Source organism: Kitasatospora sp. NPDC051705 (assembly GCF_044453265.1).
Classification (GTDB): Bacteria; Actinomycetota; Actinomycetes; order Streptomycetales; family Streptomycetaceae; genus Kitasatospora.
The window spans coordinates 157441-213618 of sequence record NZ_JBITCO010000002.1; the positions used below are offsets into that span (position 1 = coordinate 157441).

Consider the following 56178-nt stretch of genomic DNA (forward strand, 5'->3'; position numbering starts at 1 on the left):
CCCGGCTCCGCCGCCCGGCTCCGCCGCCCGGCTCCGCCGCCCGGCTCCGCCGCCCGGCTCCGCCGCCCGGCTCCGCCGCCCGGCTCCGCCGCCCGGCTCCGCCGCCCGGCCCCGGCCATGTCGCGGTCGCATGCGCAGGCCAGTCGTCGGCTCGCCGTAGGCCCGTCGTAGGTCCGTCGCAGGTCCGTAGCGGGCCCGCGGCGGGCCTGCGCTCAGTTCGGCGCCGCCGACTCGGCGGCCCAGCCCGGGAGCGCCTCGCGCGCGGCCGACCAGGCGGCCGGGACCTGCGCGAGACCGGTGCGGGCGGCGACCACCCCGGCCGCGATCGCGCAGGTGGTGTCCATGTCCCCCCAGCCCCCGAGGGTGTGCCAGACCGCCTCCGGCAGGCAGTCGAGCCGGCCCGCGGCGGACCAGAGGGCGAACGGGACGGTGTCCGGGGCGGAGATCGACAGGCCCGAGCCGAGCACCGTGGCGGCGTGCCGGACGCTGGTGTGCGCGGGCAGCCGGGCGGCGATCCGCAGGCCGGAGCGCACGTCGCCGTCCGGCAGCCGCTCGGCGACCTCGGTCAGCAACTCGGCCCGGTCGGGCGGGGTTTCGCCCCGGCTGCGGACGGCGAGGGCCGCGGCCAGGGCGACCGCGACGGCGCCGGCGACGGCCTCCGGATGGAAGTGCGTGGTGAGCGCCTGCCGTTCGGCCTGCCGGGCGGCCTCGTCGAGGTCGTCGGCGAACCAGGCGCCCAGCGGGGCGACCCGCATCGCGGCGCCGTTACCGTACGAGCCCTGGCCCTCGAACTGGCCGGAGGTGACGGTGCGCCAGTCCTCGCCGGCGCCGATCCCGCGCAGCACCCGGTGCATCGACGGGCCGTACTTGCGGCCGTACTCGCGGGCGTACTCCTGCGCGAACTCCCGCGCCAGTGCGTCCTGCCGGACCTCGCCGTGGTCGACCAGGTGTCGCACGAGCACCAGGGCCATCGCGGTGTCGTCGGTCCAGTGCCAGGGGGCGGGCCGGATCCGGCGGGCGGCCAGCGCCGAGGGTGCCTCGTCGGGCGGGACGGAGAACCACCGGTCGCCGAAGGCGTCGCCGAGGGCCAGCCCCTCCAGACTGTCCAGAACCGGCCGGGCCGCGCGCATGTCATCCTCCAAGTGAGATCAACCTGCGCGGCAGTCTGCCGGACGGCCCGGTTTGTCGGCCACCGGATTCCCTCCGGCGCCCGGCCCACCGGGCCGTGACGCGTCCTACTTGGCGAGCAGCCCGCCGAGGATGAGCTTCCAGAGCGCCTCGAAACGGTCCTCGACGGTCGGCTCCGACCACGTGGTCGCGTACGCCGGGTCGTGGAACGGGGCGGTGGCGTCGAAGACGGCGCGGGCCGTGGAGAGGATGTGGGCGAGCTTGAACTCCTTGCCCTCCATGCCGTCCTGGACGATCTGGGCGATCTGGCCGACCAGGGTCTCGATGTGCGCGTCGACCGTGCGGCTGTTCTCCTCGACCAGCACCATGTACGTCGCGAACAGCTCCGGGTCGTCCAGCGCCTTCTTCCGCTTGGCCGCGAAGAGCGTCACCAGCCACCGGTGCAGCCGCTCGGCGGCCGGGCCCGGCTCGGTCGAGATGAAGGCGAGCTCGTGGTGCGCCTGGTCGAGCCAGCGCTGGGTGACCGCCTCGCGCAGCGCGGCCTTGCTCGGGAAGTGGCGGTAGACGCTGCTGTGGCTGACACCGAGGATCCGGGCGACGTCCACGACGGTGGCCTTGGCCGGGCCGAACCGCCGGAGGACGTCCTCCGCCGCGATCAGGATCTGCTCGGCGGTGAGTGTGGTGTCCGTGGTCACGGGGAGGCCGTCCTTAGGGTCGTGCGTTCAGGGGCGGTGCGGTGCCGGGCCCGGGGTCGGACCGGTCCGGCCGGGTGTGCTCCGATGGGAGCACCGGTCAGCGTTCGCTGTCCAGGTGCGCCATCTGGGCGGCAGCGTAGCGGTCGCCCGCCGCCGCACCCGCCGGCACGGCCGCCTCGATGGCGGCCAGGTCCGCGGCGGTGAGCGTGACGTCCAGCGCGCCGAGCGCCTCGGTGAGGCGGTCGCGGCGCCGCGCGCCGACCAGCGGGACGACGTCCTCGCCGCGCGAGGCGACCCAGGCGATGGCGACCTGTGCGACGCTCGCCCCCTTCGCGGTGGCCACCCCGCGCAGCGCCTCGACGAGGGCGAGGTTGTGGGTCAGGTTGTCGCCCTGGAAGCGCGGGCTGTGGCCGCGGAAGTCGGTGCCGGCCAGCGGGCGGTCCTGGTTCCAGTGGCCGCTGAGCAGACCGCGGGAGAGGACGCCGTAGGCGGTGACACCGATGCCGAGCTCGCGGGCGGTGGGGAGGACGGCCGCCTCGATCGAGCGGGAGATCAGCGAGTACTCGATCTGCAGGTCGCTGATCGGGTGGACGGCGGCGGCGCGGCGAAGGGTGTCCGCGCCGACCTCGGACAGGCCGATGTGACGGACGTGGCCGGCCTTCACCAGGTCCGCGATGGCGCCGATGGTCTCCTCGACCGGGACGCTCGGATCCAGCCGGGCCGGGCGGTAGACGTCGATGTGGTCGGTGCGCAGGCGGCGGAGCGTGTAGGCGAGCGCCGTCTTGGTGGCGGCGGGGCTCGCGTCGTAGCCGAGCCACTGGCCGTCCGGGCTGCGCTGGGCGCCGAACTTCACGCTGATCTGCACGCTGTCGCGGTCCCGGCCGCGCAGGGCCTCGTGGATCAGCAGCTCGTTGTGGCCCATGCCGTAGAAGTCGCCGGTGTCGAGGAGGGTGATCCCGGCGTCGAGTGCGGCGTGGATGGTGGCGATGCTCTCGGCCTCGTCAGCCGGCCCGTACAGGTCGGACATGCCCATGCAGCCGAGGCCGAGGGCGGAGGTGACGGGGCCGGAGGTGCCGAGGGTGCGCTGTGCGGGGCGGGAGGTGGTGGACACGGGGGGCTCCAGGGGTGGGTGCGGCGCCGGGGCGGGCGAGGGCGAGGTGACCCGCGTCCCACTATGGCACGACGGCGAACAGATTTCAAAATCTGTTCGCTGTCGTCTGTCATCTGAAAGCTGTCATCTGAAATTTGTCGGCTGTCATCTGTCGGCTGTCATCTGTCACCCGGGGGCGCCCGTCGGCACCGTCCCGGCCTCCCGCCCGCCGGGCGAGCGCAGCAGGTGGGCGCGGGCCGGCGGCAGGTTGCGCCACGCGGTCCGCCCGCCCAGCCCGTACGCCTCCTCGAACTGCCGCAGCAGCCGCACCACCGCACGGTGACGGGCACCCCGGCGGGGCCCCGCCACCAGCGTCCGGGCCGCGGTCGTGCCGAGGTACCCGAAGTACGTCAGCTCGCCGCCGGGCAGCAACAGGCGCAGGTAGAGGTCGAGGAGGTGGCGCACCTGAGCCGGCTCGAAGTTGGTGAACGGCAGGCCGGACACGATCACGTCGTACCGCTCGCCCTCGGCCGCCGCCGGGGCCCGGCCGTCGCCCGCGGTTCCGCCCCCGGCGCCGTCCGCGGTGCCGTTGCCGACCGCCCCGCGCGTGCCGTCCGGTCGTTCCGGTGCGGACGGGCGCCACCGCGCCAGCTCCTCCACCCGGCAGGCTGACAGTCGCACCGAGACCCCTGTACGGGGCTCGGCCAGGTCCGGGTCCGCCCGCAGCCGGGCGGCGAACCGGGGGTTGGCCTCGACGACGTGCAGCCGGTCGCCCGGGCGCAGCACCTGGGCCAGGCGTCGCGTCACCACACCCGTCCCGGCACCGACCTCCAGGACCGAGATGGGCCGGTCCGGGCGACTGGTGGCCGGCACCACCAGGGCGTTCACGAGGTCCGCGCCGCTCGGCGCCAGCGCTCCCGTGTCGTGGAAGGTGCGCAGTGCCTCGACGAGGAACAGCAGACGGTCGCCGCCGGACGGTGAACCGTGCGACGGGATGCCGGAGCCACCGGCCTCGGATCCGTCGGGCGAGCCGGGAGATCCGGGCGAGCCGGAGGGGGCGGAGGGGGCGGAGGAGCCGGGGCGGGTGCGGAGCTGATCGGTCGTCATGTCGACGACGCTAGGGAGCGGAGCCGGGGCGGGGATCGGCCGGGCAGCCGCGCCGGCCTCCGACGAAAGTCGAGGGTGCGGGTGCCCGGGAGGAGGGGGCGCGCGGCCGTCGCCCGCCCTTAGCATCGAGCCGGACGTCCGCGGAGCGGGTGCGGGAGGGCAGGGGAGAGCGGGGAGAGGACCGGGGAGGACGCGGGGAACGCACGGGTGGGGCGGGAGGGCAGGAGCGTGAGCCGGAGGACGGGAGGAGCCCGATGCACACAGCCCGGCTGGGCTGGTACGGCCCGGGTCGTCGGCCGTCGGCCGACACGGTGCTGCTGCTCGGCATCCTCGGCCTCGCCGTCGAGGAGTCCCTCTTCCAATGGACCCACGCCGAAGGACCGTTGCGCCTTGCCCGTACCGTACTGGCCGCGCTCGCCGCGCTCTCCCTGGTGTTCGCCCGGCGCCACCCGGTGGCCTCCGCCGTCCTGCCGGTGCTCACCGGCGGCCTGTTCAACCGCGCCTTCCCCGGCCTGTTCAGCGTCTACCACCTCGCCTCCCTCGGCCGGACCGGCCCGGCCGCGGCCGGCGGCGCCGTCATCGCCCTGGTCAGCGCCGCCCGTGCCGATTCGCTGATCGGCTGGGCCGGCACCACCGGCTCCCAACTCCTCGTCGAGTCGGCCACCTTGTCCGTCGGGCTGTGGCTGCACGGCCGTCGGGTGCTGATCCGCACCCTGCACGAGCAGGTGGACGTGCTGCGCCGCGAGCGCGAACTGCGTGCCGAGCAGGCCCGGTCCGCCGAACGCGCCCGGATCGCACGGGAGATGCACGACGTGCTCGCCCACCGCCTCAGCCTGCTGGTGCTGCACGCCGGGGTGCTGCGCGATCAGGCCCTCGCCGGTACCGTCGCCGACGACCCGGACCGGCTCGCCCACCGCCTCGAACTGCTCCGCACCACCGCGGCCCGGTCGCTCGACGACCTGCGCGACGTGCTCGGCGCCCTGCGCGCCGACCCCGCGCCGCCACCGGTCGCCGGTCAGGGACCGCCGGAGTTCACCGGATCGGACCGCGTCCCGGCACCCGCCCTGCGCGACCTCACCGAACTCGTCGGCGAGGCGGTCTCGGCCGGGCAGCAGGTGGAACTGGCCCTCGCCGGGGATCCGGAGGCGGTGCCCACCACGCACCGCCTGGCCGTGCACCGGCTGGTGCAGGAGGCGTTGACCAACGCCCGCAAGTACGCGCCGGCCGCGGCCGTCACCGTGCTGGTCCGCTACGGGGCCCCGGCCACCACCGTCGAGGTCCGCAACGGGCCGGGCGCGGCCTCGGCGAACGGTCCGGTCACCGGTGGCGGGTACGGCCTGGTCGGGCTCACCGAACGGGTCGGCGCACTCGGCGGACGGCTCGACGCGGGCCCTGACGGCGGGGGCGGCTTCCGGCTCTCCGCCCGGTTGCCCGCTCCCGAGCGTCCGCCCGACCCGGCTCCGGCCGCAGTCTCGGTCTCGGCGCCGGCCTCGGCCTTGGCCCCGGCCCCCGTACGGCCCGTGGTCGGCGGGCCCTCCCCGATCCCCTCTCCGATCCCCGCCCAGCCCCCCGCCCCGAAGCCGGAGGACGCCTCATGATCCGCACGATGGTCGTGGACGACGACGCACTGGTGCGGCTCGGCCTCGTCGACCTCCTGGCCCAGGACCCGGCCCTGACCGTCGTCGCCGAGGCGGCCGACGGGCTGCAGGCCGTCGAACTCGCCCGCCGCCGGCGGATCGACGTCGCCCTCATGGACATCCGGATGCCCCGGCTCGACGGCATCGCCGCCACCCGGCGGCTGCGCGAACTGCCGGAGCCCCCGCGGGTGATCGCGCTCACCACCTTCGACCTCGACGAGTACGTCTACCAGGCGCTCGCCGCCGGTGCCGACGGCTTCCTGCTCAAGGACACCGAACCCGCCGAGATCGCCCGGGCCGTCCACGTCGTCGCCGCCGGCCAGGGGATGCTGCACCCGGCAGCGGCCCGCCGCCTCATCGACCGCTACCACCGCACGGGCGCGCCCCGGTCCGTGGCCGCCCGCAACCGGATCGCCGGGCTGACCCCGCGCGAGACGGACGTGCTGCGCGAACTCGCCGACGGGCTCTCCAACGCGGAGATCGCCGGTGCCCTCGGCATGCGGGAGAGCACCGTCAAGGCGCACGTCAGCCGGATCCTGACCGCGCTCGGGGTCGGAAACCGGGTCCAGGCGGCGCTGCTCGCCCGGGACGCCGGGATGGTGGAGGACGGCGGCTGAACCCGACCGCGGGGCCGGGCCGGCCGACCTCGACGGCCCGCCCGGTGGCCGGGCGGGGGCAGTGGGCGGATGCGCGGGAACCGCGTGGGGCGGGAGCTCCGTGCGGTCCGCGCCGGGCATCGTCCGGTGCGTGCCGCTCGCCGCGTGGAACCGAGGACGCCGCCAACCGGCCGTCCACCAACCATCCACCGACCCATCCACCGACCCATCCACCGACCCATCCACCGACCGGACGTTGCGCCGCCAGGGGAGGGCGGGGCGCCGGGGCCGGTGGTGCCCGGTGAAGCTGTCGGGGCCCCGCTGGCTCCGCACTCCGATGGTGCCACCGAAGTCGCGTGGGGCGTTACGTCGGGCGGTGTTCACGTGGGTGTTCCCCACGCTTCGGACCGGGCTCCCCCTGAGCCGGTGCTGTGACCCCGGTTGGTACCGCGCGCTGAGCCGTTGTCACCCATCCGGCGTGGAAATCCCGCGCCTTGGCGGTTTGCGCTGCCGAACGCGGGCGGCGGGTCCATGGTGGAGATGGGCGCGATCCGGCGACCGCGTCCGCGCGCCGATCCAGGCCCGCGCGCCGAGCGCCCGCCGCCGTTCTCCGACGGGTGCCCGTGGCTGAGGCCCGGTCCCGGCGCGCTGGGAGCAGGGCCACCTCGCAGGAAGTCGAAGGGTTCTTCTAGGCTCACATCTCGGCTTCCCTGCGACGGTCCGGCCACTGCGCCCGTCACCAGGAGGCCGCCGTCCACGGGGCCCCGGGCGCACCGGGGCCACCGGATCGAGCGAGGAGGACGCAATGCCAAGCACGCCGACCAGCCGTTCCACCGCACCCGGGCCAGACGGGCCGTCCCGAAGGACCGCGCACCATCCCGGTCGATCGGCACGGTCGGGCCGGGCCCGGCAGCCGGGTTGGGGCGGTCGGCCGGTGCGGCCGCTGAATACCGGCGGCGGCCGCGGAGGCGAGCGTTGAGTCCCCAGATCGTCGGGTCGCCCGCCGCACCGAGTGCCGCCGCCGAACCCGACCCGGACCGCGGCCCCGCCCCAGCGGGCGCGCCCGTCCCCGCCGATCCCGTCGCGCCCGCCCCTGCCACGCCCGCCCCTGCCGCGCCCGCTCGCACCGCGGTGGTCCCCGCGGCCCAGGCCGCCGCCGAGGGCGAGGCCCCCGCCGCCGGTGCCCCGGCCGCCGTCATGGCCGCGACCACCACCGCCGCGCTGGCGACCGCCGCGGCCGCCGCCGCGCTCCCCGGCCTGCCGCAGGCCCTCAGCACAAGAGCGCGCACCCTCGCCGGCGCCGTCCGGCGCCGCTGCGCCGATCTGGCCCGGATAGAGTCTCCGAGTGGGGACGCCCCCCGACTCGACGGCCTCGCCGAGGAGTTGGCCACCGGTTTCGGTGCGACCGGCGCCACCGCCCGCCGCGAACCGGGGCCGGCCGGAGACCACCTCGTCCTGGAGTGGGAAGGGCAGGACGAGACCCTTCCGCACCTGCTGATCGTCGGGCACCACGACACCGTCTGGCCGGTCGGCACCCTTGCGGACTGGCCCGTCACCGAGCAGGACGGCAGGCTCAGCGGGCCCGGCGTCGTCGACATGAAGGGCGGACTCGCCATCCTGGAGGGCGCGTTCGCCCTGCTCGCGGACCTGGGGCAGCGCCCGCACCGGACGGTCCGGCTGGTCGTCGTCTCGGACGAGGAGGTCGGCAGCCCGGACGGCAGGAGGCTTGTCGAGCGCCAACTCCGGGGCGCGGCAGCGGTCCTGGGCCTCGAACCGCCGCATCCCGACGGCCGGCTGAAGACCGCCCGGCGCGGCAGCACCCGGGTCCGGCTCACCGTCACCGGGCGCGAGGCGCACGCGGGCAACGACGCCCGCGACGGGGTGTCGGCCGTAGACGAGCTCGTCGACCAGCTCGTCGTCGTCCGGGGCCTCGCCGGCCAGCCCGGCACCGAGCTCAACGCCGGTCGGATCAGTGGTGGTTCGCGTGCCAACGTGATCGCCGGCCGGGCCGAGGCGGAGCTCGGTCTGCGGTTCGCCACCGCCGAGGCGCAGCGCCGTACGCTCGACAACCTCGCCAGACTCACCGCGCTGCGCCCGGGCGCGAGGGTACGGACGGAGGTGCTGTCGAGCCGGCCGGCCTGGCCGGAGCGGTCGGCCAACCCGCTGCTGCGGCACGTCCGTTCGCTCGCCGCAGTGCTCGGTCAGCAGCTGGACGGCGGTCCGGCGGGCGGCGCGGGGGACACCAACCTGCCGGGTTCGCGCGGGTTGCCGACGCTGGACGGCTTCGGCGCGGTCGGCGCTGGTGCCCACGCCCGGCACGAGCACATCCGCCTCGACCAGCTGGCGCCCCGGATCGCCCTGCTGGCCGCGCTCCTCGCCGTTCCGCTGCCGAGGCTGCGGGACCGTACGGAGGGGTGACGGGCCTGCCCGGCCGCCGCTGAGGGCTTGGGTCGGCCGGCGCTCGCCCGCCACTCGTCCGCCCGCGGCCTGCCCGGCCGTCCGCGTGCCGCCCGCCGGCGTGCCGCTCGCCAGCGCCTCCGCCCGCCCGTACTCCGGTGGTCGGCCGACGACCGGCCCGCGACCGGCCGACGACCGGCCCGCGACCGGCCGACGACCGGCCGGTGCCGGCTGACGGGTGACCGGTGACGGCGAACAGATGACAGCTGACAGATTTCAGAATCTGTCAGCTGTCATCTGTGATCTGTTCGTCGCCGCCCCTCGCCCCTTCGCTCCTCCCGTGTCCCTTGCCATCCCTCCGTCCCGCCGCGCAGAATGGTACCGACCGAACGGTCAGTCGGTTGGCGCCCCAGGGGGCGCCGGAGCAGGACACGAGAGGGGACCGTGGTGACAGCAGAGGTGGCCGAGGCGGTCCCGGCGCAGACGCCGGAAGACCGGTTCGAGGCGGTCGTCGCCGCCGAGCAGCGGATCGAGCCCAGGGACTGGATGCCCGAGGCCTACCGGGCCACGCTCATCCGCCAGATCGCCCAGCACGCCCACTCCGAGATCATCGGCATGCAGCCCGAGGGGAACTGGCTCACCCGTGCCCCCTCCCTGCGCCGCAAGGCCATCCTGCTCGCCAAGGCCCAGGACGAGGCCGGCCACGGCCTCTACCTCTACGCCGCCGCCGAGACGCTCGGCGTCGACCGCGCCGAGCTCACCGAGAAGCTGATCTCCGGGCGCCAGAAGTACTCCTCGATCTTCAACTACCCCACCCTCACCTTCGCCGACGTCGGCGTGATCGGCTGGCTGGTGGACGGCGCCGCGATCTGCAACCAGGTCCCGCTCTGCCGCTGCAGCTACGGCCCCTACGCCCGCGCGATGGTGCGGATCTGCAAGGAGGAGTCCTTCCACCAGCGCCAGGGCTACGAGCTGCTGATGACGCTGATGCGCGGCACCGAGGCCCAGCGCCGGATGGTCCAGGACGCGGTGGACCGCTGGTGGTGGCCGTCGCTGATGATGTTCGGCCCCTCGGACGCCGACTCGCCGAACACCGCCCGCTCGATGGCTTGGCGGATCAAGCGCCACACCAACGACGACCTGCGCCAGCGCTTCGTCGACATGTCCGTCCCCCAGGCCGAGCACCTGGGCGTCACGCTCCCGGACCCGGAGCTGCGCTGGAACGAGGAGCGCGGCGGCTGGGACTTCGGCGAGCCGGACTGGTCCGAGCTGACCAGGGTCATCCAGGGCCAGGGGCCGTGCAACACCCAGCGGATCGACCGCCGCCGGGCCGCGCACGAGGACGGCGCCTGGGTCCGCGAGGCGGCCGTCGCCTACGCGGCCAAGCGCAGGGCCGAGCAGTCCGCACCGGCCGCCGCGGAGCCGTCGGAGAGCCCGCGGCCCGCCGGAGAGCACGCGCACACCGAACAGGAGAACGGAAAGTGACCGAGTCCAAGGCCGGGTCCAAGGCCGGCTGGCCGCTGTACGAGGTGTTCGTGCGCCCCCGGCGCGGCCTGAACCACGTCCACGTCGGCTCGCTGCACGCGGCCGACGACCGGATGGCGCTGCTCGCCGCCCGCGACCTCTACACCCGCCGCAACGAGGGGGTCAGCCTCTGGGTGGTCCGCTCGGACGCGATCACCGCCTCCACCCCGGACGAGCGGGACCCGTTCTTCGAGCCGAGCGGCGACAAGGTCTACCGCCACCCGACCTTCTACGACATCCCCGAGGATGTCCCGCACATCTGACGGGGGAACCGCAATGCAGGATCACACCACGCACACCGACGCGCACGACGTCGACGACCACGTCTACCTGAGCCTCACCGAGGCCGCCCCCGGACCCGAGGGCGAGGGCCGCTGGGCGTACGGGACGGGCTTCGCCGACCCGCTGCTGGGTGTGGACACCACTCTGCCGGCCGGCCTGGACGGCGCCGACCTCGCCGCCTGCTGCCTGATGCTCGGCGACGACGCCCTGGTCCTCTCCCAGCGGCTGATCGAGTGGTGCACCCGGGCGCCCGAGCTGGAGGAGGAGGTCGCGCTCGCCAACCTGGGCCTGGACCTGCTCGGCCAGGCCAGGCTGCTGCTCACCCGCGCCGGCCAGGCGGACGGCTCCGGCCGCACCGAGGACGACCTGGCGTACTGGCGGGAGGAGCACGAGTTCCGCAACGTCCGCCTGGTCGAGCTGCCCAACGGCGACTTCGCGCACTCGATCGCCCGGCTGCTGCTGTTCGCGACCGCCCGCGGCGCGCTCTACGAGGCGCTCGCCACGCACCCGGACCCGGTGCTGGCCGCGGTCGCCAACCGGGGCGCCAAGGAGCTGGCGTACCACCGCGAGTACGCCACCGCCTGGACGCTGCGGCTGGGCGACGGCACGCCGTACTCGTCGGCGCGGATGCAGGCCGGCCTGGACGCGGTCTGGCCGTTGCTGGAGGAGCTGTTCACCGCCCATCCGGTGGAGCTCCGGGTGGGCGTGGACCCGGCCGCACTGCGCGAGCCGGTGCTGCGCGAGCTCGGCGCCGTCCTCGCCGAGGCCGGACTGACCGTGCCGCAGGTGCCGCCGCTGGCCACCGTGCTCGGCCGGGCCGGTCGCGACGGCGTGCACACCGAGGCGCTGGGCCTGCTGCTCGCCGAACTCCAGGTGCTGGCCCGCGCCCACCCGGGGGCGACGTGGTGAGCGCGACGACGGCGGCTGGCGCGGCGCTCCCGGGAGCGGCCGGCAGGGCGGTCCCCGGGGCGGCCTGGGAGATCGCCGCGGCCGTCCCGGACCCGGAGCTGCCCATGCTCACCCTGGCCGATCTGGGCGTGCTGGCCGAGGTCGAGACGGACGGCGCCGAGGTGACGGCCTGGCTGACGCCGACCTACTCCGGCTGCCCGGCCGTCGCCGAGATGGCCGCCGACGTGGACCGCCGGCTGCGCGCGGCCGGGTACCGGGCCGTCCGGGTCCGGCTGCGGCTGGACCCGCCGTGGTCCACCGACCTGATCACCGCCGAGGGCCGCCGCAAGCTCGCCGAGGCGGGGATCGCCCCGCCGCACCCGAGCGCGGCCGCCGCAGGCGCGGCCGGGCCCGGGCCCGTCGCGCTGACCCTCGGCCCCACCCGCACCGCCGCCGCCCTCCCCGTGCCCTGCCCGCGCTGCGGCGGCGCGGACACGGAGGAGCTGTCCCGCTTCGGCTCCACCGCCTGCAAGGCGCTCTGGCGCTGCCGCGCCTGCCGGGAGCCCTTCGAACGCGTCAAGGAGATCTGAATGCCCGCCGCCTCGCCCGCAGCCTCCTCCGCCGAGGCCTCGCTCACCGCGGCCACGCCCGTCGAGGACCTCGGCCCGGCCGCCCGCCCGGCCCGTCGCCCGGCCTTCCACCGGCTGCGGATCGACCGGATCGAGCGGCTCTGCGAGGACGCCGTGGCGGTGACCTTCGCGGTGCCGGACGGGCTCGTGGAGGAGTTCGCGTTCCGGCCGGGCCAGACCCTGACCCTGCGCAAGGTGGTGGACGGCGGCGACGAGCGCCGCTCGTACTCGATCTGCGCCCCGGCCGGGGGCCCGCTGCGGATCGCCGTCCGGGAGGTGCCCGGCGGGCTGTTCTCCCGGTGGCTGGTGCGGGACGCGCGGCCCGGCGAGGAGGTGGAGGTGCTGACGCCGTTGGGCCTGTTCACCCCCGAACTCGGTTCCCCCGCCGACCACGTGCTGCTCGCGGCCGGCTCCGGCGTCACTCCGATGCTGTCGATCGCCGCCTCCGTGCTGGCCGCCGACCGCCGCTCCACCGTCACCCTGCTCTACGGCAACCGGCGCAGCGACACCGTGATGTTCGCGGACGAGCTGGCCGACCTGAAGGACCGCTACCTCGGCCGCTTCCAGCTGGTCCACGTGCTGTCCCGGGAGACCCGCGACGCCGAACTGCTCACCGGCCGCCTCGACCCGGAACGGGTGCGGGCCCTGCTGGCGGCGCTGGTGGACGTGCCGACCGTCGGGCACTGGTGGCTCTGCGGCCCGTTCGGCATGGTCGCCGGGGCGAAGGAGCTGCTCGCCGAGCTGGACGTGCCGGGTGAGCGGGTGCACCAGGAGCTGTTCCACGCCGACGACGAACCGGCCGCCGAGCGCCCCGAGGACCGCGACGACGCGGACGCCGCCGACGGCGCGCACAGCGAGGTGACCGTCGTCCTGGACGGACGCGGCAGCACCCTCTCCCTCTCGCGCGACCGCTCGATCCTCGACGGCGCCCAGCGCTCCCGCCCCGACCTGCCGTTCGCCTGCAAGGGCGGGGTCTGCGGCACCTGCCGCGCCCTGGTCACCGAGGGCGAGGTGGAGATGCGCCGGAACTTCGCGCTGGAGGAGAAGGAGCTCGCCGCCGGCTACACCCTCACCTGCCAGGCCCGGCCGCTCACCGACCGGGTGACGGTCGACTTCGACCGCTGATCCGCTGATCCGCCGACTCGCCGGCCCGATGACCGCTGGCCGGTGGCCGTTGCCGACGGGCCGGTGACCGCCGGCGTCCGCCTCGCGGGCAGGGCGGGCCGGGCGGGCCGGCGGGCGTCAGACCGCGGCCGGTACGGCAGCCGGAACCAGGGCCGCGGCCGGGGTCTGCACCGGGGCCTGGACCGGGACCGGGGCCGTTGCGGGGTCCACGGCCGGGGCGGGCTGCTCGGCGGGGTCGCCGAGCAGCCGGACCAGGTCGTTGACGGCTGCGCGCCCGGCCCGGTTGGCACCGATGGTGCTGGCGGACGGGCCGTAGCCGACCAGGTGGACGCGCGGATCGGCGGTCGCCCGGGTGCCGGTGAGGGCGATGCCGCCGCCGGGGGAGCGCAGCCCGAGCGGGGCCAGGTGACCGACCTCCGGCCGGAAACCGGTGGCCCACACGATCGCGTCCACCGCCAGCTCCTGGTCGCCCCAGGCGACGCCGTGCTCGGTGAGCCGGTCGAACATCGGACGCCGGTGCAGCGCTCCCAGCTCCTCGGCGCGCCGGTAGGCGACGGACGGGCCGAGGCCCGTCACGCTCACCACGCTGCGCACCGGCAGCCCCTGCCGGACCCGCTCCTCGACCTTGGCGACCACCGCGCGACCGTACTCGGGGGTGAAGGGCCCCTCGTGGAAGACGGGTTCGCTCCGGGTGACCCAGACGGTCTCGCCGACCGCCGCCACCTCGGACAGCACCTGGATCGCGGAGGCGCCGCCGCCGACCACCAGGACGCGCCGGCCCGCGAACTCCTCCGGGCCGCGGTACTCCGCGTAGTGCAGCTGACGGCCGCCGAAGTGACCCGGGTAGTGGGGGAGGAAGGGGCGGGTCCAGGTGCCGGTGGCGTTGATCAGGGCCCTGGTGGACCAGGTGCCCCGGTCGGTCTCGACCAGCAGCCGGGAGCCCGGGCGGTCGGACTCGGCGCGCACCGTGCGCACGGTGACCGGGCGCACGACGGGGAGCGCGTGGCGGGCCTCGTACGCCGCGAAGTACCCCGGCACCACCTCCCGCGCGGGGGCCTGCGGGTCGACCGGCGGGAGCTCGGCGTCCGGGAGGTCGTGGAAGCCGTGGACAGTGGCCATCCGCAGGGACGGCGCGCGGTGCGCCCAGGCGCCGCCCGGCGCGGGGTCGGCGTCGAGTACGACGAAGCCGCCGTCGGCGTCCGCCCGGTAGGGGACGAAGCCGCGGCGGCCCAGGTGGTAGGCGGCCGACAGGCCCGCCTGGCCGGCGCCCACCACCAGCACGTCCACGCGCCGGGCTCCACCGTCGTTCGTTGCACCGTAAACAGTCACGCCCGTGAAACATCCGGGGTGGGGCCGGTGTTCCCGGGCGTCGGACGCTCCCCGGCGGCGGGTGTTCCCGTGCCGTCAGCCGTCAGCCACCGGTGGCCGGTGGTCGGTGGGTCGGTGGTCGGCGACCTCGCGCTCGGCGGTGGTCGGGCGCCGCTCTCAGGTGGCGGGGGAGATCACCACGGCCGTGCCGTACGCGCAGACCTCGGTGCCGACGTCCGCCGCCTCCGTCACGTCGAAGCGCATCATCAGGACGGCGTTGCCGCCGCGCGCCCGGGCCTGCTCGACCAGCCGCTGCATCGCCTCGTTGCGGCTCTCCACCAGGGTCTTCGTCAGGCCCCGCAGCTCGCCGCCGATCAACGACTTCAGCCCTGCGCCGATCTGGCTGCCGATGTGACGGCTGCGCACGGTCAGTCCGAAGACCTCGCCGATCACGTGGTCGACCCGGTAACCGGGGATGTCGTTGGTGGTCACGACCAGGACGTCGGCGTTCGGGCCCTGCCCGCCGCCGTACTCGTTGATGTCAGCCATGGCGCCCATCCTGCCGCCGTCGTGCGTCCGAGTGACAGAGGCACGACCGGGCGATGGCCGAGAAGGCGTCCAGAAGCTGGTTCAGACCGGTGATCGGGCGGCCGAAAGGCCGTACCGTAGCCCCATGGGCGAGCGAAGCGATCATCCACAGGGGCCGGGCGCGGCGGAGGACTCCGGCGCGCAGGAGATCGAGGCGACGGTGGTGCTGGGCCTGCGGATCACCGACTGGCCGGCGCTGCGCGCCGCCGCGATCAGGGCGGTCGAGGACCTGACGTTCGAGGGCATCGACCCGGCCGGCCAGCGCCGTGAACTGCTGCGCGAGGTCGCCGAGGACGCCAACGCGGCGCTCGGCGCGCTGCTGCACCCGGACCGGCTGGTGGCCGCGATCCCGGGCGTCGAGGCGATCGGCGGCACGCTGGAGATCAGCGTCACCGAGGACTTCGCGCCGGACTTCGCCGAGCTGTTCCCGCTGGAGGGGGACGACGAGGAGGGCGGCGCGGGGGTGGACTGGACGCTCACCCCGCGCACCGCGTGCCTGCTGCACGCCCAGCTGCTCGGCCTGGCCGACGCGGCCTACGACGACCTGGACGAGCACGGCGACGACCCGGTCGCCGAGGGCGACGACGCCGACTGGACGGTTTTCGCCCGGCTGCCCCAGCGCACCTGGCGGCTCCACCGCGCCTGGCGCCGCGCGATGGCCCGAGCCTTCGACGACCTCGCCGACGACCTCGCCCTCGGCGAGTGGCCGCTGCCGCGCTGCCTGGCCGAGGAGATCGCCCTGCGGATGGCCCTGGTCGACGCCCGGGCCCTGCTCGGCGCGCAGCCCGAGTCGGTGGCCGACATGATGGGCGACCTCCCGGCCGACCTGTACGACTACGACTGGGACGGCTGCCACGACGAGCTGTTCGGTGTCTACGGGCCGGACGACGGTGACCCGGAGCTCGGCGCCGAGCAGCGGACCGAGGTGCTGCTGGCGGCCACGCACCCCGAGGGCTGGTTCCTGACGTACGAGGACGCCGAGGCGAGGGACCTGCAGCGCGGCTACCGGCGCTGACCGGCTGTCGGGCTTTTCGGGCTGTCGGGTCCGTGCCCGGCGTTCCGGCGTTCCGGTGTCCGGGCGCTGGGACGGGGGTCCGGCTAGGCTGCGGGCATGTCCGATGCGTCTGATGTGCGTGATGTGCCGGGGCGGACGGCCGGGGCGGACGGCCTGCCGCCCGGCGAGGGCGACCAGGTGTTCGCCCGGATCTCGCTCGGGCTGGAGGGCGTGCAGGCCGCGCAGCGCGGTCGGACCGCCCAGGCGCGGGCCAGCTTCGAGGCCCTCTGGGAGGCACTCGGTGAGAGCGGAGACGTCTTCCACCGCTGCGTCCTGGCGCACTACCTGGCCGACCTGCAGGACGACCCGCAGGCCGAACTGGAATGGGACCTGAGGGCGCTGGCCGCGGCTGACTCGCTCACCGCCGAACGCGCCGAGACCTACCGGTCCGCCCTCCAGGTGCGGGCCTTCTACCCCTCGCTGCACCTCAACCTGGCCTCGGACCACCTCAAGCTCGGTGAGCCCGTGCTGGCACGCGAACAGCTGGAACACGCCGTGCACAGCCTGGACGCCCTGCCCGAGGACGCCTACAGCGCGAGCATCCGGACGGCGGTCGACGAACTGCGCCAGCGGCTGCGTTGAGCGGGCCGCGCCGCCGTCCCGCCCGGCGTGCGCCGGGCCCGCCCGTCTCGTCGCGTCCGGCCCGTCCGTCCCGTCTCCTCCCGTCCTGCCTCGCGTCGGCCCGTTTCCTTTCGTCCGTCCCGGACACCGCGTGATCACCGGCTCGGCCGGGCTGGCATGCTGGACGGGTGACTTCTCCGTTCGATGACCCGACTCCCGCTCCCGCCTCCGCCCCCGTCCCCGAGGGGGACTCCGCCCCGCACCCCGAGGACCGCGACGCGCGGACGCAGTACGTGCTGCCGCTGGTCGTCCGGCTGGAGCGGGCCACGCCGCCCGGGCGGACGGACGCGCTGGAGACCTCGGCGCGGGCGGTCCTCACCCTGCTGGCCGACGCGCGGGTGACCGGGGCGGACGGCGAGTGGGCGGAACGCGTCGTGGCCTGGGAGGACGCCCGCATCCGCAAGGTGGTCCGGCGGGCCCGCGGCGGGGAGTGGCGCAGGGCGGGCGAGCTGCCGGGGATCACGGTCGCCGGAAGGGAGGCCGAGGTGCGGGTGTTCCCGCCCGTCCCGCTGGACGGCTGGCCCAAGGAGCTCGCCAAGCTCCAGGTCTCGGGTACGGACCTGGAGGAGACGGCCGAGGTCGGCGCTCCGGAGCCGGGCCTGCCGGTGCTGTGGCTCAACCCCGAGCTGGAGATGAGCGCGGGCAAGACGATGGCGCAGACCGGTCACGCGGCGCAGCTCGCGTGGTGGCGACTGGACGAGGCGCAGCGCAAGGAATGGGCCGAGTCCGGGTTCGCGCTCGCGGTGCGGACGGCCTCTCCTGAGGCGTGGGAGGGACTTGTCGCGAGTGGCCTGCCGTTGGTCCGGGACGCGGGTTTCACCGAGATCGCGCCCGGCAGTTGCACGGTGGTCGCGGACCACCCGGCGCTGCGGTGATCGGTGATCGGTGATCGGTGACGTGCAATAGGTGCCCATTGACCGGTGAGCGGCGTGGGGGAGCCGTGACGCACGGCAGTCAGCGGAGGCCGGCTGACAGATGACAGCGAACAGATTTCAGATTTCAAAATCTGTTATCTGTTATCTGTCATCTGTTTCGTCCCGCCGGCGCTCGCCCTCGTCCGGCGCCGGCGGTCGAGCGGATCAGCCGGCCTCGAACCGCCGGAGGGCTCGCAGGCCGCCGTAGGTCGCGGCGGCCGTCCAGAGGGCCATGATCAGCAGCCCCGTCCAGTGCCCGTAGTGGACACCGGCCTCGGCCTGGGTGCGGGTCGCGTACAGCCCGGCGCGGTCGGGCAGGAACTGCCCGACCGCGCGGACGCCGGGGATGGCCGCGAGCCAGGTGGTACCGAGGAACAGCATCGGCGTCAGCACACCGAGCGCGGCGCTGAAGTTGCCCAGCATCGCCGTCAGTCCGAGGCAGAGCAGCACCAGCAGCGGGTGGTAGAGCACTCCGGCGAGGAAGCTGCGGGCCAGGCCGGGGGTGGAGAGGTCCAGGCCGACGGTGGCGCCGACGACGAGGAACGAGCCCGCCGTCGAGAGCAGGCCGAGCAGCAGTCCCACCGCGGCCCCGAGCGCGAGCTTCGCTCCGTACAACCGCCTGCGCAGGGGTACGGCGGCGAGCGAGGTGCCGATCATGCGGGTGTTGAACTCCTGGCCGATCAGCAGGATCCCGGTGCAGGCCACGGCCACGTGGCCGAAGAGCAAGCCGTAGTAGATCCCGCCGGCGGGATCCTCTCCCGGTGTGTGGTCCTTCGTGCCGTAGGCGGCGTTGACGGCCGTGGTGATCCCGACGGTCAGGGCCAGGGCCACCAGCGGGGCCGCCCACTGCGAGGGCAGGGTGGTGAACTTGATCCGTTCGGCGCGCAGCGCGTGGATGGGGCTCAATCCCTCGTCTCCACTTCGTTCGTGGTCGGTTGGCGGTTTGTGGTCCGCCGGGAGGTGCGGATCCACCCGGCGATCGTGGGGTGGCCGGGGCACCTTGGCCGCGGGAGTCACCCGGTGCGTCGCAGGGCGAGCAGTCCGCCGTAGGCGGCCCCGCCGGCCCACAGGGCCATGATCAGCAGCCCGGTCCAGTGGCCGTACGCCACCTGTGGATCCCCGGCGTAGCGCAGGGCGTACTGGCCCGCCCGGTCCGGCAGGAACTGGGCCACCCAGCGCACCCCGGGAACGCCGCCGAGCAGGGGCGAGAGCAGGAAGACCACCGGTACCAACAGGCCCATGGCGGCGGTGAGGTTGCCGAGCAATGCCGTCGTCCCGAGGCAGAACACCACGAGCAGCACCGGGTACAGCACACCGGCGGTGGCGGAGCGGGCGAAGCCGGGGCCGTCCCAGGCGCCGGGCACGGTGGTTGCGTACCCGGCGAAGGCGCCCGCCGTGCCGGCCGCACCGACGGCGAGGCCCACGAGGGCGCCGAGCGTGAGCTTCGCTCCGTACAGCAGGCCGCGTCGGGGCACGGCGGTGAGCGAGGCGTCGATCATGCGGGTCTTGAACTCCTGGCCGATCAGCAGGACGGCGAAGCAGGTCAGCGCGGCCTGGCCGAAGTTGAGCCCGTAGTGGACTCCAGTACCGGGGTCGTCGGTGAGGTTGTGGTCCCTGTCGCCGAGGGCCGCGCCGACCGCCGCGGTGACGCCGGCGGTCAGGCCGAGGGCGAGTAGCGGGGTGAGCCAGAGCGAGCGGAGGGTGGTGAACTTGATCCGCTCGGCGGTGAGGGCGTTGAGGGCGTTCATGCGGCGGCCTCCGCGCGGTACTCGAGACTGTCGGCCGTCATCCTCATGAAGGCCTCCTCCAGGGAGTCCTGTCGGGTCGTGATCTCGTACAGCACGACGCCGTGCGCGGCGGCGAGGGCGGCGATCCGCTCGGGCTCGAGGCCGGTCACCTCCCAGGCGCCGGCGTCGACCTGGGTCGCGGTGGGGGCGCCCCCGATGTCCCGGGCACCCGGCGATCGGCCGTAAGGCATCTCACCGTCGGGCAGTTGGTCCCTGACCAGTTGGTCCTTGAGCAGTTCACCGCCGAGCAGTTCGCCGCCGAGCAGTTCGCCGCCGAGCAGGGCGGCCAGCTTGTCCGGGTCGACGGCTCGGACCCGGATCCGGGTGCGGCCGTGACGGTCGAGGAAGTCGCGGGTGGCGGCGTCCGCCAGCAGCCGGCCGCGGCCGATCACCACCAGGTGGTCCGCGGTGAGCGCCATCTCGGTCATCAGGTGGGACGAGACCAGCACGGCACGGCCCTCGGCGGCCAGTCGGCGCAGCAGGGTGCGGATCCACCGGATGCCTTCCGGGTCGAGGCCGTTGACCGGTTCGTCCAGCAGCAGTACCGGCGGGTCGCCGAGCAGGGCGGCGCCCACGCCGAGGCGCTGGCGCATGCCCAGCGAGAAGGTCCGGATCCGCCGCCCGGCGGCCTCGGTCAGGCCGACCTGGGCGAGCACCTCGTCCACCCGGCGCTGCGGCAGGCCGTTGCTCGCGGCGAGCCAGCGCAGGTGGCCGCGGGCCGTGCGGCCGCCGTGCAGGGCGTGGGCGTCCAGCAGCGCGCCGACCCGGCGCAGCGGGTCGGAGAGTTCGGTGTACGGGCGGCCGTCGACGAGGGCGCGTCCGGCGGTCGGGCGGTCGAGACCGAGGACCAGGCGCATGGTGGTGCTCTTGCCGGCGCCGTTCGGGCCGAGGAAGCCGGTCACCAGCCCGGGCCGGACCTCGAAGGACAGCTCGTCGACGACGCGTCGGCCGCCGTACTCCTTGGTGAGGCCCTGGATGTCGATCACGGCCGTGCTCCTCTCTCGTCGGTCCGGCGCCCCTGCCGTCACCGTCTCGGCGGCCTGGTCGCCCGTGGTGCTCCGGGTTTCCGGTGGTCCCGTGCTCCGGTCCTCCCGCGGTCCGGTGGTCCGCTGGTCCGGTCCTCCTGCGGCCCGGTGGTCCGGTGGTCCCGTGCTCCGGTGGGTCCCATTCGACCGGAGGGGAGCCGCCGGCGGATCCCGCCCGGGCGGGGACCGGTCTCCCTCCCGGGAGGGAGACCGTCCTGCACCGGTGGGGGAGCGCCGGTGAGGCGCTGACCTGGCAGGATGTCGGGATGCCCAGGATCCTCGCGCCACTTCTCGCCGGCGCCACGTACGCGCGTCTGCTGCACCTGATGGTCGGATGGATCTTCGCGGGCGTCCTCCTGATGGTCTATCCGGGGACGTACCACAAGGGTCTCGGCGAGATCGTCGTGGCGAGCGTCTGCGTGGACGCGGCCCTGCTCGTGCTCGTCGCCCTGGTGCCCGCCGCACGGCTCGCGGAGGGCGTCCAGGCCCGGCTGTTGCTGGTGCCCGACCGGGAGCGGGACATCTCCGCCGAGCCCTCCCGCACCTGGGCCGACCGCCGGCGCACCGCAGGGTGGTTGATCGGGCGGGTCGCGCTCGGCTCCCTGGTCGGGTTCGCGACGATCTTCGGACTCACCGGCGGATTCGACCTGCTGTCCGGCGCCGACTCCCTGCGCTACCTCCCGCTCGTGCCGCCGGCCTTGTTCGGCTACGGCTGGCTGGTCGTCGCCGCCGGTCGGCTCCAACTCGCCATGGCGGTGCGGCTGCTGGGGCCGTCTCCGGCCGAACGGCTGGCCGACGCGGAGCTGCGGGCCGAACGGCTGCTGGAGCGCAACCGGTTGGCCCGCGAGCTGCACGACTCCATCGGCCACGCGCTGACGGTGACGGTCCTTCAGGCCGGCGCGGCGCGCGAGGTCGGGGACCGGGAGTTCACCGCCAAGGCGCTGGAGGTCATCGAGGAGACCGGCCGCCGGGCCATGGAGGACCTCGAACGCACCCTCGTCCTGCTGCGGGAGAGCCCGGACGCCGACTCGCCCGCCACCGTGACCGAGCGGCCCGGCGTGGAGCAGCTGCCCGCGCTCTTCGACACCGCCCGCGCGGCCGGCAGCCCGGTCGAGGCCCGGATCGAGGTGTCGGCGGGGGAATTGCCCAGGGTGCTCTCGCGGGAGTCGTACCGGATCGTCCAGGAGGGTGTCACCAACGCGCTCAAGTACGCACCGGGCCAGCCGGTCAGCGTGCGGATCGCCGTGCGCGACGGACAGTTGGAGCTGCGCTGCGCCAACCGCACGGCGGTGGCCGGCGCCGGTGCGGTGCGGCCCGCGGGCGGCGCGGGCCGCCGGGGCGGCAAGGGTCTGCGCGGCATCCGGGAACGCGCCGCGCTGCTCGGCGGGGAGGCCGGTGCGGGAGCGTCCCCGGACGGGGCCGGGGAGTGGGTGCTCGCCGTCCGGCTCCCCCTACGCTTGGGCTCGTGACGAACGATCTTGTGGGGGACGGCCGGGCGAAGGTGACCGCGGCGACGATCGACATCCTGCTCGCCGACGACGAGGAACTGGTCCGGGCCGGCCTGCGGGCCGTCCTGGAGGCGCAGGGGGACCTGCGGGTGGTCGGCGAGGCCGCCGACGGCGCGGAGGCGGTGGCGCTGGCCCGGGCGCTGCGCCCGGACGTCGTGCTGATGGACGTCCGGATGCCGGTCCTGGACGGCCTGGCGGCGACCCGTGAGCTCGTACGCCCCGGCGCCCCGGGGGAGCGGCCGCCGAAGATCCTGGTCGTGACCACCTTCGAGAACGACGACTACGTCTACCAGGCGCTGCGGGCCGGCGCCGACGGCTTCCTGCTCAAGCGTTCCCGACCGGCCGAGATCGCGCACGCGGTGCGGCTGGTGGCGGCGGGCGAGTCGTTGCTGTTCCCGGCCGCGATCCGCCGTCTCGCGGCCGGTCAGGGCAACCCGGCCGCGCGCGCCGCGATGGCCGGGGCGGCGCTCACCGAGCGCGAGGCGCAGGTGCTGCGGCTCGTCGCGCGCGGACTCAGCAACGGTGAGATCGCCGAACGGCTGTTCCTCGGAGTGCAGACGGTGAAGACGCACGTCAGCAGTGTGCTGGCGAAGCTCGGGGCGCGGGACCGCACCCAGGCGGTGATCGCGGCGTACGAATCGGGGTTCGTGGAGCCGTCGGAGTCGGACTGACGGCACCTGCGCGCAGGGGCGGACGAGGAGGTGGGGGCGTGGCAGGACCGGTCAGGCCGGGTAGCCGTGGGTCTGGGCGGCCTTGACCGAGGCCCAGACCGCGGACCCGGGAGCCAGGTCCAGCTCCGCGACGGCCGCCGGGGTGAGGTCGGCGGCCATCGGCAGTTCGCCCTCGAGGTCGGCGCGCACCTGGTCGCCGTGCAGGTCCAGGCTGGTGACCTGGAGCTTCCACACGTTGCGCGCGCTGGACTCGGGCCGCTCCCGGTGGAGGGTCACGGCGGACGGCGGGAAGGCCACGAAGGCCGGGCCGGACAGGTCCTCGGTGGTGGTCAGCACCGTGCCCGTCGGCAGTGTCACCTGGTGGTCCTTCGCCGTGCCCTGATACAGGTTGAGTCCGACCAGGCGGGCGATGTAGTCGGTGCGCGGCCGGCGGGCGACCTCGGCCGGGCTGCCGGACTGCACCTCGTGGCCGTCCTCGATCACCACCAGCCGGTCGGCCAGCACCATCGCGTCCAGCGGGTCGTGCGTGACCAGCACCGCTACCGCCTCGAACTCGGCCAGGTGTCGCCTGAGTTGGGAGCGCACGTCGAGCCGGGTGCGGGCGTCCAGGGCGGCCAGCGGTTCGTCCAGCAGGAGCAGTCGGGGGCGTACGGCCAACGCCCGTGCCAGCGCCACCCGTTGGGCCTGACCGCCGGAGAGGCGGCCTGGCCGGGCGGAGGCGTGCTCGGCCAGGCCCATCCGGTCGAGCCAGACGGACGCCTCGGCCCGGGCGGCGCGCTTGGGCCGGCCCTGGCAGCGCGGGCCGAAGGCGACGTTGTCGAGCGCGCTGAGGTGCGGGAAGAGCAGGTAGTCCTGGAACACCACGCCGACGGGCCGTTCCTCGGCCGGGGTGCACACCCGCCGGCCGGGGTCCTCGAGCAGTACTCCGTCCAGGCGCAGGTGGCCGCCGGTCAGGGGGAGCAGCCCGGCGAGCGCGCGCAGGGCGGTGGACTTGCCGGCGCCGTTCGGGCCGAGCAGCGCGACCACCTCGCCGGGGGCGGCGGTGAGCGCGAGGTCGAGCGTGAACGCGGCGCGGTCCACCCGGAGCCGGGCGTCGAGGGCGGGGGCGGTGCTCATCGGGGCGGCGTCCAGGGGCTCGGTGGGCGGAGGTTCGGCCTTCGGCGGCCCGGTGTCAGGTGGCTCGACGGCGGGTGGCCCGGTGTTCGGTGGCCCGGCGGCCGGTGAGGCGCCGTCCGGTGGTGAGGTGCCGTGCAGTGGTGCCTCGCCGTGCGGTGGTGAGGCGCCCGGGAGGCCGGCCGGGTGGCCGCCCGGGCGGCCGCTGCGGGGGCCCTCACGGCGTGGGCATCCAGCGCTCGCGCAGGCCGACCAGGACCGCGATGGACACCACCAGCAGGACCAGGGACAGGGCGATGGCCGCCTCCGGATCGGACTCCATGGCGAGGTACACGGCCAGCGGCATGGTCTGGGTCCGGCCCGGGAAGTTGCCCGCGAAGGTGATCGTCGCCCCGAACTCGCCGAGCGCCCTGGCCCATGCCAGGACGGCCCCGGCGGCGATCCCCGGGGCGATCAGCGGCAGCGTGACCCGGCGGAACGCCGTCAGCCGGGAGGCGCCCAGGGTCGCCGCGGCCTCCTCGTAGCGGGGGTCGGCGGCCCGCAGCGCGCCCTCGACGCTGATCACGAGGAACGGCATCGCCACGAACGCCTCGGCGATCACCACGCCGGTGGTGGTGAACGGCAACGTGATGCCGAAGGTCGAGTCCAGCCAGGAGCCGACGATGCCGCGCCGCCCGAGGACCAGCAGCAGCGCCACACCGCCGACCACCGGTGGCAGCACCAGCGGCAGGGTGACCAGGGCCCGGACCACCCGCCGGCCCGGCAGCTCGGTGCGGGCGAGCAGCCAGGCCAGCGGGACGCCGAGGACCAGCGAGACGGCCGTGGCCGCCGTCGCGCAGACCAGCGACAGGCGCAGTGCGTCCCAGACGGCGGCGCTGGTCAGCTGGTCCGACAGACTGCTCCACGGCGCCCGGATCAGCAGCCCGACCAACGGGAGGACCAGGAACGCGAGCCCGAGCAGCGCCGGGAGCAGCAGGGCGACCGGGACCCGGTTCGCCCGCCGCCGACTCCGGCGCGGCACGGCCTTCACCGCTGCGGCCGCGCCGGGGCCGCCGCCGGGCCCGCCGTCCGGGCCGGTGCCGGCACCGCTGCCGGCACCGGGGGTGTGGCCGGGGGAGTCGTCGGGGCCACCGGCGGTGGTGCGGTCGCTCACGGTGCCTGGAAGCCCGCCGTGGTGAGCACCTGCTTGGCCTCGGACGACTGGACGTACGCGACGAAGGCGGCGGCGCCGTCCTTGTTCGGTGCCTTGGCCAGCGCGGCGATCGGGTAGTCGTTCACGGCCTTGTCGGCCTCGGGGAAGTCCACGCCGTCGATCTTCGCAGCATCGGCCTTCACGTCGGTCTTGTACACCAGCGAGGCGTCGACCTCGCCGAGTTCGACCTTGGTGAGCGCACCCTTGACGTCCTGTTCGAGGGTGACCGGGGTGAGGCTGACGTTGGCGGCCTTGAGCGCGGTCAGGGCCGCGGCGCCGCACGGCACCTCCTTCGCGCACAGCGCGACCTTCACCCCGGAGCCGGTGAGGTCGTTCAGACCCGCGACGTGCTTGGGGTTGCCCTTGGGCACGGCGATGGTGAGGGTGTTGTGCACGAAGGTCTTCGGGTCGCCGCTCGCGCCGCCCGCGTCGGTGACGGTCTTCATGGTGGCCGGGCTCGCGGCCGCGAACACGTCCGCCGGGGCGCCCGAGTTGATGCTGGTGGCGAGGGCGGAGCTGCCGCCGAAGTTGAAGGTGACCTTGGCGCCCGGGTTCGCGGCCTCGAACTTCTTGCCGAGGTCGGTGAAGGTCTCCTTCAGCGAGGCGGCGGCGAAGACGGTGATGGCGCCGGTCGCCTTCGGCACGCCGGCGCCGGTGGTCGCCGCCGCGCCCGTCGCGGCGGCCGGGGCCGCGGAGGAGGACGCCGCGTCGGAGGCCTTACCGCCGTCGCTGCCGCACGCGGTGGCCCCGAGGCTGAGAGCGAGGGCCGCGGCGGCGGCGACGGCGAGTCTGCGGGTGTTGGTCGTACGGGTGTCCATCGGTGCTGCCCCTCCAGGGTTCGCGCCGGAAGGGGCGCGGGGACCAGGCCGCAGCTGCGGCCATTACGGCGATCATAGTGCCGCAAATGCGAGCGATAAATCCTCTGTCGCTTTGCACAGGCAGGGTGCGGCGAGGGCCTGTTCCCGGCTGTGGGAAGGCTCAAACGTGCACGGACCGTGCCGGGGTCGCGGCGCGTCCGCGGGCGGCGTCGGCAGGGCCGAGGGGGCGGACGACGGGCAGGCGGGCGGGGGTGTCGGCCGGAAAATTGCGTCGCGCGGGATCGGCCGAGCGGACAGAGTGGTGCGAGCGGTCGGGGCGGGGCCGCGGGTCGCAACCCGTGTGCGCCACACACGCCACACATGCGCCGTATCCCGCCCGTATCTCGCATCCCGTATCCCGTATCCCGTATTGCGCACCACGCACACCACACACCGCCGGCCGGCGAACGGCCGGAACCGAAGAGGGGGAGGAGTCCGCCCATGTCCACATTGCGCGTCACCGCCGAGAAACTGGTCATCCTGGAGCACCCGAACGCCGATGCCCTGGAGCTCGCGCAGGTCGGTCTCTACCGGGCGGTGGTCGCCAAGGGCAGCTACCGGACCGGCGACTACGCCGTCTACATCCCCGAACAGGCCGTGCTCCCAGAGCAGTTGATCGGCGAGCTGGGCCTGACCGGCAAGCTGGCCGGCAGCCGGGCCGACCGGGTGCGGGCGGTTCGGCTGCGCGGTGAACTCTCCCAGGGCATCGTCTGCCGGCCCGGAGTCCTCGCCGACACCGACCTGGCGGCCGCCGCCGAGCGCGGCGAGGACTTCGCCGAACTCCTCGGGATCGTCAAGTGGCAGCCGCCGGTGCCGACGTCGATGAGCGGCGACGTGCTCAGCGCGCCGGACCTGCTGCCCTGGGTGGACATCGAGAACCTCAAGCGCTACCCCGACATCTTCGAGCCCGGCGAGCCGGTCGTGCTCACCGAGAAGCTGCACGGCAGCTGCTGCCTGGTGACGTACACCGCGGCCACCGGAGAGGTGCGGGTGTCGTCCAAGGGCATCGGCGCGCAGGGGCTCTCGCTGGTCGAGGACGAGCGCAACCTGTACTGGCGGGCGGTGCGCGCGCACGGCATCCCCGCGGTGGCGGCCCGCCTGGCCGAACGGCTCGGCGCCGAGCGGGTGGGCGTCTTCGGCGAGGTCTTCGGTACGGGGGTCCAGGACCTGACGTACGGGGCCTCCGGGCGCGCCGAGCTGCCCGGGTACGCCGCGTTCGACGTGTCGGCCGTGGTGGACGGGCGGATGGAGTGGTACTCCGCCGCCGAACTCCTCGAAGGCGAGCTGCCGTTGGTGCCCGAGCTGTGGCGCGGTCCGTTCGATCCCGAGGTCGTGCTGGGGCTGGCCCAGGGCAGGGAGACCGTCTCCGGACGGGAACTCCACCTGCGCGAGGGCGTGGTGGTCCGGCCGGTGACCGAGCGTTGGAGCATGGCGGTGGGCGGACGCGCGATCGCCAAGGTGGTCAGCGACGCCTACCTGACCCGTAAGGGCGGCACGGAGTACGAGTGACGCGACGGGGCGTCGGAGCGGGATCGGCGGGCGGGTGACGGCGAACAGATGACAGTGGACAGCTGACAGAGTTTGAAATCTGCTATCTGTTCGCTGTCATCTGTTATCTGTCACCTGTCACTTGTTCGTCGTCCGGCGCCGCAGACCGCCGCCTGAGCCCCGGGCCGACGCCCGGACGGGTGTGGTCGTCGGCCTTCCAGGCACACGACCTCTCCATTCGAACACGGCGACCGCGCTCTGCGGGCAGCTTTTCACATCTTCGGGTGGCTGATTCCGGCCCCTCGATAGCGTCCCACGCACCCCAGACCGGAAGCGCACGTGCGGCTGGCATATGACGGGCCGGCGGCCCACGTGGCCCCGCCGATCCGCCGCCGGCCGCCTGGAGTCCGCCCGGTCCGGGTTGCCCGGGCGCACCGCGAACCGCCCCCGGGTTCGACCGGTCGACCGGAGGTCCCGTGGGCACCCTCAACCATCTCGGCTTCGGCTGGCTGACGCCCGCCCTCTCGTACCTGATGGCCTGCGCCGGCGCCGCCCTCGGCCTGCGATGCACCCTGCGCGCACTCGCCGCGAGCGGCGCCGCCCGCCGGAACTGGCTGCTCGTCGCCGCCACCGCGATCGGCTCGGGCATCTGGACCATGCACTTCGTCGCCATGTTCGGATTCGCCGTCGACGGCACCGAGCTGCGCTACGACGTGCCGCTGACCGTGCTCAGCCTCGCCGTCGCCGTCCTGGTCACCGGTCTGGGCCTGGTGGTGGTCTGCTGCGGCGGTCACCGCGGCCCGGCCCTGCTGGCCGGGGGCTTCACCACCGGCATCGGCGTCTCCGCGATGCACTACCTCGGCATGGCGGCGGTCCGGATGCACGGCGGCCTGCGGTACGACGCCGGCACGGTCGCGATCTCGGTGCTCATCGCGATCGGCGCGGCCACCGCCGCCCTCTGGGCCGCCGTCACCATCCGCAACGTGTACGCGGCGGCCGCCGCCTCGCTGGCCATGGGCCTCGCCGTCACCTGCATGCACTACACCGGCATGGCCGCCGTGCACGCCCGGCTCGATCCGGCCCGGACCGGCCTGGGCGGAGCGAGCCCGATGGAGTTCGTCCTCCCGCTCGCCGTCGGGCTCGGCTCCTTCCTCTTCCTCGCCTCGGCCTTCGTCGCACTGTCGCCGCCCGCCCAGGACCGGGCCGGCGGCCACGACGAGGGTGAGCTGACGATCGAGGAGTTCCGCGTCGCCGCCGAGCACCCCGGTCCCGGGCCCCACCCCGGCCCCGGCCCCGGCGCCGGGCACCCGGGGGCCGGACGCCACGGGACCCGCGAGCGGCACGAACGCGCGGCCTGACACCCACCCGCCGTCGCCCGTCCGTTCCGGAGCCCCCGCCGGCCCCGATCGCACCGGTCCCCGCCGCCGGCCCTCCCCCTCCGTCGCCCCCTCCCCGCCCGAAAGGCGCTCCACCCATGCCTGAAGACCGCGGCGCCCCCGCCCGCCCGCCGCGTCCCGGCTCCGGGCGGCCCGGTTGCCGGGTGCGCGGCCCGCGCGGCCCGCGTGTGCTGCGCGACCTGCGGCCCAGGACCGTGCGCGCCCGGATCATCGCCCTGCTGATGGTCCCGGTGGTCTCCGTCCTCGCCCTGTGGGGGTTCGCCACCGTCACGACCGCCGAGGACGTCTGGCAGCTGCTCCGTCGGCGCGACACCCAGCGCACCCTGCTCACGCCGGTCGCCGCCACCGTGGCCGGTCTGCAGGCCGAACGGGCTGCCGCGGGGCAGCTGTTGGCCGCACCCGGCGCCGACCGGGCCGGCGCCCTGCAGGAGGCCGTGGCCGCCACCGACCGGGCGGTCGCCCCGCTCTTCCCCGATCAGGGTCGCCCCGATCAGCGTCACCAAGAACAGGGTCGCGCCGATTCGGGCCGCCCCGTCACGGCCGACGCCGGCACGGCCCGCCCCGGTTCCGGCTACAACCGGGCCGACGCGCAAGGCCTCGGTACGGACGCCGCGACCAGGCTGGACGCCCTCGGCGCCGCCCTCGGTGCGCTGCCCGGGCTGCGTGACCGGGTGTCGGCCAGAAGCGCCGACTGGTCCGAGGTGTACGCGGTGTACGGCGCCGCGGTGGACCGGGCACTGGCCGTCGCCGGCGCGCTCACCCCGGCGCCGGAGCGGCGGGCCGGCGCCGTCGCCCGCGTGCTGCCGGAGCTCGCCCGCTCCCGTGAACTCCTCTCCCGGGAGGACGCGTTGCTGCGCGCCGCCCAGCTCTCCGGAGCGCTCACCGCGGACCAGCTGCGCGAGTTCTCCGGCGTGGCCTCCGCCCGGCGGCAGTTCGAGCAGGCCCTCGTCGCCGACCTCCCCGGGGCCGATCTGCCCGGCGCCGACCCGGCGGGGACCGGTCCGGGCGCCGTGGGCCGGGCGGCACTGCTCGCCGTCACCGGAGGCCAGGACCAGCGGGATCTGGCCGACTACGAGGAACGGGTCCGTGCGGCCGGCGACCCGAAGGCGGCGCTCGCCGCGGTGGCGCCCGACCGCTGGGCCCTGGCCGCCGGCAACCTCACCCGTGACCTGCGCACCGTCGAGGACCGGGCGGGCCGGATCGCCGCCGAGGGACAGGATCCCTACACCTCGGGCCTGTTCACCCCGGCCGGGGCGGCCGTGCTGCTCGGTCTGCTCGGGCTGATCGCCTCGCTGGTGATCTCGGTGCGGATCGGGCGGAGCCTGGTCACCGAGCTGATCGGTCTGCGCGACTCGGCTCTCGACCTGGCGGGCCGCAGACTCCCGGCCACGATGCGGCGGCTGCGGGCCGGGGAACCGGTCGACGTCGAGGCCGAGGTGCCGGAGCCGGCGGGCGGCGGAGACGAGATCGGCCAGGTGCACCGGGCGCTCGGGACGGTCCGGCGGGCGGCCGTCACCGCGGCGGTGGAGCGGGCCGAGGTGCTCTCCGGAGTGTCCGGGGTGTTCGTCAACCTGGCGCGGCGCAGCCAGGTCCTGGTGCACCGCCAACTCACCCTGCTGGACGCGATGGAGCGCCGCACCGAGGACCCGTCCGAGCTCGCCGACCTGTTCCGGCTGGACCACCTCACCACCCGGATGCGCCGGCACGCCGAGGGCCTGATCATCCTCTCCGGGGCCGCCCCCGGCCGGGCCTGGCGCCGACCCGTCCCGCTGCTGGACGTGGTGCGCGCAGCCGTGTCGGAGGTCGAGGAGTACGCCCGGATCCAGCTGCACTCGCTGCCGCCCGCCGCCGTCAGCGGTGCGGCCGTCGCCGACCTCACCCACCTGGTGGCCGAGCTGGTGGAGAACGCCACCGGGTTCTCGCCGCCACGCACCCGGGTCCACGTCCGGGGCGAACTGGTCGGCAACGGCTACGCGTTGGAGATCGAGGACCGCGGCCTGGGCATGGGCCGGGCGGCCCTCGCCGCGGCCAACCGGCGGCTCGCGGCCGTGGAGCAGAGCGACCTCTTCGACAGCGATCGGCTCGGCCTGTTCGTGGTCAGCCGGCTCGCCCGGCGGCACGGCGTCCGGGTCTCGCTGGTGACCTCCGCCTACGGCGGTACCACCGCCGTCGTCCTGTTGCCCGCCGTGCTGCTGGCCGATGGCGCGGAGGGCGGGCGGCAGGTCCAGGAGTCCGAGCCGGTACCGGAGTTGGACGTCGTTCCGGTGGACGAGGGGCGCGCGCACACGGACCGGCCGGTCAGGGCGCGTCCGGGCGCGGCCTTCACCCTGGACGACGGGCTGCTGGACGGCCTGCCGGAGGGGGAGCCGGGCGGCCGGCCGCTGTCCCCGGCCGGGGACGAGCTTCCGGCGGCGGGTGGGCCGTCGCCGGAGGGTGGGGCGCTGCTGCCGTTCGGCTCCCGGGGCGGCGACCCCGGGCCGGCGCGCCGCACCCCCGCCCGGGCCTCCGCTGCCCGGGCGGGCGGACCGGCTGCGGGCGGGGAGCCCGGTCTCGCCTCCGGCCCGCAGCCCGGCCCGCAGCCCGGCCCGCAGCCTGGTCCGCGGTCTGGCCCGCAGCCCGGCCCGCAGCCCGGTCCTCCGCGGCCGGTGACCGGGCGGAGTGGCGCGGTCCTCGGGCCGTGGCCGGGTGGACAGCAGGCCCGACGAGTGGACGACGGGGGCCGCAGGGACGACGGGGACGACGGGGGCTACGGGGACGAGGAGTTGCCGCGCCGCGTCCGACAGGCGAGCCTCGCCCCGCAGCTGCGCGAGGCCCCGTCCGGTGCGGCCGCGCGCGGTGGCCGTACCACGGCCGGGTCGACGTCCGGGGAGCGGAGCCCGGAGGCGCAGGGCGCCGCGATGTCCGCGTTCCGGGCCGGATGGACGCGCGGCACGGGCTCGTTCGGGAGTTCGGGTACGGCCGGGCGCTCGGTTTCGGACGCTGACCCCGACTCCGGCCCGGACTCTGCCTCCGATACCGGCCCCGATACCGGCCCCGGCTCGGACCCCGGAGACGTCGGCGATCCCGGTGGCGGCCGCCCGCTGCGCCTGTCCAGACCCGAAGGGGACCGGTCGTGACCGGTACCGACCACCCTGCGGCGGTCTACAGGCGGCTCCTCGACGAGCCGGTCCGGCGCGCCCCCGCGTTCCGCTGCGCGGTCCGGCCCACCGCGACCACGCCGCCGTGCGCGACGGGCGGTCGGTGAGCACCGTGGCCCGCCCCCACCGGCCCCCGCAGCAGGCGCCGTCGCCACAGCAGGAACCAGCGCCACAGCAGGAACCAGCACCACAGCCGCATCCGCCGACACCACAGGAGCCACCGCCACAGCAGGCGCCCGCGCAGGACTGCGGCGCCGGGGCGGTGGCCCCGGGGCCCCACCCCCGCAACCCCCTCGCCGCCGCCCACCACGCCCGGTGGTTCGACCGCGACGCCGGCCCGCTGGTCCGTCCGTACACCGTGACGGGCGGCCGGACCGCCGCCGGCGGCCGTCGCCTCGACCTGATCGCCCTGGTGGTGAGCGAACCGCTGGCCCTCGGGGAGCTCGCGGGCCCCGGTGACTTCGGGGATCCGCCCGCGCTGCAGGTCGGTCCCGAGCAGGCGAGGATCCTCGCCCTGTGCCGGGGGACGCCACTGTCCGTGGCCGAGCTGGCCACCGAGCTCGACCTGCCGGCGGGCGTCGTGCGGGTGCTGCTCGGCGACCTGCAGGCGGCCGGACTCATCCGGGTACGCCACCCCGTTCTGCCCGCCCTGCTCCCCGACGAGCGCATCCTCCAGGAGGTCGTCCATGGACTTCACGCACTCTGACCACCCGCCCGTACCGCTGCGGCGCTCCGGACCGACCGGGCGGTCCGGACCGGCAGAGCCGACCGGGCGGTCCGGACCGGCAGAGCCGACCGGGCGGTCCGGTCGGTCCGGGCCGTCCGGACCCGACGACGGTGCCCTCGCGCTCAAGATCCTGGTGGCCGGCGGCTTCGGGGCGGGCAAGACGACGCTGGTCGGAGCGGTCAGCGAGATCCGCCCGCTCTGCACCGAGGAGCGCCTGACCGAGGCCGGCCGGGAGGTGGACGACCTCGGCGGCGTGGAGCGCAAGACCACCACGACGGTGGCGATGGACTTCGGACGGATCACCATCCGCCAGGGCCTGTCCGTCTACCTGTTCGGCACCCCGGGGCAGGACCGGTTCTGGTTCGTCTGGGACGAGTTGGCGCGCGGAGCCCTTGGTGCCGTCGTGCTCGCCGACACCCGCCGACTGACCGACTGCTTCCCCGCGGTGGACTTCTTCGAGCTCCGCGGCATCCCCTTCGTCGTCGCGGTGAACCGTTTCGCCGGGACGCGCGAGTACGGCCCCGACGAGGTCGCCCGCGCGCTGGACCTGGACCCGGGCACGCCGGTGGTCCTGTGCGACGCGCGGCTGCGGGCCTCGGGCAAGGAGGTCCTGGTCGGCCTGGTCGAGCACGCCGGCCGGGTGCACGCGGCCCGGCTGCTCGCCGACGCCGCACCCGTGCGCTGACGGCCGGACCCGGCCGGTGCGGAGCCGGCCCCGGCCGGCTCCGCGGCCTCAGCCCCGGGTCTGGAACACGATCCTGGTCCAGCTGGAGCCCGGGCAGTTGCCCCAGACGTCCCAGGCCTGCGGTCGCGCGCCGATCCACAGGCCGGTGGTGTGGGAGCCGTCGGCGCAGTAGGTGACGGTGCGCAACTGGCCCGAGTAGACGTTGCAGCGGCCCTCCCAGCGCCAGCCGTAGTCCGCGGTGATGACGCAGCGGTAGGAGGCGGCGGTGACCCCGGGCGAGGTGGCGAGGGCCTCCGTCGTGAGGGTCCGGTCCGCGGTGGTCGCGGTGGTCGCGGTGGTCGCGGTGGTTGCCGTGGTGCCGGTGGGCACGGCGGTGGCGGACAGGGTGCCGGCGGTCAGGGCGGTGGCGGGCGGGGCGGTGGTGCCGAGCACCCCGAGGACCGCCGCGGCGGCCGTCCCGAACACGGCGGTCTTCCTGGCGATGCAGCCTCGCATGGCGGTTCTCCTCGCTCGAAGGTTCCGATCGGGTGTGCGTCTCCGGCCGTCGGGGGCGGCGGCGAGCGTCAACTCCGCTGCCCCGGACGGTCGATGACGTATTGCACACGAATGACTGCGGACGGTGAAACGACGACCTATGATGTGATGCGGGTCACAGGGATTCCCCGATGGTCGCGACCGGGCCCGCCGGGGCGTTCGGGGTGCCGATTTCCGGGGAGAGCGGCATGGCGGATTGCAGCGGTCGGCGGAGCGGTGGGTGTGGCAAGGATTTCGGTCCGGGGCCGGCCGATCGCCGGTCGGCCGATTTCGACCGGGTGTTCACCGCTCTGCTCCCCAGGCTCCAGCAGGCGGCCGTGTCGCTCACCGGCAGCCCGTCGACGGCGGGGGACGTGCTGCACGACGCGTACCTGCGGATCGCGCGGCGGCCGGAGCGGTTCCTCGACCACCCCCAGCCGTACGCCTACGTGTTCACCACGATGGCGAACATCCTGCGCGACCAGTGGCGTCGCGAACGTCGGCGGGCGGTGCTGCCGGGGCCCGTCGAGGTCGTCGAGCTCCGGTGCGAGGGGGCGGCGGCCGGTTCGCCGGTCGGCGGGGTTGCGGAGCTCCAGGCGCGCTGGGAGGTGCTCCGGCTGCTGGGCTGCCTGACCGCCAAGCAGGCCCGGGTGGTGGCCCTGGTGGACCTCGACGGCTACACCGTCGACGAGGCCGCCGAGCTGCTGGGCCTGCACCGCAGCACGCTTGCCGTCACCCGGCGCCGTGCGCACGGGCGGCTGCGCGCCGCCGTCGAACGCGAACGCGAACGCGAGCGGGAACGCGAGCGGGGCGGCGAGGGTGAGGGCAGGGGCGAGTCGGGGGCCGGTCGCGGGCGGGAGTCCGGACGGGTGCCCGGCCAGGTGCCCGCGCGGGATCCGGGGAGGGAGCGCGGCTGCGGCCGGGACGGCGGCCGGGGGTGCACCCGGGAGCGGCGCCGCGGGTAGCGGCGACCGGGGTGCGGGCGGCCCCCGACGCACCGGGCTGACGGGATGTCAGCTGATGTGCGACCCCGGCCCGTACGCTGAAAATCGTGATCACGTACGAGGACCACCGCCTGCGCGCCCTGGCCGACGACGGCCGCTGGCCCGAACTGTTGGCCGCCTACCGGCAAGGCCGGGCGGCCGCCGTGGAGCGGGCCGGGGAGGAGTCCGCGGCGGCGCTGACGGCGCCGCTCGGCCACCTGATCGCCTACTCGGCGCCGCCGGAGCTGGCCGTCCGGCTGTTCGACCGGGAGGGCGGCCCGGGGACCGTCGCCGGGGTCGTCGACCACGACGCCGGCCCGATCTGGGAGGTGCTGGCGACCCGGCACTCCTGGCTGCGACTGGCCCCGCTGCTGAGCCCGGCGCCGGTGCGCCGCCTGGTCGCCCAGACCCGGGTGCTGCTCGGCGAGGACCTCTCCTACGGGGCCGAGCCCGATCCGGAGGGCGTGCCGCTGCGGCTGGAGCCGTGGGAGAACGCCGGGTGGGAGGAGGGTGCGCGGGTGCGCGAGTACCTGCCGTGCGGGGGCGCGCGCAGCGCCCTGCTGACCCTGCCGGCCAGCCGGGAGGGGCTGGCCGAGGTGCTGCTGCCGCCACCGGGCGTACGCCTGGGCGGGCAGCGGGCCACCCGGGCGCTGGCCGCGCTGGCGGACTGGGCGGAGGTGGTCTGCGTCCGCGGACCGGCCCCGCAGGCGGCGGCCCAGCTGGCCCGTACGGCGAGGGTCACCGGCGGCTACCTGCCCTTCGCGCTGGCCTATCCGGCACTGGTGCAGGCCGCCGCGGCGGGCCGGGAGCGCGGTTCGGCGCACGGCCGGCTGGCGCTGTGGCGGGCCCTGGCCGCGATGGCGGGGGTGGACGGCCTGGACGGTCCGGAGCGGGTGGAGGTCGACGCGTTGGTGGCCCGGATGCGCTGCTTCGTCTGGCTGGAGCCGGCGGCGGGGCTGCGCCATCTGCACGTCGCGCTGGAGGACCCGGCCTGTGGTCTGGCCTGGGCGGTGAGCGGCTCGGAGGACCTCTGACCGAGGCCGTGGGCGGGATCACCGGAGGTCCGGCCCGGAGGGCGGACGGCTCGGGACGGCGGGGCTGCTCGGAAGTGCGGACGGCTCGGGGAGCACGGGCGGCCCCGGGAGGGTGGACGGTCCGGCCCGGAAGGCCACTGGCCCGGGCGGCGGGCGGGTCGCCGTCCGGGCCAGTGGCCCGCGGTGATCGCGGGACCCCCGGTCCGGCGCCGTTTTCCGGGGGAGGTGGTGGCGCCGGACCGGGGGAGTGTGGGGAGCGGCGGAGCGCTCAGGCGGCCGTGGCCGCGCCGTTCTGGGCGGGGACGGTCTCCGGGGAGTCGGTTCCCGCCGCCGCCGGGGTGGCCGCCGACGTCCCGGCCGGGGCGCCGTGCGTGCCGTGCGGCGCGCCGTGCGACCCGGTGTCCGGCCCGCCGTGCGTGTCGACGAGGGTCTGCTCGTCGAAGGGCAGCTCGCCGGCGAGCACCCGGCGGGCGCGCCCGGCGTCGAGTTCACCGGTCCACTGGCCGATCAGCACGGTGGCGACGGCGTTGCCCGCGAAGTTGGTGAGGGCTCGGGCCTCGGACATGAAGCGGTCGATGCCGACGATCAGGCCGACGCCGTCCACCAGCGCGGGCTTGTGGGACTGCAGTCCGCCCGCCAGGGTGGCCAGTCCGGCGCCGGTGACCCCGGCCGCGCCCTTGCTCGCGATCACCATGAAGACCAGCAGCGAGAGCTGCTCGCCGATCGACATCGGCTTGTCCATCGCCTCGGAGATGAAGATCGACGCCATGGTCAGGTAGATCGCGGTGCCGTCGAGGTTGAAGCTGTAGCCGGTCGGGACGGTGATGCCGACGACCGGGCGGCTCACGCCCAGGTGCTCCATCTTGGCGATCAGGCGGGGCAGCGCGCTCTCGGAGGAGGAGGTGGAGAGGATCAGCAGGAACTCACGGCCGAGGTAGCGCAGCAGCGCGAACACGTTGACCCCGGCGACCAGGCGCAGCAGCGTGCCCAGCACCACGACGACGAACAGGACGCAGGTCGCGTAGAAGCCGATCATGATGACGGCGAGGCTCTTCAGGGCGGCGGTCCCGGTCGCCCCGACGACGGCGGCCATCGCCCCGAAGGCGCCGATCGGCGCCACCCACATGATCATCGACATGACCCGGAAGACCAGGCGCTGCAGGTGCTCGATCCCCCGCAGCACGGGGGCGCCGACCGGGCCCATGGCCTGCAGGGCGAAGCCGGCCAGCAGCGCGACCAGCAGCGTCTGCAGCACCTTGCCCTCGGTGAGCGCCGAGAACATCGTGGTGGGGATCATGCCGAGCAGGAAGTCGGCGGTCGACTGGGCCCCGCCGGCGGCGGCCTGGGCGTGGCCGGACTTGGCGAGCGCGGCGGTCAGGTGCAGACCGCCGCCGGGCTCCAGCAGGTTGCCGACGGCCAGGCCGATGGCCAGGGCGACGGTCGACATGGCGAGGAAGTAGCCGAGGGCGAGGCCGCCGACCTTGCCGACCTTGGCGGCCTTGGTCACCGAGCCGATGCCCAGCACGATGGTGCAGAAGATCACCGGGCTGATCATCATCTTGATCAGATTGACGAAGCCGGTGCCGACCGGCTTCAGCTCCACGGCGAAACCGGGGGCCGCGAGCCCGACCACCACGCCCGCGACCACGGCGGCGATCACGGCGAGGTAGAGGTAGTGCGTCCTGTCCCGGCGTCTGGATCCCCCCGCCGGTGCGGCTGCATCGATCGACATCTGCGGCTCCTTCGCCCTGCGGTCCTGGCGGCCCCGGGTGGTGGGCCGCTCCGACTATCGGGCCCGGCCGTGACGGAGGTCACGTTTGCGTTCATAGAGTTCACGGCGGACGGGTGCGACGGGCCCCCTGACGGCCGTCGGGGCGTGGTGCACACTGGCAGGCATGTCCGTGCGCACCGCCCCCGCCCCCGCGCGGCGGCGAGTCCTCCCGCCCCGTCCCGGCCCCCGCCTCCCGCGCCGACCGGTGCGCAGCCTGGCCGGTCAGCTCTTCGTCGTCCAGGTGGTCATCGTCGCCGCCGTGGTGGCCGGTGGTGCGGTGCTCGCCTACCTGTTCACCGCCGGGCGCACCGAGGACGCGGCCCGCCGCCAGGTCACCGCCGTCGCCCACGCCGTGGCCGACACGCCGTCGGTGCGCGCCGCCGTCACCCAGCCCGACCCGACCGCGCTGCTCCAGCCCTACGTCGAGCAGGTCCGGGTGGACACCGGGGTCTCCTTCATCACCGTGATGGACACCGGCGGGGTGCGCTGGACCCACCCGCTGCCCGACCAGATCGGCAAGCGCTTCCTCGGCCACATCGACTGGGCGCTCGCGGGGCAGACCCGCAGCGAGACCTACACCGGCACGCTCGGCCCGTCCGTCCGGGTCGTCACCCCGGTGCTGGACGACCGGCACCGGGTGATCGCGCTGGTCAGCGCGGGCCTCACGGTGGAGTCCATCTCCGCGCAGCTGAGCGGCCCGCTGCTCGCCCTGGTCGGGGTGGCGGTCGCCGCGCTGGCGCTGGGCGGCGCCGGCACCTATCTGGCCAACTCCCGGCTGCGCAGGCACACCCACGGCATGGGACCGGCCGAGCTCAGCCACCTCTACGAGTACCACCAGGCCACCCTGCACTCGGTGCGCGAGGGGCTGGTGCTGCTCGACCGCGCGCACCGGGTGGTGCTCTGCAACGACGCCGCCCGCGACCTGCTCGGGCTGGCCGGAGCCGTGGACGGCCGGCCGGTGGCGGACCTGGGGCTGCCGCAGGCGCTCGTCGACGCCGTCCTCGGGGACGAACCGGTGCGGGACGAGGTGCACCTGACCGCCGAGCGGGTGGTGGTGCTCAACACCTCCACCATCGGCACCGGCCTCGGCCGCGTGGTGACCCTGCGCGACCACACCGAACTGCAGTCCCTCAGTGGCGAGTTGGATTCCGTCCGCGGATTCACCGAAGCGCTCGGGGCGCAGGCGCACGAGGCCGCCAACCGGCTGCACGCCGTCGTCTCCCTGGTCGAACTCGGCCGCCACGAACAGGCGGTGGAGTTCGCCACCGCCGAACTCGCGCTCGCCCAGCAGCTCACCGACCGGGTCGTCGCGGCCGTCGGCGAACCGGTGCTGGCCGCGCTGCTGCTCGGCAAGGCCGCCCAGGCGGCCGAGCGGGGCGTCGAGTTGACCCTCACCGGGGACAGCCGGATCGACGACGGGGTGATCCCGCCCGGGCTCTCCCCGCGGGACCTGATCACCGTCCTCGGCAACCTGATCGACAACGCCGTGGACGCCGCCATCGCCGGCGCGGCCCGGAGTCCGGTGCCGCCGGAGGTCACCGTCACCGCACGGATCGACGGTGCGGCTGCGGACGGTGCCGCACCGGGCCCGGGCGCGGGAGTGGACGGTGCCGGCCTGGGCGCGGACGGTGCCGGCGTGGGAGTGGACGGTGCGGATGCGGGCCCGGGGCCGGGTGCGGACGGGCACCTGCTGCTGCGGGTCGCCGACACCGGTGCGGGGATCGACCCGTCCGCCGTCGAGGACGTGTTCCGCCGCGGCTGGAGCACCAAGCAGGACGGCCACGGTCACGGCCTCGGGCTGGCGCTGGTCGCCCAGGCCGCCCGGCGCAACGGCGGCACGGTCGAGGTCGGCCGGGACCGCGGCGCGGTGCTCACCGTCCGGCTGCCGCTCGCCGGGCCGGCCCGCGCGCGACGGCAGGACGGTCCGGCCCGCCCGGGCGCCGGGCGGGAGCGGGAAGCGGTGCCGTCCCCGTGAGCGCGACCGCACCCCCGCCGGGGATCTCCGTGCTGGTCGTCGAGGACGACCCGGTGGCCGCCGCCGCGCACACCCTCTACGTGGAGCGCGAACCGGGCTTCCGCGCCGCCGGCACCGTCCACAGCTGCGCCGACGCGCTGCGCTTCCTGGACCGCGCCCGGAGCGCCGGGACGCCCGTCGACCTCACGCTGCTCGACCTCTACCTGCCGGACGGCCACGGCCTCCAGCTCTGCCGGACGCTGCGCGCTGCCGGCCACACCACCGACGTCATCGCGGTGACCTCGGCCCGGGACCTCGCGATGGTCCGCCAGGCGGTGTCCGCTGGCGTCGTCCAGTACCTGCTGAAGCCGTTCGGCGCCGCCGCCCTGCACGACCGCCTGGAGCGCTACGCCCGGTACCGCGACAGCCTCGGGCGCACCGGCGAGGCGACCGGGCAGGACGAGGTCGACCAGGCGTTCGCGCTGCTCCGCACGCCGGAGCGGAACAGCCTGCCGAAGGGGCTGAGCGCGCCCACCCTGGACGCCGTCGCCTCGGTGCTGCGCGAGGCGGCGACGGGGCTGTCCGCGGCCGCGGCGGGCGCCGCCGCCGGGGTCTCCCGGATCACCGCGCGCCGCTACCTCGAGCACCTGGTCGACACCGGGCGGGCGGTGCGGGAGCCGCAGTACGGCAACGTCGGCCGGCCGGAGCTCTGCTACCGCTGGAAGGGGCGGGCGTGACCTTTCGGCGCGCCGCTCGTTGGCAGGACCGGGGGAAGTTCACCCACTCGGGTGGTTCTGGGCACCCGGGGGCATCCCTCCAGGTCAGGGGCGATAAAGTTAGGCTTACCTAACTTCCTCTGGGGGTCCGCTTTGTCGCTCGCCGCCGTTCCCGCCCAGGCCCAGGCCACCACCGCGACACAGGGCCGGTCCCCGTCCTTGGGTGAGGCCGTCCTGCGCCGTCAGCGCGTGCGCGAGTCCGCCGCCCGGACGTACGCCCGGTCCTTCCCCATCGTCCCGGTGCGCGCCAACGGCATGACCGTCGAGGGCGCCGACGGGCGACGCTACCTGGACTGCCTCTCCGGTGCCGGGACGCTGGCCCTGGGGCACAACCACCCGGTGGTCCTGGAGGCGATCCGCCGCACCCTCGACAGCGGCGCCCCGCTGCACCTGCTCGACCTCGCCACCGCCGAGAAGGACGACTTCACCACCGCGCTGTTCGAGAGCCTGCCCGCCGAGTTCGCCGCCCGCGCCCGGATCCACTTCTGCGGGCCCGCGGGGACGGACGCCGTCGAGGCGGCACTCAAGCTGATGCAGACCGCCACCGGCCGCGCCGGCGCGCTCGCCTTCACCGGCGGCTACCACGGCATGACCGCGGGGGCCCTCGCGCTCACCGGCAACGTCGCCGTCAAGGAGCCGCTGCCGAGCGGTGGCGAGGTGGTCCGGCTGCCCTACCCGTACGGCTACCGCTGCCCGTTCGGCGTCGGCGGCGAGGCGGGCGCCGACCTCGCCGCGACCTACGTCGAGCGGCTGCTGGACGACCCCTCTGGCGGGGTCGTGCCCCCTGCCGCGATGGTTCTGGAGGCCGTCCAGGGCGAGGGCGGCGTCGTCCCGGCGCCCGACGGCTGGCTGCGCGCGATGCGCCAGATCACCGCCGAGCGCGGCATCCCGCTGATCGTCGACGAGGTGCAGACCGGCGTCGGCCGCACCGGCGCGATGTGGGCCGTCGAGCACAGCGGCGTCGTCCCGGACGCCATGGTGCTCTCCAAGGCGATCGGCGGCAGCCTGCCGCTCGCCGTCGTCGTCTACCGCGAGGACTACGACGGCTGGCGGCCCGGCGCGCACACCGGCACCTTCCGCGGCAACACCCTCGCCATGGCCGCCGGCGCCGCCACCCTGCGGTACGTCACCGCGCACGGGCTGGCCGAGCGTGCGGCCCTCGTCGGCGAACGGATGACCGGCCGACTGCGCGACCTCGCCGGCGAACTGCCGGTGATCGGCGACGTGCGCGGGCGCGGCCTGATGATCGGCGTCGAGCTCGTCGACCCGAGCGGAGCGCCGGACGCCTGCGGAGCCCACCCCGCCGACCCGGCGTTCGCCGTCCGGGTCCGGGAGGCCTGCCTGGAGCGCGGCCTGATCGTGGAACTCGGCGGCCGGCACGACGCGGTGCTGCGGCTGCTCCCGCCGCTCACCATCACGGACGAGCAGGCCGCCGCGGTCCTCGACCGGCTCGCCGACGCCATCGCGTCGGCGTCGGCCGCGTCCGCCGGGTCGGCCGTCTCAGTCGGGTCCGCCAGATCGGCCGGGTCGGCCGGGAGCGGGCAGGGGCGTGGGGCCGGGTCGGCCGCCGAGGTCCGGGGCGCCGAGTGACCGCCGGGCCCGGGACGGGCTCCGGTTCCGGGGCTGACTCCGGTTCGGGCTCCGGGGCTGACTCCGGCCCCGGCTCTGGCCCTGGCCCTGGCCCCGGCCCCGGAGAAGACGCGGGCTCCGGTGGGGCCGCGGGTTCGGCGCCGGGTGGGGGCTCCGGGCCGGGCGGCGGCGGAAGTCCCGGCGACCTGCCCGAACTGCCGGACGATCCGGACCCGTTGGACGCCCTCGCCGGCGGCGCCGGCGGGCCCGGCGCGCTCGGGCCGCTGCTGGCCACCGTCCTCGACGCGCTCGACGAGGGCATCGCCCGGCGCGGCGGTCCACTGCCCGCGGGCAGCCCCGCCGAGATCGGCGCCCTGGTCGCCGACGCGCTGGCGGGCGCCTCCGGCCCCGACGCCCTCGCCCGGCTCACCGAACTCCTCGCCTACGGCGCCGCCGATCCCGCCGACCCGGCCTGTGCGGCCCACCTGCACTGCCCCCCGCTCGCGGTGGCCGCCGCCGCCGACCTCGCGGTCAGCGCCCTCAACCCCTCCCAGGACTCCTGGGACCAGGCCCCCGCCGCCACCGCGATGGAGACCGCCCTGCTCGCGGAGCTCGCGGCCCTGGTCGGCTACGACCCGGCCCGCTCCGCGGGCGTCCTCACCTCCGGCGGCACCGAGTCCAACCTGATGGGACTGATGCTGGCGCGTGACCAGAAGCTCGACGGCATCGTCGAGTTGGACGGCATCCCGGACGGCGTCCGGCCGTGCATCGTGGCCTCCGAGACCGCACACTTCTCCGTCCAGCGCGCCGCGGCCCTGCTCGGCCTCGGCGAGCGAGCCGTCGCCACCGTCCCGGTCGACCGCCAACTGCGGATGGGGGCAGCGGAGTTGGAGCGCGTCCTGGCCGAGGTCAGCTGGTCCGGGCGCACCCCGATCGCCGTCGTGGCGACGGCCGGCACCACCGACACCGGCGGCATCGACCCGCTGCACGCCGCCGCCGACCTCGCCGGCCGCTACGGCGCCTGGCTGCACGTCGACGCCGCGTACGGCGGCGGCGCCCTGCTCTCCGACCGACTCGCCCCGCTCCTCGACGGCATCGAGCGCGCCGACTCCGTCTCCCTCGACTGGCACAAGCTCGGCTGGCAGCCCGCCGCCGCCGGCGTCTTCCTGGTCCGGCGGACCGAGACCTACGTCTCGCTCGCCCGCCGCGCGGAGTACCTCAACCCCGTCGACGACGAGCAGGCCGGCTACCCCAGCCTGCTGGGCCGCTCGCTGCGCACCACCCGGCGGGCCGACGCCTTCAAGCTCGCCGTCACCCTGCGCACCCTCGGCCGCGACGGGCTCGGCCGGCTCGTGGACGCCTGCCACGAGCTGGCCCTGGTCGCGGCCGAGGCGGTCCGCGCCGAGCCGTCGCTCGAACTCCACGCCGAACCCGTGCTGACCGCCCTGCTGTTCCGCTACCGGCCGCCGGGGTCGGCGGACGAGGCGGTCCTCGACGAGGTCAACGGGAGGCTGCGGCGCCTGCTGCTGCGCTCCGGGCGGGCCGTGGTCGGGCGGACCGAGCTGCCCGGCGGCGGGCCGGGCCGGGTGCGGCTCAAGCTCACCCTGCTCAACCCGCACACCACGCCGGGGGAGGTGCGCGCACTGCTGCGCGAGGTGGTGGTGGCCGGCCGGCGGGCCTCGGGGGACCGGTCCGGCTAGCCGGTCCGTTCGTACGGCGTCGTTCTCCTTTCGATTCCAAAACAAATGCCTTCTCCGGCGCCGATGTTGGAGGAAGCGACACTGGTGTGAGAGGGTGCCGGGGCGATATTCAACCGCTCCCGGAATGCGTCCGTGGACATACCTTCGCGAGGGCGTACAGGCTGTTTCCGGCCGCCCGGTGATCACATTTCGCCAACCCCCGGGCAGGGCTTGCGGAGATCCCGAACAGCGGCGGTAACTTCATGTGGTCGCAGCCCCACCTTGCGCACACGGCACCCCGGGGTAGGCCGCCTGACCAGGTGCGAGCCGTGATCCTCGATGAGCGGAACCTGACATCCGGGTGAACTCCGCCTACCCGCCGTGCACTTCTGTGAATCCCGGTAAATCCACGTGAACACCGTCCAGTGACCAATGCTGCGAAGCGGAGCCAAAGGCATGCGCGAAACCCTCCCGGACGAGATCCCGATACGCCCGACGGCCGACGTGTCGGCCGGCTACGAGGCACTGCCGTACTCCCGCCGCTGCCGGGAGATCTGGCGGCGCGGGGAGCACCTGCTCATCGGCGTCAGCCCGGGGAACAGCTATTTCAGTCACCGCCGGATCGCCGAACTCGTCGGGTGGGGGAGCGGGTTCTTCGAGCGCATCGACATCGTCTACGCGGACCTCCACGTGGCGACCCAGTTCGAGACCTTCGGCTACACGCCGGAACACGCCCGGCGGCGCGCCGGCAAGGAGGTCAAGGCCACCGCCCGCCGGATCGAACGCGGGGTGGAGGAGTCCGGCCGCCCCTGCCCCGTCCGGGTGCACGCCCTCTCCGAGTTCACCGGCGACGACCACTACCGCCGCCTGCACCGGCAGGCCGTCGAGGCGCTGCAGACCGATCCGGCGTACCGGACCGCCGCCGAGAACATGGCGCGCGGATTCCTGGCCGCCCGGCTGGACGAGGGGCTGGCGCCCAGCGAGGCGCAACTCGCGGCCGGCGTCCGGTACATCACGGCCGAGCTGCCGTTCTTCCTGGACACCCCGGCGCTGCTCGGGGTGACCACCTCGGTCAGCTGCTACCACCTGCAGCTCCCGCTCACCCACGTGCTGTTCGGGCGTGACGAGGGTCTGCGGGCGGCGCCCGGCCAGGCCTACGCGGTGGTCCGCCCGGCCGCCGTGCCGTCCGTACCGCCGCTGCCCTCCCTGCCCGCCCGCGCCGCCTGACCGCCGCCGGCCCGATCGCCAGCGTCTGACCGCCGCCGGCCCGATCGCCGCCGCCCGCCCGCTGTCACCCCACCGCCGCCGGCCGTTCCGCCTGCCGCCCGTGCTGCTTGCCGCCCGCGCCCGGCCGCCGATCCGCCCGAGGAGCCACCACCGTGACCGACCTGCTGACGACCGACCCGACCGTCTTCCCGCTCCCCAGGAGGGGGGACGTCCTGCCCGAGGAGGCCACCCGCCTGCGCGAGGAACGCCCGATCGCCGGCATCCGCACCCTCACCGGCGACCCGGCCTGGCTGGTGAGCAGCTACGCGCTCGCCAAGCAGGTGCTCGAGGACGAACGGTTCAGCCTCAAGGACACCGCCAACCCCGGTGTGCCGCGCCAGTACGCGCTGACCATCCCGCCCGAGGTGGTCAACAACATGGGCAACATCAACAGCTCCGGGCTGCGCAACGCCGTCATGAAGACCCTCTCACCGCGCGCCGACCGGGAGCTCGACGGCTGGCTCCAGGCCGAGGCCCACCGGCTGATCGACGACCTGCTGGCCCAGGGCGCGCCCGGCGAACTGCGCGACGGCTTCACCGAGCCCTACTCCGCCGCCCTGCACTGCCGGCTGCTCGGCATCCCGTCGGACGACTGGCGGCGGCTGATGGCCGGCATCGACGTCGCCTTCCTCACCAGCCCGGTGCCCTTCGCGGGTTCGGCGCCCAACTGGTACAAGGACCTCGGCTACATGCTCGGGCGGCTCAACGCCGACCCGGCGCCGGTCGACGGCCTGCTCGGCCGGTTCGTCGAGCTGCGCCGCTCCCCGGACGTCTCCGACCGGGTGAGCGACGAACTGCTCGCCACCGTCGCGCTGTCACTGTTCGGGGCGGGCGCCGTGTCCACCTCCTCGTTCCTGCTCAACGCCGTCGTCTACCTCTGCGAGCAGCCCGAACTCGCCGAGCGGCTGCGGCGCGAGCCCGCACTGATCGGGCGCGCGGTGGACGAACTGCTGCGGGTCAACCTGTCGATCGGCGACGCGCTGCCGCGGCTGGCGACGGCCGACGTGCAGGTGGGCGACGTCCTGGTGCGGGCCGGCGAGCTGGTGCTGGTGCTGGTCGAGGGGGCCAACTACGACCCGGCGGTCTTCCCGGACCCGGAGCGGATCGACTTCGACCGGACGGACAACCCGCACCTCGCCTTCGGCGCGGGCCGGCACTTCTGCCCGGCCTCGGCGCTCGGCCGCACGCACGCCGAGATCGCGATCGCCGCGCTGGTGGAGCGGCTGCCGGGCCTGCGGCTCGCCCTGCCGGCCGACCAGCTGGCCTGGCGGCCGGGGTTCATCAAGCGGATGCCGGAGCGGCTGCCCGTGGTGTGGTGACGGGCCAGTGGTGTGGTGACCGGCCCGTTGCCTGGTGACGGGCGTGCCCGCGCCGGCCGTCAGCCCCGGGAGCGCGCGCCCGCGCCGGTCGTCAGTCCCGGAGCAGGACGGCCCGGGTGAGCTCCCAGGTCTCCGGGTCGGCCGCGACCAGCAGGCCGTCCTCGCCGCCGGGGGCCTCCGGGCGGTACGGGTTGCCGTCCAGCCGGGAGGACACGCCGCCGGCCTCGGTGACGAGCAGGGAGCCGGGGGCGTGGTCCCAGGGCAGGGTGCGCCAGTAGAGGATGAAGTCGCAGCGGCCCTCGACGACGTCGGGGTACTCGATCCCGGCGGCGTGCCGGCCGGGCGAGACCTCGCCGAAGGCCGCGGCGTTGGCCCGCAGCCGTTCCTGGCGGTCCGGTTCCAGGAAGCGGCTCTTGACCGATCCGCGCAGCTTCGCGGCGTCGTGCGGCGCCGGCGGCCGGGTCAGCCGGATGCCGTCGCGCCAGGACCCGGCGCCCAGTTCGGCGCGGTAGGCGGTGGCGGTGGCGGGTTGCCAGATCCAGGAGGCGACGGTCCGTCCGGAGCGGACCAGGGAGCACATGACGGCGTAGTCGGGGCGGCCGGCGACGAAGTTGGCGGTGCCGTCGACCGGGTCGACCAGCCAGGCGGCGGGCTCGTCGTGCAGGGCCCGCGCGAGTGCCGGGTCGGCGGCGACGGCCTCCTCGCCGACCACGGGGACCGGCAGCAGCTCGCGCAGGCGGCGGGCGATGATCGCTTCGGCCTCGCGGTCCGCGACCGTCACGACCTCGCCGGGTGCCTTCTCCATCACCTCGCCGGCGGCCAGCGCCCGGAAGCGCGGCTCCACCGCCTCGGCCGACGCCTCGGCGAGTATCTCCGCCACCTTGTCCATCAGCACCTTCGCGCTCCCTTCGCTGCCTCCACTGTCCCACGAGTGCGCGGACGTGACCTGCGGCGGCCCCGGGGTGGCAGGGGGGCGGGAGGGGGAGAGGCGGCGGCCGTCGGCTGACGTCTGACAGCCGACGGGTAACAGGTGACAGATAACAGATGACAACTTTCGAAATCTGTTATCTGTCACCTGTCATCTGTTACCCGTCAACCGTCGGCCCTCACCCGCCCAGGTAGTGGAAGCCCGGGCGAGGGTGCATCAGGAACTCGTGGTGCGAGATGTTCCAGGCGTAGGCCCCCGCCATGGCGAACAGCACGCGGTCGGCCGCCCGCAGGCCGTCGGCGCCGTCCGCGGCCCGGGCGAGGACGTCCTTCGGTGTGCAGAGCTGTCCGGCCAGGGTGGCGCGGCCGGTCGTGACGGCGGGGCGCGGCCACGGGTGCGGCCAGCCCTCCACCGGGAGGACCTCGAAGGGCTGCGAGTGCCCCCGGGTCGCCGGGGTGCGCAGGTGGTGGGTACCGCCGCGGACCACGGCGAAGTCCTCGCCGTGGCTCTGCTTCACGTCCAGCACCTCCGTCGCGTACCAGCCGCAGTGGGCGGTCAGTGCGCGGCCGGGTTCGATGCGCAGGGTCAGCCCGGGACGGTCGCCGAGCAGCTCGTCCAGCCCCTCCCCGAAGGCCTTCCAGTCGAAGTGTTCGGTCGGGTCGTCGTAGTCCACGGCCATTCCGCCGCCGATGTTGACCTCGGTGAGCGGGAATCCGTGCCGCTCGGCCAGCGCGGCCGACCAGGCCACGATCTGCCCGGCGACGGCCAGTTGCTCGGCGGCGGCGAGCCCGCTGGCCAGGTGGGCGTGCACGCCGCGCAGGCGCAGCCGCCGCCCGAGCCGTCCGACGCCGTCGCCGTGGCGATCACCGTGGCGATCGCCGTCGGCGCCGGCGGTGAGCAGCCGCACGCACTCCTCGGCCTGTTCCGGGTCCAGACCGAAGGGCGTGGGCCGGCCGCCCATCGCGAGCGCCACCTCGTCCAGCGCGCCCGTGGTGACGGGCAGGTTGACGCGCAGCAGCACGTCGACGACGGTGCCGGGCCGGTCGGCGAGCACGGCGTCGAGCCGGTGCAGCTCCTGCTCGCTCTCCACGTGCCAGCGGTGCACCCCGGCGTCCACCGCGGCGGCGATCTCGGCGGGCGTCTTCCCGGGCCCGCCGAAGGCCAGCGGGGCTCCCGGGACGGTGGCCCGCACGTGCGCGAGTTCACCGCCGCTGGAGACCTCGTAGCCGTCCACCGCGTCGCGCAGCGCGGCCAGGACGGGCGCCTCCGGGTTGGCCTTGGCCGCGTAGTACAGCTCGACCCGGTCGGGCAGCGCGGCCCGGACGACGGCGGCGTGCGCGCGCAGCGCCGCCAGGTCGTACACGTAGGCGGGCAGCTCCTCGGGTGCGAGGGCGGCGGCGTGTCGGCGGACGGTCTCGGTCATCGGACGGCGCTCCCGAGGGACAGCGGGACGGGCATGCGGGCGGCCTCGGCGAGGACCGAGCCGGCCAGCGGGGAGGGCAGGCGGACGTAGCCGGCCTCGCGGTCGGCCTTGCGCTCCCAGCGGGTCAGCAGGTTGGCCTTGGCCGGCAGCGGGACGCCGGCCAGCAGCGCCCGCAGCCGGGGCGGGCGGCCGTGCGCTGCCGCGTACTCCTCCAGGGTGTCCCGGACGGCCTGCCACAGCGGGCCCTCCAGCCCGGGGTGGCGGTCCGCGAGGGCGGCGAGCAGTTCGGCGACGTGGTTGACCAGCAGGCAGTAGACCACCCGGTCCCAGCCGCGCTCGGCGTCGTAGGTCATCGGCCCGGCGACCTCGGGCGGGAGGGCGGCGAGGACGGCGGCGTTGCGCTCGGGCACCAGCTTGGTGCCCTCCAGGTCGCGGAAGAGGACCTGGGCGGGGTGCCCGTCGGCGTCGACGCCGATGAGCACGTTCTGCAGGTGCGGTTCCAGGACCACGCCGTGGTCGAAGTAGGCGGCGAGCACCGGCGGGAGGAGCAGCCGCAGGTAGGCGCGCCACCAGTCCAGGGCCCGCCCGCCGTCCGGGTCGTCCCCCAGCAGCCGGGAGACGTGCGCCGAGCTGGTGGGGTGTTCGTCGGCGACGGCGGCCGCCAGCAGCGGGGTGACCCCGGGGCGCAGCAGGCCGCCGAAGCCCTCGCGGACGATCAGGCCGAAGCCCTCGTAGAGCGCCTGGTCGGGTCGGCCGTCGGCGCCGGGCAGGGCCAGTGTGCGGAACGCGGGCTCGCGCAGCATCGCCGCGTCGGGGAAGCGCCGGGCGAGGTCGGCGAGCGCGGGGGCGAGCAGCCGGGTCAGGGCGACGGCGCCGGTGAGCTCGTACGCGGCGTTCTTGCGCAGGCAGTTGGTGATGCGGACGTTGAGGCTGAACTTGAGGAAGGCGTCCGCGCCGTACAGGGTGCGGACGGAGGCGGTGGCGGCGAACTCCTCGCCGCGCGGCCCGAGGTCGAGCACGTCGCCCCGGGCCAGCGCCCCGCGCAGCAGCGGGTGGTCGCCGACGAGTCGGTACTGCCAGGGGTGGGCCGGCAGCAGCCGGTAGCCCTCCGGGACGTCGCCGAGCCCGTCGAGCAGGGCGTTCGACCGTTCGTCCGGGGACTGCCCGGCGAGCAGTTCGGAACGGACGGCGAGGTGGCGGAGCCGGAACGCGGCGCGGGACTCCGGCGCGTAGTGGCGCCAGTCGCCGCGGGCGGCGGAGCGGGACTTGGGCGCCGGGTGGAAGCGGTGGCCGAACAACAGGGCCTGCTCGGACTCCAGGTAGCGGTCCGCGCCGGGGGCCGGACGGTTCTCCAGCCCCTGGCGTACGCCCTCGTGGCTGGAGGCGACCTGGTCGAGGAACTCCTCGTTGACCGTCCCGGTGCGCAGCTCCAGTTCGCCCTGGACGTGCGCGGCCAGCTCCTGCCAGCCCAACTCCTCCCAGTCGCCGTTCCGTTCGATCTCGACCGGGCCGGTGAAGCGGTGCGCTCCGAGCAGCGAGGTGCGGCGCAGGGCGACCCGGAGGAGGGCGCCGCGCCGGGGCAGGCGCAGCAGCAGGCGGCCGTCGGCCGCGGCGGTCTGGTGCTCCGGCGCGGAGACCTCGCGCAGCAGGCAGTTGAGCAGGGTGTGGGCCACCGCGTGGTCGGCGGAAGGGAGTTCACGGTCGAGCGGGTGGTGACTGACCGGGCGGTGGCCGGCCGGGTGGTGGCCGGCCGGGGCGTGGCCGAGCGGGTGGTGACTGGCCGGGGCGTGGCCGAGCGGGTGGTGACTGGCCGGGGCGTGGGTGATCGGCTCGTCGGTCATCGGCGGCTCCATCGCTGGCGGAGGGACGGGAGGGTGAGTGAGCTGGCCGCGACGGCGGCCAGGAGGGCGGCGGCGGTGCCCGCCACCACGGGGGCGGCGGCGCCGTACCGGCCGTTGGCCAGCGCGGCCACCGCGCCGGCGGCCACGGCGCCGCCCTTGGAGACGAGTTCGAGGGTGCCGAACATCCGGCCCGGCTGGCGGCCGCGGGCGGCCCCGGCGGCGAGCACGGACAGGCTCACCAGGCCGAGGGTCAGTCCGGCCCCGAGCAGCAGCCGCACCGCGACGAAGACGGGCAGCGAGTACGCGACGGCGTGTCCGGCCAGGCCCAGCGCGACGAGGCCGAAGCCGAGCGCGATGCCGGCGTGCGGGCGGGTGTGGAAGGCGGTGTGGGTGCGCGCGGCGAACGCCAGGTAGCACAGGTGCGGCACGGCGAACAGTACTCCGGTGGTGGTGCCGGAGACGCCCGGCAGTCGCTGTTCGGCGAGCGCGATGAGGTAGGGGAAGGAGATGACGGTGGCGAAGACGAACGCGAACTCGAAGGCGTAGAGCGGCAGGAGCGGTGTGCTCGCCGCCGGCCCGGCGGGCTCCGCGGGGCCGGCGCCGGTCGCCGGGCGGGCCGGCTCGGGCAGCAGGGCGAGGAACACGGCCGCGGCGAGCGGCAGGACGGCCATCACCAGGTACTGGCGGTGCGGGTCGATCCAGGGGGACAGCGCGCCGACCAGGATGGGTGCGGCCACCAGGGCGGCGCGGGCGGAGCCCTGCATCAGGGTGAGCGCGCGGGACAGCCTGGAGCCGTCGAGGGCGGCGGCGAGGTAGCCGTTGGTGGCGGCGAAGGTGCCGCCGAGGAACCCCTGCAGCACCAGCGCGGCGGTGAACGCGGGCAGGCTGTCGGCAGCCCCGGCCAGCAGGAAGGAGACGGTGAGCCCGAGTTGCGCGCGCAGCAGCAGCCGCTTGCGGCCGAAGCGGTCGGCCAGCCGGCCCCACAGCGGTGCGCCGAGCGCGCTGAACACCGTCGGGACGACGTAGAGCACCCCGGCCCAGCGGGCCTGCGGGTCGCCGAGGGTCGGCAGGATGGTGGTGAGGTAGGGCGGCAGGCCGAGTGCGGCGAAGGAGGCGACGAAGTAGCAGGCCGCCACGGCGTGCACCTGGCGTCGGCCGAGCCCGTCCGCCGCGGTGGTGCGGCCACCGGTCCGCTGCGGGAGGGTTTCCACGCTCATCGGGCGTCCCCGGCCGGGGACCTGCCCGGTATCGCCGGCTCCAGCAGGTAGTTGGGGCCGGTCGTGTAGTGCTTGTTGACGTCGGCGGCGCCGGAGCGCTGCTTGCTGAGCAGGGTTCCGGCGGTGACCATGGCCTTGACCGGCAGGCGTTCGGCCTCCAGCAGGTCGGTGCGCAGCGCTGCGCCGGCCGGTCCGATCCGGTCGACGGCCTCGGCCAGGCGCTTGCGCAGCAGGGCCAGCAACTCGTCGAGTCCGGCGCGGCCGTGCGCGGCGAGGCCGAAGGCGAGCGCGCCGGTGCACAGGTGGCCGGTGATGGTGGTGAACAGGTCGGTGAGCGGCCGGTCGTCCTCGCCGAAGATCCTGGCGTCGTCGAACTCCTCGCAGGCCGGGGCGAGTTCGCCGAGCGTCGCGGTGAGCCGGGCGGTGTGCACGCGCGGGCCGTCGTCGTCCTTGTAGAGCAGGCGCAGGCCGTTCTCGTCGAGCACCAGCGAGGTGTTCTGCTGGTGCGACTCCAGGGCGACGCCGTAGCCGAACAGGGTGGCCTGCCAGTCGAGCAGCAGCTCCAGCAGGGCGTCGTAGAGGGCGAGGGGGTCGCCGCCGTGGAAGCGGTCGGCGAGGTGGTCGAGCACCAGGCGCCCGCCGGGCGCGGGGGCCAGCAGGGCGGCCAGCGGGACGGTGACGGCCCGCTCCAGCCCGGCCGGGTAGCGCCGCAGCAGCACGGCCAGCAGCTCGTGCCCGGCGTGCGCCCAGCTCTGCTCGTCGGCGTGCAGGATCCGGTCGGCGAACCGCGGCTCGCGGGCCAGCACGGCCTCGACCAGGCGCTGGCCGGCGGCGCCGTCGAGCAGCGTCCCCGGCTTGATGGTGCGGCGGTTGAGCCGGCCCAGGGTGGCGGTCGCGAGCGGGAGCTTGAGGTGGCAGGAGGGGTCGTCGGCGACGGCGACGGTGCGCATGGAGAGCGTCGGCACGACGGTCAGGTAGGGCCGGTCGGCGAGCACCGCGCGGCCGGCCAGGCCGGTGGCCGCCAGCGCCTCCTCCAGTGCGGTCCCGACGGTGAGCGGGTGGACCGGCAGGGTGGTCCAGCCGTCGCCCGGGCACGCGTCCGCCAGGCCGAGCCAGGCCGGGGTGGGCCACCAGCTCGGCAGCGGGTGTTCGCCGTGGGTGGTGAGCGCGTCCGTCGGCACGGCCAGCCAGCGCAGTTCGAAGGCAGGGTGGAACTCGGGCGCGTAGGAGCGCAGTTGTGCCTCGTCGAGACCGGCCCGGCCGCGCGCGGTCGGGTAGACGGGGTGGTCGAGGTAGGCGGCGAGGGTGTCGTGGCCGAGGGCGGCGGCCGGGCCGGTCCAGTCGGCCGGGTCCGCGCCGTACAGGTCGGTGAGCCGGGCGTGCACCTCGTCGCGGGCCCGTTCGTGCAGCTCCATGGTGGCGAGGGTCTGCCGGCACTCCTCGGCGAAGGCCGCCCAGCCGGGCCGGTCCTCGGCCTCGGCCAGGGCGGTGAGGGCCGCCACGACGGTGTCCAGACCGGTGACCGTCCGCCCGTCGAGCTCCAGCAGCGGCAGCCGGGCGGCGTACTCGCTCTGGAACCCCTCGGCGGTGACGGGCAGGGCGAGCGGGGCGTCCGCCGGGACGAGCCAGCGGCCGTCGGCGCGCTCCTGCGCGGAGGAGCGGGTGCGCAGGCCGAGGACGTCCTCGCGCAGCAGGGCGGAGAGCACGCGCAGGGTGAGCTGCTCGTCGGCGGTCACGGGGTGACCTCCCAGCGGTTGGCGGCGAGGAAGCGGGCGACGGCGGTGTCCACCGCGCCCTGGTCGGTGCCGACGGCCCAGATGACGCCCAGGTAGTCCCGGTTGGTGCGGTAGTGCTCGTGCCGCTCGCCGAGCGGGCGCAGCGGGCGGTAGGCGAGCCGGACGCCGTCGCGTTCCTCGTCGTACGGTCCGGGGGCGGAGGTGAGCACGCCGGCGCGGTCGGCGAGGACCGCCTCGTTGCGGGCCCGGCGCGGGGTGGCGGTGCACGACTCGCCGAGGTCGGCGGGGAGTTCGCGGCCGAGGTGGACGGAGAGGATGTGCTCGAAGAGCGGGACGCCGAGGATCTCGGCGAGCATCAGGTCGCACTGGTCGCCGATGGCTCGGTAGTTGACCTCGATGATCCGGGCGCGGCCGTCCGGCTGGACGACGAACTCGGTGTGGCAGGCGCCGAGTCCGACGCCGATCGCGTCCAGCTGGGCGAGCACCTGCCCGACCACCGCGGCGGGGTGGGCGGGGACGAACTCGAGGACCTCCTCGATGAAGTCCGGCGGCGGCGACAGACGGGTGCGGAAGCCGCCGAGGACGTGCCGGCGGCGGCCGTCGCCGAGCGTCTCCAGGGTGCACAGCGGCCCCTCCAGGAACTCCTCGACGACGAGCGTGGCGCCGGCCCGGCGGTGCTGGATCTTTCGGCAGCGCGCCGCGAGTTCGGCGGCGTCGGCGACCAGGACGACGTCCTCGCTGGCCACGCCCTCGCGCGGTTTGACCACGCACGGGAACGGCGGGTCCAGCTCGGCCGGGTCCTGTCCGGGGGCCAGCTCGGCGGACCAGACGGCGTCCTGGCCGGTCAGGGCGAGGTGGCGGCGCAGCTGGCCCTTGTCCTTGGCCCGCAGCGCGGCCTTCCAGTCCTTCGCGGGCAGGCCGAAGTACTCGGCGGCCAGGGCGGTCTGGGTCTGCAGGTGGTCGCTGTTGCTGAACACCGCGTCGGGCGCGTGGTGCCGGGAGAGCAGGCTGATCACCGCACGGAAGTCCCGGACGTCGCACTCCAGCACCTCGGGTGCGGTGAACGGGAGGTCGGCGTAGGCCTTCAGGTGGGGCCCGGCGTGGTCGGTCAGGACGGTGACGTCGAGCCCGAGCCGGTCGGCGGCGGGCAGGAAGCCGTCGGTGACCGAGTCGGTGGGGTTGAGGGCGAGCAGGTAGAGCCGCATGGGGAGGGGTCCTCGGGTTGTCCTCGGGGTGGTGGCGAGCCGGTGGCGGCGGGCGGACCGGGCGCCCCGCGCCCGCCCGCCGCCGGCGGTCGGCGGTTACTTCGGGGCGTCGACGCCCGCGGCCTTGGCGATGTCGACGAGCATCGCGTCGGCGGCCTGGACGCCGATGCCGGACATCCAGGTCTCGTCCGGGACGTTGAAGACCTTGCCGTTCTTGACCGCGTTCAGGCCCTTCCAGACCGGGGTCTGCTGGACCTCGCTCTCCTTGGTCTTGGACGGGTCGTCGGCGGTGGTGACGAACACCAGGTCGGCGTCGGCCTGGTTGATCTGCTCGGCGCTGACCTCGAGGATGTTCTGGTCGACGTCCTGGGGGGCCGGGCGGGTGAGGCCGACGTCCTTGAGGACGACGCCGCTGTAGGAGGACTTGGCGTACAGGCGGGTCGGCCCGGCGACGAAGCGGACCACCGAGGCGGTCGGCATGGTGCCGCCGTTCTTCGCCTTGATCGCCTCGCCGAGCTTGGCCGCGCGCGCCTCGTAGTCGGCGAGCGCCTTCTTCGCCTGGTCCTCCTTGCCGAGGGCCTGGGCGTAGAGGGCGAGGTTCTGCTTCCACGGGAAGCCGGTGGTCTCGGCGAGCACGGTCGGGGCGATCGCGTTCAGCTGGTCGTAGACCTTGGCGTGGCGGACCTTGGAGGAGAGGATCAGGTCGGGCTTGAGGGAGGCGATCAGCTCCAGGTTCGGCTCGTTCATCGGGCCGACGTCCTTGGTGTCCTTGATCTTGTCCTTGAGGTAGGAGGGGAACCCGCCCTCGGTCTTCATGTGCGGCGACACCGCGCCGACGGGCGTGATGCCGAGCAGCGTGACGTCGTCCAGCTCGCCGCTGTCGAGCACCACGACGCGCTGGGGCTGTGCCTTGATCTGGGCCGTTCCGGCGGCGTGGGTGACGGTGCGCGGGAAGCCGGCGGTGGCTCCGGCGCTCGCGGAGGCGCCGGCCTGGACGGTGTCCCCGCCCTGCTTGGTCCCGCCGTCGCTGCCGCAGGCGGCGAGCAGCGTGGTGGAGAGGGCGGCGGCGAGGACGGCGACGGGCAGTCGGCGGTTCATGGGGGTTCCTTGGATCCGGTCGAACGGGGGACGGGGAGGGGGAGGGACGGGAGGAAGGGAGTGGGGGGAAGGGCGGGGGAGGGGAGGGGTGTCCGGGCGCGGCCGTCAGCCGGCGGCGGCTCCGGCGCGGGCACGGGCCCGGGGGACGACCAGCGGCGTGCCGGTCTCCGGGTCGGGCACCACCCGGCAGGGCACCTGGAAGACGGCCTCGACCAGCTCGGCGGTGAGCACCTCGGAGGGCGCGCCGGCGGCGGCCAGCCGGCCGTCCTTGAGCACCACCAGGTGGTCGGCGTACCGGGCGGCCTGTCCGAGGTCGTGCAGCACCATGACGACGGTGCGGCCGGCCTCGGCGTGCAGGTCGGCCACCAGGTCGAGGACGTCGAGCTGGTGGCGGAGGTCGAGGAAGGTGGTCGGTTCGTCGAGCAGCAGCAGCTCGGTGTCCTGGGCGAGCGCGAGCGCGATCCAGGCGCGCTGGCGTTGCCCGCCGGAGAGCCGGTCGACCTGCTGGTCGCGCAGTTCGGCGGTGCCGGTGCGCCGCAGCGCCTCCTCGACGGCCTCCTGGTCGGCCGCGGACCACGGGCTGAGCATCCGCTGGTGCGGGTAGCGGCCCAGTCGGACGAGGGCCTCGACGGTGATCGCCTCGGGGGTGACCGGCTGCTGCGGAAGCAGGCCCATCCGCTTGGCGAGCGCCCGGGC

Annotated in this window: 48 protein-coding genes (1 of these 48 only partly in view); 26 read left to right on the top strand and 22 right to left on the bottom strand. The window is 75.2% G+C overall.

The window, feature by feature from the left end; all coding sequences use genetic code 11:
* Nucleotides 1-212: 212 nt before the first annotated feature.
* The 4 genes from ACIA8Q_RS03340 to ACIA8Q_RS03355 form a co-directional block, all read right to left on the bottom strand.
* A complete protein-coding gene (locus ACIA8Q_RS03340) occupies nt 213-1130 on the bottom strand; it encodes an ADP-ribosylglycohydrolase family protein (RefSeq protein ID WP_360205328.1) in 918 nt (305 codons plus the stop codon).
* 105 nt (nt 1131-1235) lie between these two features.
* Nucleotides 1236-1823, bottom strand: a complete 588-nt coding sequence (locus ACIA8Q_RS03345; protein WP_360205331.1) for a TetR family transcriptional regulator — start codon at nt 1821-1823, stop codon at nt 1236-1238.
* A gap of 97 nt (nt 1824-1920) precedes the next feature.
* On the bottom strand, nt 1921-2934 hold the full coding sequence (locus ACIA8Q_RS03350) for an aldo/keto reductase (protein WP_360205334.1): 1014 nt from the start codon (nt 2932-2934) through the stop codon (nt 1921-1923).
* A gap of 165 nt (nt 2935-3099) precedes the next feature.
* On the bottom strand, nt 3100-4020 hold the full coding sequence (locus ACIA8Q_RS03355) for a translation initiation factor IF-2 (RefSeq protein ID WP_360205336.1): 921 nt from the start codon (nt 4018-4020) through the stop codon (nt 3100-3102).
* A gap of 254 nt (nt 4021-4274) precedes the next feature.
* Here ACIA8Q_RS03355 and ACIA8Q_RS03360 point away from each other — a divergent pair, with 254 nt between their 5' ends.
* From ACIA8Q_RS03360 to paaE, 8 genes are all read left to right on the top strand, one after another.
* On the top strand, nt 4275-5618 hold the full coding sequence (locus ACIA8Q_RS03360; RefSeq protein WP_360205339.1) for a histidine kinase: 1344 nt from the start codon (nt 4275-4277) through the stop codon (nt 5616-5618).
* Nucleotides 5615-6274 (top strand): response regulator transcription factor, encoded by a 660-nt coding sequence (locus tag ACIA8Q_RS03365; protein ID WP_360205342.1) that lies wholly within the window; start codon nt 5615-5617, stop codon nt 6272-6274. Before ACIA8Q_RS03360 ends, ACIA8Q_RS03365 begins: the two co-directional genes overlap by 4 nt.
* A 954-nt stretch (nt 6275-7228) precedes the next feature.
* Nucleotides 7229-8671 carry a M20/M25/M40 family metallo-hydrolase gene (locus tag ACIA8Q_RS03370; RefSeq protein WP_360205345.1) on the top strand — a complete coding sequence of 481 codons (1443 nt, stop codon included), beginning with the start codon at nt 7229-7231 and terminating at the stop codon, nt 8669-8671.
* A 423-nt stretch (nt 8672-9094) separates the two neighbouring features.
* On the top strand, nt 9095-10135 hold the full coding sequence (gene paaA / locus ACIA8Q_RS03375; protein WP_396316693.1) for a 1,2-phenylacetyl-CoA epoxidase subunit PaaA: 1041 nt from the start codon (nt 9095-9097) through the stop codon (nt 10133-10135).
* Nucleotides 10132-10437, top strand: a complete 306-nt coding sequence (gene paaB / locus ACIA8Q_RS03380; protein ID WP_350578449.1) for a 1,2-phenylacetyl-CoA epoxidase subunit PaaB — start codon at nt 10132-10134, stop codon at nt 10435-10437. Before paaA ends, paaB begins: the two co-directional genes overlap by 4 nt.
* A 13-nt stretch (nt 10438-10450) precedes the next feature.
* Entirely contained in the window at nt 10451-11365 is a 915-nt protein-coding gene (gene paaC / locus ACIA8Q_RS03385) for a 1,2-phenylacetyl-CoA epoxidase subunit PaaC (protein ID WP_396316694.1), read from the top strand.
* A 71-nt stretch (nt 11366-11436) separates the two neighbouring features.
* Nucleotides 11437-11934: a 1,2-phenylacetyl-CoA epoxidase subunit PaaD gene (gene paaD, locus ACIA8Q_RS03390; protein ID WP_360205470.1), complete on the top strand. Its 498-nt coding sequence runs from the start codon at nt 11437-11439 to the stop codon at nt 11932-11934.
* Nucleotides 11935-13098 (top strand): 1,2-phenylacetyl-CoA epoxidase subunit PaaE, encoded by a 1164-nt coding sequence (paaE, locus tag ACIA8Q_RS03395; RefSeq protein WP_360205357.1) that lies wholly within the window; start codon nt 11935-11937, stop codon nt 13096-13098. It abuts the gene before it with no gap.
* 117 nt (nt 13099-13215) lie between these two features.
* Here paaE and ACIA8Q_RS03400 read toward each other — a convergent pair whose 3' ends face one another.
* Nucleotides 13216-14385, bottom strand: a complete 1170-nt coding sequence (locus tag ACIA8Q_RS03400; RefSeq protein WP_360205359.1) for an NAD(P)-binding domain-containing protein — start codon at nt 14383-14385, stop codon at nt 13216-13218.
* Nucleotides 14386-14583: 198 nt separating this feature from the next.
* Complete coding sequence (locus tag ACIA8Q_RS03405; RefSeq protein ID WP_360205361.1) at nt 14584-14955, bottom strand: YbjQ family protein; 372 nt, start codon at nt 14953-14955, stop codon at nt 14584-14586.
* A 124-nt stretch (nt 14956-15079) separates the two neighbouring features.
* On the opposite strand from ACIA8Q_RS03405, the gene ACIA8Q_RS03410 reads away from it, so the two are divergent.
* The 3 genes from ACIA8Q_RS03410 to ACIA8Q_RS03420 all read left to right on the top strand — a co-directional run bounded on the left by ACIA8Q_RS03410 (nt 15080) and on the right by ACIA8Q_RS03420 (nt 17544).
* On the top strand, nt 15080-16009 hold the full coding sequence (locus ACIA8Q_RS03410) for a hypothetical protein (protein ID WP_360205364.1): 930 nt from the start codon (nt 15080-15082) through the stop codon (nt 16007-16009).
* Nucleotides 16010-16105: 96 nt separating this feature from the next.
* Nucleotides 16106-16630, top strand: coding sequence for a hypothetical protein (locus ACIA8Q_RS03415; protein ID WP_360205367.1), 525 nt, complete (start codon nt 16106-16108; stop codon nt 16628-16630).
* Between the two features lie 167 nt (nt 16631-16797).
* Entirely contained in the window at nt 16798-17544 is a 747-nt protein-coding gene (locus ACIA8Q_RS03420) for an aminoacyl-tRNA hydrolase (RefSeq protein ID WP_360205369.1), read from the top strand.
* Nucleotides 17545-17748: 204 nt separating this feature from the next.
* Here the strand turns inward: ACIA8Q_RS03420 and ACIA8Q_RS03425 are convergent, their stop codons facing one another.
* The 3 genes from ACIA8Q_RS03425 to ACIA8Q_RS03435 form a co-directional block, all read right to left on the bottom strand.
* Complete coding sequence (locus ACIA8Q_RS03425) at nt 17749-18489, bottom strand: hypothetical protein (protein ID WP_396316695.1); 741 nt, start codon at nt 18487-18489, stop codon at nt 17749-17751.
* A 107-nt stretch (nt 18490-18596) separates the two neighbouring features.
* On the bottom strand, nt 18597-19331 hold the full coding sequence (locus ACIA8Q_RS03430; RefSeq protein WP_396316696.1) for a hypothetical protein: 735 nt from the start codon (nt 19329-19331) through the stop codon (nt 18597-18599).
* Entirely contained in the window at nt 19328-20356 is a 1029-nt protein-coding gene (locus ACIA8Q_RS03435; RefSeq protein WP_396316697.1) for an ABC transporter ATP-binding protein, read from the bottom strand. Before ACIA8Q_RS03435 ends, ACIA8Q_RS03430 begins: the two co-directional genes overlap by 4 nt.
* Nucleotides 20357-20661: 305 nt before the next feature.
* Between ACIA8Q_RS03435 and ACIA8Q_RS03440 the strand changes: the two genes are divergently transcribed.
* Together ACIA8Q_RS03440 and ACIA8Q_RS03445 are read left to right on the top strand one after the other, a co-directional pair.
* Entirely contained in the window at nt 20662-21864 is a 1203-nt protein-coding gene (locus ACIA8Q_RS03440; RefSeq protein ID WP_360205381.1) for a histidine kinase, read from the top strand.
* Entirely contained in the window at nt 21861-22574 is a 714-nt protein-coding gene (locus tag ACIA8Q_RS03445) for a response regulator transcription factor (RefSeq protein ID WP_360205384.1), read from the top strand. Before ACIA8Q_RS03440 ends, ACIA8Q_RS03445 begins: the two co-directional genes overlap by 4 nt.
* Nucleotides 22575-22625: 51 nt before the next feature.
* Here ACIA8Q_RS03445 and ACIA8Q_RS03450 read toward each other — a convergent pair whose 3' ends face one another.
* The 3 genes from ACIA8Q_RS03450 to modA form a co-directional block, all read right to left on the bottom strand.
* Nucleotides 22626-23690: an ABC transporter ATP-binding protein gene (locus tag ACIA8Q_RS03450; protein WP_360205386.1), complete on the bottom strand. Its 1065-nt coding sequence runs from the start codon at nt 23688-23690 to the stop codon at nt 22626-22628.
* A 214-nt stretch (nt 23691-23904) separates the two neighbouring features.
* Nucleotides 23905-24717: an ABC transporter permease gene (locus ACIA8Q_RS03455; RefSeq protein WP_387897496.1), complete on the bottom strand. Its 813-nt coding sequence runs from the start codon at nt 24715-24717 to the stop codon at nt 23905-23907.
* A gap of 119 nt (nt 24718-24836) precedes the next feature.
* Complete coding sequence (gene modA, locus ACIA8Q_RS03460; protein ID WP_396316698.1) at nt 24837-25697, bottom strand: molybdate ABC transporter substrate-binding protein; 861 nt, start codon at nt 25695-25697, stop codon at nt 24837-24839.
* A 480-nt stretch (nt 25698-26177) separates the two neighbouring features.
* On the opposite strand from modA, the gene ACIA8Q_RS03465 reads away from it, so the two are divergent.
* The 5 genes from ACIA8Q_RS03465 to ACIA8Q_RS03485 all read left to right on the top strand — a co-directional run bounded on the left by ACIA8Q_RS03465 (nt 26178) and on the right by ACIA8Q_RS03485 (nt 33170).
* Nucleotides 26178-27245 (top strand): RNA ligase (ATP), encoded by a 1068-nt coding sequence (locus ACIA8Q_RS03465; RefSeq protein WP_360205392.1) that lies wholly within the window; start codon nt 26178-26180, stop codon nt 27243-27245.
* A 455-nt stretch (nt 27246-27700) separates the two neighbouring features.
* Nucleotides 27701-28582, top strand: a complete 882-nt coding sequence (locus tag ACIA8Q_RS03470; protein WP_396316699.1) for an MHYT domain-containing protein — start codon at nt 27701-27703, stop codon at nt 28580-28582.
* Nucleotides 28583-28698: 116 nt separating this feature from the next.
* Nucleotides 28699-31737, top strand: a complete 3039-nt coding sequence (locus tag ACIA8Q_RS03475; protein ID WP_396316700.1) for a nitrate- and nitrite sensing domain-containing protein — start codon at nt 28699-28701, stop codon at nt 31735-31737.
* A gap of 283 nt (nt 31738-32020) precedes the next feature.
* Entirely contained in the window at nt 32021-32464 is a 444-nt protein-coding gene (locus tag ACIA8Q_RS03480; protein ID WP_360205400.1) for a DUF742 domain-containing protein, read from the top strand.
* A complete protein-coding gene (locus tag ACIA8Q_RS03485; protein WP_396316701.1) occupies nt 32445-33170 on the top strand; it encodes a GTP-binding protein in 726 nt (241 codons plus the stop codon). Before ACIA8Q_RS03480 ends, ACIA8Q_RS03485 begins: the two co-directional genes overlap by 20 nt.
* Before the next feature lie 48 nt (nt 33171-33218).
* On the opposite strand, the gene ACIA8Q_RS03490 is transcribed toward ACIA8Q_RS03485, so the two are convergent.
* Entirely contained in the window at nt 33219-33665 is a 447-nt protein-coding gene (locus tag ACIA8Q_RS03490) for a hypothetical protein (protein ID WP_360205405.1), read from the bottom strand.
* A 317-nt stretch (nt 33666-33982) separates the two neighbouring features.
* Here ACIA8Q_RS03490 and ACIA8Q_RS03495 point away from each other — a divergent pair, with 317 nt between their 5' ends.
* Both ACIA8Q_RS03495 and ACIA8Q_RS03500 read left to right on the top strand, forming a co-directional pair.
* Nucleotides 33983-34648, top strand: coding sequence for an RNA polymerase sigma factor (locus ACIA8Q_RS03495; protein ID WP_360205408.1), 666 nt, complete (start codon nt 33983-33985; stop codon nt 34646-34648).
* An 86-nt stretch (nt 34649-34734) separates the two neighbouring features.
* Entirely contained in the window at nt 34735-35700 is a 966-nt protein-coding gene (locus ACIA8Q_RS03500) for a hypothetical protein (protein WP_360205411.1), read from the top strand.
* A 268-nt stretch (nt 35701-35968) separates the two neighbouring features.
* Here the strand turns inward: ACIA8Q_RS03500 and ACIA8Q_RS03505 are convergent, their stop codons facing one another.
* Nucleotides 35969-37432 carry a cation:dicarboxylate symporter family transporter gene (locus ACIA8Q_RS03505; RefSeq protein WP_387897158.1) on the bottom strand — a complete coding sequence of 488 codons (1464 nt, stop codon included), beginning with the start codon at nt 37430-37432 and terminating at the stop codon, nt 35969-35971.
* Between the two features lie 163 nt (nt 37433-37595).
* Here ACIA8Q_RS03505 and ACIA8Q_RS03510 point away from each other — a divergent pair, with 163 nt between their 5' ends.
* From ACIA8Q_RS03510 to ACIA8Q_RS03535, 6 genes are all read left to right on the top strand, one after another.
* Complete coding sequence (locus tag ACIA8Q_RS03510; protein ID WP_396316702.1) at nt 37596-39446, top strand: ATP-binding protein; 1851 nt, start codon at nt 37596-37598, stop codon at nt 39444-39446.
* The gene (locus ACIA8Q_RS03515) at nt 39443-40162 is read left to right on the top strand and encodes a response regulator (protein ID WP_360205418.1); all 720 of its coding nucleotides are present in this window, start codon (nt 39443-39445) and stop codon (nt 40160-40162) included. The genes ACIA8Q_RS03510 and ACIA8Q_RS03515 overlap by 4 nt, the downstream gene beginning before the upstream one ends.
* 198 nt (nt 40163-40360) lie before the next feature.
* On the top strand, nt 40361-41791 hold the full coding sequence (locus tag ACIA8Q_RS03520) for a diaminobutyrate--2-oxoglutarate transaminase family protein (RefSeq protein ID WP_396316703.1): 1431 nt from the start codon (nt 40361-40363) through the stop codon (nt 41789-41791).
* A gap of 215 nt (nt 41792-42006) precedes the next feature.
* Complete coding sequence (locus ACIA8Q_RS03525) at nt 42007-43470, top strand: pyridoxal-dependent decarboxylase (protein ID WP_360205424.1); 1464 nt, start codon at nt 42007-42009, stop codon at nt 43468-43470.
* Nucleotides 43471-43905: 435 nt separating this feature from the next.
* The gene (locus ACIA8Q_RS03530) at nt 43906-44676 is read left to right on the top strand and encodes a tRNA-dependent cyclodipeptide synthase (RefSeq protein WP_360205426.1); all 771 of its coding nucleotides are present in this window, start codon (nt 43906-43908) and stop codon (nt 44674-44676) included.
* Nucleotides 44677-44828: 152 nt separating this feature from the next.
* Complete coding sequence (locus ACIA8Q_RS03535) at nt 44829-46034, top strand: cytochrome P450 (protein WP_360205428.1); 1206 nt, start codon at nt 44829-44831, stop codon at nt 46032-46034.
* Between the two features lie 91 nt (nt 46035-46125).
* On the opposite strand, the gene ACIA8Q_RS03540 is transcribed toward ACIA8Q_RS03535, so the two are convergent.
* From ACIA8Q_RS03540 to ACIA8Q_RS03575, 8 genes are all read right to left on the bottom strand, one after another.
* Complete coding sequence (locus ACIA8Q_RS03540; RefSeq protein ID WP_360205475.1) at nt 46126-46923, bottom strand: inositol monophosphatase family protein; 798 nt, start codon at nt 46921-46923, stop codon at nt 46126-46128.
* 217 nt (nt 46924-47140) lie between these two features.
* Nucleotides 47141-48385 carry a type III PLP-dependent enzyme gene (locus tag ACIA8Q_RS03545; RefSeq protein WP_396316704.1) on the bottom strand — a complete coding sequence of 415 codons (1245 nt, stop codon included), beginning with the start codon at nt 48383-48385 and terminating at the stop codon, nt 47141-47143.
* The gene (locus ACIA8Q_RS03550; protein WP_360205432.1) at nt 48382-50226 is read right to left on the bottom strand and encodes an IucA/IucC family protein; all 1845 of its coding nucleotides are present in this window, start codon (nt 50224-50226) and stop codon (nt 48382-48384) included. The genes ACIA8Q_RS03545 and ACIA8Q_RS03550 overlap by 4 nt, the downstream gene beginning before the upstream one ends.
* A complete protein-coding gene (locus ACIA8Q_RS03555; RefSeq protein WP_360205434.1) occupies nt 50223-51443 on the bottom strand; it encodes an MFS transporter in 1221 nt (406 codons plus the stop codon). The genes ACIA8Q_RS03550 and ACIA8Q_RS03555 overlap by 4 nt, the downstream gene beginning before the upstream one ends.
* A complete protein-coding gene (locus tag ACIA8Q_RS03560) occupies nt 51440-53179 on the bottom strand; it encodes an IucA/IucC family protein (RefSeq protein ID WP_396316705.1) in 1740 nt (579 codons plus the stop codon). The genes ACIA8Q_RS03555 and ACIA8Q_RS03560 overlap by 4 nt, the downstream gene beginning before the upstream one ends.
* Nucleotides 53176-54384: an acetyl-CoA carboxylase biotin carboxylase subunit family protein gene (locus ACIA8Q_RS03565; protein ID WP_396316706.1), complete on the bottom strand. Its 1209-nt coding sequence runs from the start codon at nt 54382-54384 to the stop codon at nt 53176-53178. The genes ACIA8Q_RS03560 and ACIA8Q_RS03565 overlap by 4 nt, the downstream gene beginning before the upstream one ends.
* Nucleotides 54385-54480: 96 nt before the next feature.
* Nucleotides 54481-55482 carry an iron-siderophore ABC transporter substrate-binding protein gene (locus tag ACIA8Q_RS03570; protein ID WP_360205441.1) on the bottom strand — a complete coding sequence of 334 codons (1002 nt, stop codon included), beginning with the start codon at nt 55480-55482 and terminating at the stop codon, nt 54481-54483.
* 105 nt (nt 55483-55587) lie between these two features.
* Nucleotides 55588-56178: the 3' portion of an ABC transporter ATP-binding protein gene (locus ACIA8Q_RS03575; protein ID WP_360205444.1), read on the bottom strand. It continues 243 nt past the right edge of the window; only the last 591 of its 834 coding nucleotides appear in the window; its start codon lies beyond the right edge, outside the window; the stop codon is at nt 55588-55590.

What these genes read in the sequence shown, in the direction of transcription:
- ACIA8Q_RS03340 (WP_360205328.1), bottom strand. Translation starts at nt 1,130, where the DNA reads ATGCGCGCGGCCCGGCCGGTTCTGGACAGTCTGGAGGGGCTGGCCCTC.
- ACIA8Q_RS03355 (WP_360205336.1), bottom strand. Translation starts at nt 4,020, where the DNA reads ATGACGACCGATCAGCTCCGCACCCGCCCCGGCTCCTCCGCCCCCTCC.
- ACIA8Q_RS03360 (WP_360205339.1), top strand. Translation starts at nt 4,275, where the DNA reads ATGCACACAGCCCGGCTGGGCTGGTACGGCCCGGGTCGTCGGCCGTCG.
- ACIA8Q_RS03365 (WP_360205342.1), top strand. Translation starts at nt 5,615, where the DNA reads ATGATCCGCACGATGGTCGTGGACGACGACGCACTGGTGCGGCTCGGC.
- paaC (WP_396316694.1), top strand. Translation starts at nt 10,451, where the DNA reads ATGCAGGATCACACCACGCACACCGACGCGCACGACGTCGACGACCAC.
- paaE (WP_360205357.1), top strand. Translation starts at nt 11,935, where the DNA reads ATGCCCGCCGCCTCGCCCGCAGCCTCCTCCGCCGAGGCCTCGCTCACC.
- ACIA8Q_RS03405 (WP_360205361.1), bottom strand. Translation starts at nt 14,955, where the DNA reads ATGGCTGACATCAACGAGTACGGCGGCGGGCAGGGCCCGAACGCCGAC.
- ACIA8Q_RS03410 (WP_360205364.1), top strand. Translation starts at nt 15,080, where the DNA reads ATGGGCGAGCGAAGCGATCATCCACAGGGGCCGGGCGCGGCGGAGGAC.
- ACIA8Q_RS03415 (WP_360205367.1), top strand. Translation starts at nt 16,106, where the DNA reads ATGTCCGATGCGTCTGATGTGCGTGATGTGCCGGGGCGGACGGCCGGG.
- ACIA8Q_RS03430 (WP_396316696.1), bottom strand. Translation starts at nt 19,331, where the DNA reads ATGAACGCCCTCAACGCCCTCACCGCCGAGCGGATCAAGTTCACCACC.
- ACIA8Q_RS03440 (WP_360205381.1), top strand. Translation starts at nt 20,662, where the DNA reads ATGCCCAGGATCCTCGCGCCACTTCTCGCCGGCGCCACGTACGCGCGT.
- ACIA8Q_RS03450 (WP_360205386.1), bottom strand. Translation starts at nt 23,690, where the DNA reads ATGAGCACCGCCCCCGCCCTCGACGCCCGGCTCCGGGTGGACCGCGCC.
- modA (WP_396316698.1), bottom strand. Translation starts at nt 25,697, where the DNA reads ATGGACACCCGTACGACCAACACCCGCAGACTCGCCGTCGCCGCCGCC.
- ACIA8Q_RS03465 (WP_360205392.1), top strand. Translation starts at nt 26,178, where the DNA reads ATGTCCACATTGCGCGTCACCGCCGAGAAACTGGTCATCCTGGAGCAC.
- ACIA8Q_RS03475 (WP_396316700.1), top strand. Translation starts at nt 28,699, where the DNA reads ATGCCTGAAGACCGCGGCGCCCCCGCCCGCCCGCCGCGTCCCGGCTCC.
- ACIA8Q_RS03485 (WP_396316701.1), top strand. Translation starts at nt 32,445, where the DNA reads ATGGACTTCACGCACTCTGACCACCCGCCCGTACCGCTGCGGCGCTCC.
- ACIA8Q_RS03490 (WP_360205405.1), bottom strand. Translation starts at nt 33,665, where the DNA reads ATGCGAGGCTGCATCGCCAGGAAGACCGCCGTGTTCGGGACGGCCGCC.
- ACIA8Q_RS03505 (WP_387897158.1), bottom strand. Translation starts at nt 37,432, where the DNA reads ATGTCGATCGATGCAGCCGCACCGGCGGGGGGATCCAGACGCCGGGAC.
- ACIA8Q_RS03510 (WP_396316702.1), top strand. Translation starts at nt 37,596, where the DNA reads ATGTCCGTGCGCACCGCCCCCGCCCCCGCGCGGCGGCGAGTCCTCCCG.
- ACIA8Q_RS03530 (WP_360205426.1), top strand. Translation starts at nt 43,906, where the DNA reads ATGCGCGAAACCCTCCCGGACGAGATCCCGATACGCCCGACGGCCGAC.
- ACIA8Q_RS03540 (WP_360205475.1), bottom strand. Translation starts at nt 46,923, where the DNA reads ATGGACAAGGTGGCGGAGATACTCGCCGAGGCGTCGGCCGAGGCGGTG.
- ACIA8Q_RS03545 (WP_396316704.1), bottom strand. Translation starts at nt 48,385, where the DNA reads ATGACCGAGACCGTCCGCCGACACGCCGCCGCCCTCGCACCCGAGGAG.
- ACIA8Q_RS03550 (WP_360205432.1), bottom strand. Translation starts at nt 50,226, where the DNA reads ATGACCGACGAGCCGATCACCCACGCCCCGGCCAGTCACCACCCGCTC.
- ACIA8Q_RS03555 (WP_360205434.1), bottom strand. Translation starts at nt 51,443, where the DNA reads ATGAGCGTGGAAACCCTCCCGCAGCGGACCGGTGGCCGCACCACCGCG.
- ACIA8Q_RS03565 (WP_396316706.1), bottom strand. Translation starts at nt 54,384, where the DNA reads ATGCGGCTCTACCTGCTCGCCCTCAACCCCACCGACTCGGTCACCGAC.
- ACIA8Q_RS03570 (WP_360205441.1), bottom strand. Translation starts at nt 55,482, where the DNA reads ATGAACCGCCGACTGCCCGTCGCCGTCCTCGCCGCCGCCCTCTCCACC.